The organism is Deinococcus arboris (genome assembly GCF_009755355.1).
GTDB classification, from domain to species: Bacteria; Deinococcota; Deinococci; order Deinococcales; family Deinococcaceae; genus Deinococcus; species Deinococcus betulae.
Window position 1 is genome coordinate 1 of record NZ_WQLB01000025.1, and the last position, 56549, is coordinate 56549.

Here is a 56549-nt window from a genome sequence, read left to right on the forward strand (position 1 = left end):
CTAAAGACCTGCAGTGGTGTCTTCGTGTACGTTGTTGCGGTGGTGCTGGGAGTCTGGGCCGTCCGGCAGGTGCGCTGTTACCAGGTGAAGTCACCTGGTCCGTGTGTGCCCTGCTGATGCCCCCTTTTGGCGCTGCTGCGGGTTCCAAAGCAGGAAGGGACGGGATGGGTTTGACCTCTCTGCTCCAGCAACAGGGGGCTGGGCAGAAGACGCACGCGGAGGCCACACTTGCAAATGTGACGGCGTGACCACAGAAGGCATGGTGTGATTGAGTATGGCCCCGTCTGGGCTCGCTTTCCTGGTCTCTTTACTTGGCCTGATGATCGTTTGTAGTCAACTCCGTAACCGCGAAGGGATCTCTGAACACCGCGCTGCCAGTCTGGTCGGTGGCGTCCTCAGGGCGCTGCTGGGTCTAGGGGTCGGGCTCCGTGTAGCTGCTCTGCGGTCAAAACAGGCGAATAGTGGCCATACCGCGTCAGCAGGGTCCAGGCGTCAGAGGAGTAGGTCAAGAAGGGATCCTCGACTGTAGTAGAGAAATGACCTGCGTTGGGCCTTGAAGACTTTAAGTGCCAACGCTCTTCCCCGCAGCTCGGCTCTGTACGAACCTACCCATACATTTTTATCTTCAATCTGCTTGAGTGGGGCAATTTTGCAGAGTCAGCGATGTGGCCCAACTCAGCGAATTTACACCGTAGACGAGTGGTCACACAGAGTCTTCGGCCCGGCACCTCGCCAGTCCCCTTGCGAGGCTGGCATCAGCAAGGTCATGGTGCCCCGCGCAAGGTCATCAAGGGTGTACCGGTCCAACACAGCGTAAAAGGCCCTGGTCGCCTCGCTTAAGGCGCGCTGCAACTCACAGTGTCCTTGCAGCGGACAGGTGGGGCAATTAACCAGGGGCGTCTGCGGTTCCGTGGCACGCACGACGGCACCAAGAATAATCTCGGTGGCAGGCACCGCCAGCTTCAGGCCGCCGCCCCGCCCGCGTGAAGCCTGAACCCAACCCGCCCGGCTGAGAAAGCCGGCCGCCTTGTTCAGGTGGTTGAAGGGGACATGGTAAAGCTGGGCCAGCTCAGCCGTCGTGGCCAGCTGATTCGCTGGCTGCCGGGCCAAGTGCATCAGGATGCGCAAAGAGGCGTCTGTGAAGAGCGTCAACTGCATACGAGGCGCCGCCAGAAGACGATCATGAGGCAGGATAAGGCGCCTGCACCGCCAGGTCTAGCGGTGAATGCCCTTTTCACTGGCGGGCGCCTTGGGTCAAACGGGCCAAATCTCCCTGGCTGGGCCGACCTACCCACAGGGTGCCAGTGGGGCGGACCGGCGGTGCCGCTGGCGTTTCATCTCGTACATCCGACGGTCCGCCAGGGCCAGGAGGACGTCTGCCTCCTGGGCATCCTCGGGTGAATGCACGGTCCCCACGCTGGCCCCCAATGAGGCGCCGACCGCACCGCTCGCGGCCCGCAGGGCCCGCTGCAGTTCCACTTCAGTGTCGCTGGCCGGCCGCTCTGACGAATCCAACAGCACGAACTCGTCGCCGCCCAACCGGTACACTGCGCTGCCCGTTCCCTGAAGGGTGGACGCGAACACCCGTAAGGCGCAGTCCCCCGCTGCGTGCCCGTGGACATCGTTTAAGGCTTTGAACCCGTCCAGATCAATCAGGGTCAACGCCAGCGCCTGCCCCTTGTCCAGGGCTTGGGCAAGGTCGACATCCAGGGCCCGGCGATTGCCCGTACCCGTCAAGCTGTCGGTCCGTGCGGCCGCTGTGGCGGCGCTGACCGCTGCGCGCTGATGGAGAGCTGCGCGTACAGACCGAGCAGCGGCGTTGAGCAGGGTCCGGTCGGTGCTGCGCCACGCGGCGGTGCGCGCCGGGCCGGTGCGGGCGACCGCCAGCACGTAGGCCGTGTCCTCCCATTCGCCCAGCGGCAACCACGCCATCGCCTGGACCCCCGCGCGAACAGCGGCCGGCACCGCATGTGGATGCTTGGGGTAGGCGCTCAGGTAATACGGGCGCTGTAGAGCGTCCAGCCGGGACGTGACGCTGCCCGGCGTTCCAAGGTACGCGGTGAAATCCGGTTGCCCCGTGCGCCGGTGGGCCGCCTGCACGCGGGGCACACCAGCAGCGAAGGTGACCAGGCCAGTCCAATCTGCCCCGATGGCTGGACCGATCAGCCGGGCCGATTGCAGAGCCACTTCACACGGCGTCAGGCTGCGGTCTGAGAGGGTGTGAAGGGCGTCCAAGGTGCGGGCATGTTCTAGGCGGCGTTCAAGGGTACGCCGCTGCCGGTGCGCGGCGTGCAGTTCGACCCGCGCCTGGTCGAGTTTGGCTTGAAGCTCCAACTCATGAACGGCCCCTATCACCAAATCTTGGAGAGCTTGTTGCTGCTCAGTTGACAGGACAAATAGGGTTGAGCTGTACAACTTGACGGTGCCCACCTGACCAACCCCGGCTTTCTGAAGCGGAAGGGCCGTCAGCAAAGGAAGCCTACTCTGAGACGCCCCCTCGGACTCGGCGCCAGACGTCACGCTCAGCCCGTCTACGAGCGTGGCCACCACCCGCTCAGCCGACGTGAGTTGGGCAGCGATGCAGGCCAGACGGGTCAATATTTCGCGGTCATACGGCTCAGGCATCGCGGACACCCGCAGATGCTTCCCCATCACTGGCCGCCACCCGCTCAAGTTTGACGCGCATGCGCGCGGCGAGACGGTACATGGCGTCCGCTTCAGGAGCAGGCAGGACCTCATCCACAGCGCCGCGCCACAGGTGGAGCCACGCGTCAAAATGGGCTGGGGTGAGGCCCAGGTGCTGATGGGCGGCTGGCAGCGAGCTCCGGTAGGCGCTGGGGCCGAGCGTGACCGCGCGCCAGAACCCTTCCAGCCGCAGGAGATGCAGGGGCCACCCCCCCTGCGGATATGGGCCGAGGGCCTGCGAGAAGATGGCACTCAACTCCGGATGTTCTGCGACGCGGCCATAGAAAGTGCGCAGGAGTACCCGCAAGCGCACGTCTCCAATGCGGTCATACAGCTGAGCGGGGCTCACGCGACCACCGCAGCCCCACACAGCCCCAGGCCCACGAGCAGGGTGACGTGTGTGATCCAGCGGGGCGGGGCGGCCCGGCGTGAGGCGGCGCGCACATGCAGAGGAATGAGGAGGCTCAGTGAAAGCAGCAGGCCCCACTGGGTCAGCCGCGCCGCAGAAAAGCCCTGGGTCAAGCTCAGCGCCAGCAGGGTCAGCAGCAGCGCCAGTGTCAGCGGGCCATTCACACGGGCATATTGACGGCCCAGCACCTGGCGGTGGGCGCTGCGGATCGCGGCGTCGGGGAACAGCTGCGCAAAGGCTGGGCTGACCACGAAGGTGGTGAACAGGTACATGCCAAACCAGGCACCGACCAGCAGGACATTTAAATGAGAGAAAAGCGACATCAGAGGCTCCTTGGCTGAGGCGGGGTGGCTCAGCCCTGAGAGAACGGCCGGTTAGCGCCCAGTGGCTGCCAGTTCGTGTGCCTGCGCAGGCGCACGGTCCGCCGCCAGCAACGTAAACGTGCGTGAGGGGCCAAAGGTTTCTGTGAAGCGCCGATCTGTGGGCACCTTCAGGTCGTCTAGGAGCGATTCCACCGCATGCGTGAAGCCGGCCGGGCCGCAGTAGTAATATTCTGCGTCGCCCTCAGGTAAGAGGGGGCTTATGGTGTTGCGGCGAATCAGACCAGCGATGTCATAATCCACGCCGAGTTGATCGTGAATGCCCACTTCCGTGTAATAGATCTGCTTCTGGACTTGTGAGTGGGCCGCGGTCACCGCATTGACATGGTCGTGGAAGGCATGGACTTCGCGGTTCAGGGCGGCGTGAACGAACAGGACAGGGCGGGTTGGGTTCTTGGCGACGAGGTGGTCAAGCAGGCTGATCATCGGCGTAATCCCCACGCCGCCGCTGAGCAGCACCACTGGGCGGTTTGAATCCTGAAGGACAAATTCACCAGCGGGCAGGTGCACGAGGACTTGGTCACCCATGTTCAGCTCCTCATGAAGATGTGTGGAGATCAGGCCGTGGGGGAGCTCGGCCGACGCGGCCCGTTCCCGCTTAACACTGATGCGGTAGGTCTGGCCATTGGGAAGGGCCGTGAGGCTGTACTGCCGAATCTGCCGTGTGGGCCGCCCTGGAACCTGCACCTGCAGACTCAGGTACTGCCCGGGCTGGAAAGGAGGGAGAGGTTGTCCATCCTGGGGGGTCAGTTCAAAAGAGGTGATGACCTGACTCTCTGTGGTTTTGCCGGTCACGACGAACGGTTTGAAGCCGGCCCAGCCACCGGGCTGTTCGGCACCAGCCCGCTTCATGCTGCCCTCGACGCCGATCATGATGTCGGCCAATTGACCGTACGCCGCGCCCCAGGCCTCCAAGATCTCTGGCGTGGCCGCGTCGCCCAGCACAGCAGCAATGGCGGAGAGCAGATGCTGACCGACAATGGGGTAATGCTCGGGAAGGACCTCAAGACTGACATGCTTGTGAGCGATCTGGCCCACCATGCCGCCCAGCTGCTCCAGCCGGTCAATGTGGGCGGCGTAGGCCAGGATGCTCACAGCCAGCGTATCGGCCTGACGGCCACTCGCCTGATTCACTGGATTGAAGATATTGAGGAGCTCAGGGTGAGCTTCAAATAGGGAGGTGTAGAACACCCGGGTGATGGCGGCGCCGTGGGCCTGGAGTGCGGGCACCGTGGCTTTGACGATCTCAAGTTGCCGGTCAGTCAACATAGCTCTTTAATATACTTTTTAAATACTTATTTCAGGGAGATTTGTCCTTAGTGCCTCATTGGGTTCGGAGTGACTTTCTTAAGCGCGCGGGACAAGCATCCCTTTAATACATATCTTAAATACCTATTTGATTTTAGAGCGATTTCGGCAGGAGTCTCACTGCCAGTCCTCGGTAAGGAGCCCACATGAACACCAGAAAGGGTTATGTTGCCTTAAACGGGCCGAGGTAGGCTGAGCCGCTGTGACCGACGCCAAGCCTCACCGTCACCGGTTTTCCATGAGCATCATCCAACACGTTGGGTGGCTGTATCACCGCTTTCCGCTGAGTTATCGGGATGTTCAGGAATTGCTCCGTAGGCGCGGCATCCAGGTCAGCCACGAGACCCTACGTGAGTGGTGCATCAAGTTCTGCCCTCTGTTAGCTCAGAGGCTGCCAAGAACGCTATGCAAAAAAAAGGTTTCAAATTGTTGCAGAGCAGAATGCATGCAGCCAGGACGTGGAAGCCGACGAGGGTGGAGGGCAAGCGTTCTAGATCACGTCCAAGGCGTCTAAAGCGCGACAGCCACGCCAGCAAGCGCTCCACGACCCAGCGCTTGGGGACCAGAATGAACCCTTTGGTGGCTTCGGGGCGCTTGACCACGATCAATTCGACCCCGGCTTGGGTGGCATCCAGGGCGGCTTGGGTCCCGGTACACCCCTGATCGGCGAACGCGACCTGAACCGACACACCTGTAGCTTCCTGCACGTCTAGGCACAGGTCAAAGACCTGTGCTCGGTCTTGCTCATTGGCCGGTGTGGTAAGCACCGCCAGGACGTGCCCCAGGGTGTCGACGGCCAGATGGACTTTGGTGCCCCTGCGCTTCTTCGCGCCGTCAAACCCGGCACGGTGGCCGCTCTCTGGTGTGCTTTGTAAGGTGCGACTGTCAATGATGATCGCGCTTGGCGCCCCGTTCCGGCCCTTCTCCATACGGGACAGAATCCGCAGATCATGCGCCGCGCTCTAAAAGCACGCGGCCTCAAACCAGCGGTGCGCCTGTTGGCGCACCGTCTCTGCCGGGGGAAAGTCATGAGGCAAATACGCCCACTGTGCCCCCGTGCGCGCGACCCAAAGTAGAGCGTTCAATACGTCTCGGATGGAATATTGCCGTTGTCTGGCGTCTTCAGGGCTGAGCAGCAGATATAGGAGCAGAAAGAAATACGTGTCGTCATCGACGTCACTCGGGTACCTTCGGCGCGTCACCGACCCATTCTGCTCGTTACGAAGTCGCTACCGCGAACTTCAAACCTGTGCTTGGCAGCCCCTCAGGACGCAAAATTGAGGTAGACCAAGGCTCATCACTCGCCGTTTCTTCAACCGTTACAAACACCCTTTAGCCTGCACCAAAAGTGAGCTTGAGCCACTCCACCCTTGTAAGTTCAGGCTTGTCGGCTCAATGAGGCCTGACGAATTAAGCTTCCTACGGGTCGGTTCACCACACAAACTTGCCAGAACCAGTGTCAATGTGTGGCGTCTCGGGCAGGCGTGACTCCAAACCAGCGGCGGTACTCGCGACTAAACTGTGAGGGGCTCTCGTACCCGACGGCGTACCCAGCCTTGGCGGCCCCCAACCGCTGACTGGTCAGCAGCCGCCGGGCCTCTTGCAGTCTCAATTGCTTCTGGTACTGGAGTGGGCTCATCGTGGTGACGGTTCGGAAGTGCTCGTACAGTGCCGAGGGACTCATGCGCGCTTCGGCGGCCAGCACCTTCATGCTGAAGGGCTCGGTGTAATGCGCCCGCAGCCAGGTCAAGGCCCGGTTGACTTGGTGCATCGGGGTTCCTTCGGTGGCGATCTGACGCAGCAGCGGCAGCTGGTCGTCTTTGATGGCCCGGTAGAGCAGCTCACGCTCCAGCAGTGGGGCCAGCACCGAGATGTCTTCGGGGCTGTCGAGGAGCTTGACGAGCTGCACCGCCACATTCAGCAGCGCTGGGGTGACCTGGGCCAGGGTGAGACCAGGGGTGCGCGCCGTCACTTCTCGCCGCACGTCGCTGAGCATCTCCCGCAGTAACGTTGTCAAGACACTGGAATCAAGGTTGAGCCGGAAGCACAGGTACGGCCGCTCCGGTGTGGCCTCCAGAATCTGACCGCTGACCGGCAACGCTGCCGAGACCGCCAGATAGTGCGCCGCGTCGTAGGTAAACGTGTGCTGGCCCAGCATCACCTGCTTGCGGCCCTGCACCACGAGGCACAGCGCCGGTTCATGGAGCACCTGAACCGGCGCTTGTGGTGAGGCGGTGCGAACCAGTTCGACCCTGGGGATGGCCGTTGACGTCGTGCCGTCCTGAGGAGCATGTCGGGCGATCAGGGTGGCGAGTGCCCTCAGCGGTGTCATAAAACCTCTTTGTGTTCGCACATTCTTGTGCGGATGATTCTGGACGATTGAGAAAGGCTTGTAGACCAGCCGACTGCTGAATGGCTGCTACCAATCTACTTGATCCATTTTGGGTCAATCCCATCACTCTGGAGTATTGGGCAAGAACGGCGGTGGATTGGTCTACTGCCCGCGGTTTCCCCAAGCCTAAGGTGAATGAGTCAAGCTGCCGCAAGGGGTGGCTCAAGGAGGCAGCATGTCTGAACAAAATTCAACGGAGTTACGCGGCCAAGTCATCGTGATCACCGGGGCCAGCAGCGGGATCGGGGAGGCAACCGCCCGCTATCTGGCGGGTCAGGGGGCACGGGTCGTGCTGGGTGCGCGCCGGCAGGAACGGCTGGATGCCTTGGTCGCTGACATTCGGGCGGCAGGCGGAGTCGCCGACGCCCGGGCGACGGACGTCACCCGCCGCGAAGACTTGGCCGCGCTGGTCAGGCTGGCAACCGAGTCGCACGGCCAGCTGGACGTGCTCGTTAATAACGCCGGGGTCATGCCGCTCTCCCCGCTGGACGCCCTCAAGGTAGACGAGTGGGATCGGATGATCGACGTGAACATTAGGGGCGTCCTGTACGGCGTCGCGGCGGCGTTGCCCGTGATGGTGCAGCAGGGCCGCGGACACGTCATCAACGTGTCGTCCATCGGTGCCTACCAGGTCAGCCCGACGGCGGCGGTGTACTGCGCGAGCAAGTGCGCAGTCAATGCCATCTCGGAAGGGCTGCGGCAGGAACAGCCGGCGTTGCGGGTCACCATCGTTGCTCCAGGCGTTACCGAGTCTGAACTGGCCGAGTCCATCAGTGATGAGGCGGCCCGCGATCTGATGCGCGAATACCGCCAGCTGGCCCTCCCTGCGCTCAGCATTGCGCAGGCTATCGGCTACGCCATCACGCAACCTCAAGCGGTCTCCGTCAACGAACTGGTCGTGCGCCCCACGGGTGCACACTGAAGAGGCTGACCCAGAGATCAAGGCAGGGCGGACGCCGCTAACAATGCGGGTGCAAGATGCTGTGCTCCCCACGATGCTCATCGTTCCTCGCGCACATCCCACCAGAGGACCCCTTATGAAAACCGATTCCATCGCCCCGACCAACGAAGCAACTCACCCTTACGTAGGCCTGTGGGTCACTGCCGACCGGCAGATTCGCCATGAGTTGCTGCCCAACGGGCGCTACGTTGAGGCCCGGGGGAAGCGTGAACAGGCCTACTTGGGCCGTTATGAAGTGACAGGGGCCCACATCGAGTACTGGGACGACGCCGGCTTCACTGCCGACGGCGACTTCAGAAACGACGTGCTTTATCACGCCGGGATGGTGCTGAACCGTCAGAGATGAATCGCCCTGGAAGTGGTCAGAGAGCTGGCTCAGCGCTCAGCCCCTGACCCTTCGAGAAATAGACATCCCAGTGGTGAGGAAGAGTGTGGTGCCTTGATCGGCCCCAAGGCAGCTGGAGGGCAGGGGTGGCCTGAGATGATTGACCACATCTGGGCCGCTTGCGGCTGGCTGGTTCGTCTGGTCATGGCGGAAATGCTGGTTCGGATGTGAAGGTGGAGGTTCTCGATGCGGACCTACAGGTGAGGGCATTCCTGCGGCCGTTTCCGCCGCCCCAAGCCCTGTCGTTGGCGCCTCCAAGGCCAGGTAAGTCGGTGAGAATGTTCCCCATTCACTGCTTGCCGCGTGCCGTGGAGATCACCTGGAGGTGGCCGACGTCAGTCCGGCGACGTATCTCCCTAAGTGCCGCGCCGTCACTCCGCAGCTGAGCCGTCTGAATGATCTCCAGGACATCGTCTTCACCCACGAGCCGGATCAGGAAGGGCTGTGCGGCGTCCGTGTCTCGCTGCTGCTGAAGAAGGAGACCCTGCACGAAACCGTGCTCGTCGACCGCCCTCCAGAGCCAGGATCGGACGCCATCGACGGGGTTCCAGGTCTACAGTTCCTCAGCGAAAAGGACGCTGAAGTTGACGCATCATTGGCAGAGGGTCTCGTGGCTGACCTGTTGGGCCGCGTTGATACAGCACGTCTTGCACGTCCCGGTTACTCCGGAGAAAGCAGTGGTACAGGCTCTTGGGCGCGCTGGGTGTCTGTCACGGCGGGTTGCCCAGCCCGGTTAAGGCAACACAACCCACAACAGGCAGAGGAGCCGGGCTTAGAAATGCCAGCACGCAGGGCCAGATGCCCCAGAGTCAAGTCAGCCTGCACCTGCTTTTGCGCGATCAGCTTCGCCGGTCAAGCAGTTGGTGAAGCTGCTCAGGATGACGCAGTTGTGGCGGAGCTACCGACGTCGTTGATGCCTTCACAGCCTCATTTAGCTCGACTTAATGATTTCTTTTGGTGGGTTTGCCGTGTTGTATACACTTGATAGGTTGGCCAACTCGGAGGAAGAAAGCTGTCTCACGGCACTAGGGCCGTTCTAGTTGTCGGTGATTCTGACACCGTCAACCATTGAACAGGACGCTTTTTACAAGGCGCCCACCCCAACCTGTCTTTCCGCATAGACAGCCAAGAGCTCACGAAGGCCACAGCTATTGCAGCTGAAGGTTGTCATTGAAGGGGAGAGATCACTTGGCCCTGATACCAACAAGGTTGATCTTGGTAAGCGCCTCATGTGCTCCCTGACCATCTCGCTCACAGCTGAACGGCTTGTTCATTTCCAGTTTATATAGAGATGTGAAGTGCCGCACCTTACTTGTTATAACCGTTTATCATTGTGTCGCCCCAATTCGTTCAAGGAGAGTTGCAGATGCCGGAGACCCACAAAATGATTCTGGAAAGAGCCAACGCGGCGGTGGTTCAAGGCGACTTCGAAGGATTTCTGGGATTTTGTACTGAGGATACGGAGTGGACATTCGTAGGTGATCAAACGCTCACCGGCAAGGAAGCTGTTCGCCAATATATGGCGACCGTCTACAAGGAGCCGCCCAAATTGAGTGTTCACCGCATGATTTCCGAAGGTGACTTTCTCACAGTCATCGGTGAGATCACGTTGACAGACGAAGTGGGGAAAGCGACGCGTCATATGTACTGCGACGTCTGGCACTTCCGCGACGGCAAAATGGCTGGCCTACAGGCCTTCGTGATTTGAGGCCGCTTTAGACAGCACAACGCCTGCGCAGAGGGCCTGACAACCGTCCGCGGACACGAGGATCTCGCCCGCCAAGAGTCAAAACAGTCAAGGAAGGGCCGGGGAAGTCGACGGATTGGCATGCCATTGAACGTAGTGAGTAGAAGAGTCATCCGGAACAAGAGAACACTTCATGGCGCAATTGCCTTTCCGTCCCTTCCCCACCCGGTTCATGTGGCCCCATAGACTCGCCACATAACGCCTTGAGGGTCTAATTGGAGTCAATAGGCTTGCCCTAGGCTCTATTGAGCAGTGACGGTCTGCGCCTGCCCGTTTCCCAGTCAGTCAGGGCTCACATCTCGGAGGATCTGAATGGAGTGGTGGGTGTGTTCCGTGTGCCGGCAACAGGCGCTCCACCCCGTTCCAGGGGCGTGGGGGCCAGGTCGTGGTCAAGGCGATCCAGCGTCTCAAAAACACTCCCGTAGCCTTGCCCATCAATGTAATGGCCTCCTCAGCTGACGAAGGCTTCTCTGGACGTGATCGTCGTGGTACCACATATCGAAAGACCGGTCGATCAAATTCACGACTCGCCGGGGAAGCCGTGCTGATGCGTACCCTCCTGCAGGAGGGTACGCATCTCCTCGTGTTGCGCGAAACGGCGCCAGCGGCAACGGTGCCCTGAAAGCTACCGTTCGGTTTGAGTCGTGCTTTCCAAGTGGAGCCCGTGTGCATGGAGACGCCGAAGTGGTCAGCAATCTCCTGGTTCCATTTGGGGGCGTCCAAGCGACGCTCCTCAAGTTGAGCGCAGGAGGAATGGGTCAGCGGCCCACCAGACAGGCCGCGAGCCTATCAACTCAGACCTCCGCCGTGATCAATACGTGGGCGTTTTCACAGGCCTGAAGGTCAGGAGGACGCTGGGACGCGAAGCTTTTCATGCCTAGTCGCTGCTCACGCTGAATGTCCGCCGGATGACTGATCTTGGCGGGCACATGAAACCAGGTCACATCTTGACGCTCTTAATGTTTCATCGCCGTCCATGCAGCGCTGCAGGACGCGGTGCTGATCATCCTCACTCGAACCGAGAAGCCTGTCGAGCCTATTCAGGCCGTCTCCGTTAGGCCATTAGGGGCTTTCTACGACGATGGCGCTCGCTTGAGCGAAGGTCTGCCGAAATGCCTTCAGTGGGGCGTAATCGGCTGAGTGGTAAAACTTCTCAGCGGCCTGCTTAGAATCAAAACGGAGAATAACACCGAAAGCGGGCGTGGTTTCAGCTTCCCAAACCAGCGGTTGAGGATCACGGGCGACGGGGACGCCGCCGTATTGGGTGACGATCTCCAACGTCTTGGTTTCGTACTCGGCCCACTTCGCTTCGTCATGTGGGGTGACACTAATGACCATATATGCACTCATTTTATTCTCCTTATGCTTGGGGGAAATCAACGGCCAACTTCGTGTCCGTACCTATACCGTAGCACACAAGTATCTTGTGCAAAAGATACTTGTGTATGTTAAACTCTATACATGCGTCTCAATGAGCAAATCTGCTTCTCACTCGCAACTGCGTCGCGCTCAGTAGCGGCACTGTACCGGCCTCTGCTCGAGGAGGTGGGACTTACCCAGCCACAATTCATGGTCATGCTGGTGTTGTGGGAACGCGATCACACCACCATCAAGGACATCGGGGCGGCGCTGCAACTCGACCACGGTACGCTTACCCCTCTGCTCAAGCGGTTGGAGACTGCTGGTCATATTGTGCGGCGTCGCCGCATTGACGATGAGCGTAGTGTTGACATCGAGTTAACACCTCAAGGAGCTGCACTACGTCAGCGGGCCGAAGGCATTCCTGCGGGAATCTCACGGGCGCTGCCTCTCACTGAAGAGGAAAATGCTCTCTTACGCAGGCTTCTAACCAAGCTCGGCGCTACCAGCAGCTGAGCGTTGACATTCGGCTTCCTGAACTGAGTTTGCCTCAATTTCAATGCGTACAGACAGTTCCGCTACTGGAGGGAGGTTCATCGGTTCAGCATCCTAACCGGTTGTGCTGCCCTGACCGGGTTGGGGGAGGCTGTCCCGCTGTGACTGACCTGAAGCCTTACCCCCACCGTTTCCCGGTAAGCTTGTTCAGCACCCCAATTGGCTCCAGCACCACTTCTCCCTGGGTGGCCGAGACATCTAGAAATTGTTTCAGGTGAGCGGCATTGAGGTCAGTCATGCAGCCCTTCGCGAAGGGTAGATCAAATTCGGGCCCCTCCTCTCGCTGGCATCTGGATCAAGTCTGTCCGTCCATCGGAGGCGTCAGACACGGGCTCTGAAGGGCAGTGGACGGGCACGACTTCGTGCAGGGGATGCTCTGCAGCGGCACCGCGAGACGCATGCCGCGAAAACCTTTCTGACCGGACTGCTGAGTGAATATCACGTTTCGGACGTTATTGACGTTGACACAAATTAACTGTGGAGCCGCGATTCGGGCGATCCCCAACTTGATGAAGGTCGATCACCAACGGGTGAGCTCCACGGCACGCGGCAACAATTGGATTGAGTAACCTCACCGACCTACACTGCATCAGGGAGCGCAAGAAGTTCTGCATCTGCACGCTCACATCGAAGACCGCCGCTCTCACACCCGAACCAACGTTCCTGTCAAAAACAGACGATACCATCAAAAGCAAGCGTTCCACACGTGGTCTTCAGTTACAGCGGGGGTGGCCTGAACCTTAGACCACCCCACGCTGTGTATGCCGTGCAGCAAGTGAAGAAACACAACTTGGCCCGTTGTTTGTCTATGGCATACAGAGTGAAGCCCAGATCGTTGTCGGCTCCGCCTTGCGCAGTCAGACCCTGGATGGCTTATGTGAGTGCCAACTGCTTTTGACAGCAGGCCAGGGCGTGTTCAAGGGAACCGAGATACAAGTGGACGATACCGAGACTGTTGAGGGCACGTGCCAACCGGAGATGATCTTGCTGCTCCCGCTGGATCGGCTCGGTAGGCCAGCACGCTCTGGGCCGGATGCCCGCAGCCTGACACTTGGTCTTCCGGGCACTGACGCTTTTTCATGACGTCTCCACGTAGTCGAGACTGGAGAGGTTTCTGGGCTCGGCTCTCCTGCAAACCGTTCAGGTTTGCAGGGCAGTCCACATCGTTGAAGCCCCTCCGCCTCAAGCCCTCTAGCGCTGTGGACAGTGCGTCATCTGGCCAGGTGAGGTGTTCGGTTGAGCTGCGTCATTCCGACCGGTCAAAAAGAGTCATAACGAGAGCGACTGTGCTGAAGAAGCCGGCGCCGATTGCCAGCAGCATTGAGGGGACAAACGCGGATGGGGGTGGAACCCATTTGCCTCCGATTATCCAGGGCAAGGTGACGACCAACGCGGTCGATGTGGCCGCCACGACCTCGTTGATGGCGAGCGCACCCGAACCCCACGAGCCGCCAGGTTTCAAGAGGTTGCGTACCGAATCGACTGACGTTAGGACGACGGGAACGCTGAGGGCGACGAACAGGAGGGCTCCCCAGGTGGCGTTGAGGTGCGCCAGCACCAGCGGAATGAGGAGTGGAAGGGCAAAGAGGAAGAAGAGTCCCCGCACTCCAGAACGCAGGTATTGGTCGGCGTTGGGCGCGGCGCGGCGAGTACGGCGGTGCCCAGATTCCAGGTAGAAGAAGACGCCTACAAGAAACGTCCCGACAAGTGTGGCTGCGATTTCTGACAAACCGACCAGAATCTCTGGGCTGACCTCTTGCGCCATGACTACACCCTCCTCAGCAAAGTGAAATGAACTGCAGGCGGGCCGGTTCCACCCAGTGCATTTGCGATAGTCTGGTCTCAGTTGCCGCCCTGTACAGTCTTACCCGAATCGACCCGTGGCCTTCAGAGATCTGGCCATACGCCCGGGCCAACTGTGCGTCATCAGCGGCAGGAGACCCGGTGCGCAGAGCGTAAGGAAGTCAATCTTGAGGCTATGAACTTGTGTTGGTGACGCAGTGAGCTGCCCCGCACGAATGCCAGGCAAAGTCGTCATACAGCACCTGCAGCCTCACCAGCGGCATATCCTGACTTCAATCGTTCACGGTTTCCCGTTCGGGCGAGCGTGGACGCGACCGCTGCCCCGAGCAGATCTTCGAATGTGGGTGCCGGGAAAGACAAAAGAAGGCGGAGAGGGTGTGAACGCGCAGTCATGGAGCAAACAAGTTTCACAGGACGCGTCAAACAGCCTGGCACTGCCTGCGGATCAGGTCACTTCCCCTCAGCTTCTGCCAGGAAACGGACTAGGTCGTCGTAGCCGTAGAGCAGCGCCAACTCCCGGGGCGTCAGGCCCGTGTGCGTCTTCAGGTTCAGGCGGGCGCCTGCCTCGACCAGGACTCGCGCCGCTTCCAGATGTCCGTGCCAGACCGCATCGTGCAGCGCCGTCAGTCCGTTATAGGCCCCCTGCGCATCCAGTTCGGGCGCTGGCGTCCCAACCTGGCCGCGCTGCTCCATCAGTGCCCGAATGACGTCGGCATGCCCCATGTAACTGGCCTCGTGGACAGGCGTCCCCCTCATCAGTCCGGTCACCCGGCGAGGATCCGCACCTGCATTCAGCAGCACACGCACGATGTCGGTGTGTCCTTCTCGGGCAGCGACGCCGAGCGGGGTATAGTCGTCGTCCAGGCGTCCCACAATCGGCGCTCGCCCGTTGACGGAGCCTCCGGCCGCAATGAGCCGTTCAACCTCATCGAGGTCGCCCACCTTGACTGCTGCCATCAGCGTCAGCGCACGAACGTGCTCGGCGTCAGTCTCGATTCGCGCCTCTACCGCGCGTGCAATCGCGTCGAGGTGATCTTGCTGCGCGAGGTCAAGCGCCGTCTGCTGCCAGTGGTTCCTGATCGTCGTCCTGGCGCCACGCTTCAGAAACAGTTGAACGGCCTCCTCCCGCTTGTGCAACACCGCGTCCATCAGGGGCGTGTTCCCGAGAACAGGGGACTGTTGATCAATAAAGGCGCCGCGGTCGAGCAGCAGACGGATGACGTCGGTGTTGCCCGACTGTGCTGCTTTGTGAAGCGCCGTCGCACCCATGCGCGGCTCAATCGCCAGCACGTCCGCTCCAGCCGTGAGCAGCAGTTCCACCATCTGCGGCTGTCCAAGGCCGACAGCGATCATCAGCGGCGTAAACCCTTCGGGACTGCGGCGGTCTACATCTGTCCCGGCAAGCAGACGTTCAAGTGCCGTCGTCAGGTCGCCGGCCCGAATTGAGGCTTCTAAATTCATGTTGGTTCTCCCTTCAGGAAATGCGGGCTTGAGGATTGAGCGATCTTAAGTTGATGGAAGTGCCGGTACGGCATCATCGGTTTCCTCACTGCGGCGCTCCAATCGTGCCGAGAAACTTGATCAGTTCTGCATTGACACGGCTGGCCTCTTCGTGCTGGGGCCAGTGACCTGCATGTTCCAAGCGGATCACGTCGACCAGGCCGGGCTGGGCCTGCCGGAGGTCTGCAGGGGTCGGGGGAGTGGGATGGAAAAACTGGCACAGGCCGTCGGCTGCGCCGTAGAGGTACAGGCTCGGCTGGTGAATAACCGCGTTCTTAAACGCCGCCGTCAGATCGAACGTGATCTGCAACACGCGGTAGTAATTGAGCCCGCCCTGGAAGCCGGTCTTCTCGAAAGAACGGATCGTGTGTTGAACGTAGTCTGGATCCGCCCAACTCGGCACGGCCATCGGGGAGGGCCGGAGCATCCCCCGGGCCGGATCGAGAGGATCCCACCGCGCGTCTGGTGGCGGGCTGGCCGACAGCCAGTACAGGATGCTGGGAATGGTCTTCGCTGCTGGCGCATAGCGGGCCTCGGCCTCCGGCTTGATCATGTTGGCAGCGTAGTAACGCTCCCCCAGCCCCCGTCTGCGCAGCTCCTCCCAGAGACTGATCTCGCCGCGGGGCGCGTACGGGATACTCAGGCTCACCAGCGCCCGAAAACGGTCTGGCCGCATCACCATGGCGCGCTGAGCATAATCCGCACCCCAATCGTGGCCCACCAGAACGGCAGACTGAATTTCGAGGGCGTCCAGGACACCCACCAGATCACCCACAATATGGAGGGACGTATAGAGACTGACGTCGGCCGGGGCGTAGCTTGCCCCGTACCCACGCATGTCGAGCGCCACTGCGCGGTAGCCTGCTTCGGCGACCGCGCGCATCTGACTGCGCCAGGTCTCGGCCGTGTCCGGGAAGCCGTGGCAAAACAAGACCGCCGGCCCCTGGCCCTGCTCGATCACATGGAACGGCTCCCCGTTGACCTGCACCTGCGCCCGGCGAACCGGGAAGGCGTTGGGCGACCCTGAGACAGTGGCCAGTGCCTGAGACGGCCTTTTCGGCGCGGCAAGCCGTTCGCGCTTGGAAGATGACCCGTCTGCGCCAGAGGCTCCCGGCAGAGCATCCCGCTTCGAGCTGTAGAGGTCGGTTGTGCGGGACGTCGCGGCGAGCCGGGCTCCAACCGCACCGTTCTTCAGCGTTACACCGGAAGGCAACATCGAATCTTCACGCATCACAGCACCTCCAAGTTCAGGATCACGCCGCCAATGGGTTTAAAGCGGGCGAAATAGGTGACGGAACCAAGTAGTTGGTGCGGCTTGGTTGGCCTTGGTGAGATCGCGGCCACCGATCAGCAGCGGCACCTTGGGATGAGCGTTGCGCAGGACGTGTCCCGCCCAGCGGCCAACAACGCCGGAACCTCCGGTCAATACAACAGGATCTGACGATAGGCATCACTCTCCTTATATGAGCTGGAAATGCCCTTTGTTATCAAAGCCTTCTGTCTGAGCCAAGGAATTGAGCGGTTTTCCTCTGGTGATCACTGGCTGCATCATTCGGCACTCAACGTGTTTTTCAGCCTCCCTTCGGGCAATTCAGGACGGCGGAGAATCGCCAGACGTCCGAATGGCGTCTGCGCCACCCGCACGGATTCAAAGCCGGCAGCGAGTCCTTCCTGGACTAACTCCTCGGCCGTCGGTGCGAAGACCATCCCTCTGTGACGGAACAGCAGTTGTGACAGAGCAAAGCCGCGCATGGCGGCCATGTCGCCGTCCATGGGAGGCACGAAGAGTTCTTGCATGAGCAACGTGCCTCCAGGCCGAAGGGCCCGAAGGATCACTTGTAAGACGCCGGCGCGTATGGCTTCGGGAAAAAAGGGTTGAGCCCAAAACGCCGTATCATAGGCGCGCTCCTCATCAAGCGTCTGGACGTCTTGGCAGCGGATCTCTACTCTGGTTTCAACACCCAGAGCCCGCACCCGCCGACGGGCTTCATCGGCGATGCTGGGCAGCAGTTCGAGGCCGACCTGATGACTCTTCGGAAAGATCAATGCCATGTTCAGAAGGGCTCCAGCAACGCCGCACCCCACGTCCAGTCCCCGTCCTCCAGCTTCCAGCACCGCGTATTCAGGCAGGGCATCTGCGAGGAGCCGAAACGCGATTTGCGTCGCGGGGGTGACGTGACCACCAAACACCTTGGCCTGGATCAGGGCGTCGGTCTCGCTCATGGGGATGCCTGGGGGCATTTGGACGGCCTCTTGGATATAGCGCGGCAGCATTTGGGCGTAGTCGAGCAGGTCGGCGATACCCACAGTGGCGTCGTCGGCACACAGGGCCTCAAACGAGGGACTGAGACCCACAAGGTCACCCTCCCATTCCACGACACCGTGCGCTGTGAGGACGAGCAGAACGCTTTCCAGGTGCGCCAACGAGCTTCCGGTAGAAGTCTGTAGGGCCTGCAAGCTGCGCGGCTCTGCCAGCAAGGGGAGCCAGCCAGCCTGTTGCACAGCCTTGAGCAGGGCCAGGGCTTCAGCGCCTCTACTCCAGGTGTCCAGCAAGGTCTTGGCCTGCGACATGAGTTGGTGGCGCGGTGTGGGCCGGGTCTCGTGCGAGCCAGAGGTCACACGATCACCTCAAAAAAGAGACGGTGACAGTTCTTCATGGGCGCTCAACCTCCTCATCAGCATGGCGAACTTGCGTTTGTTTCGGGGCTGATCGGTGATAAACACAGGCTGCGCTCAGTCGCAGGGCAGGAGATAATTTGGACGGCGGTACGCAGTCACGAATCCAGCGCGGCGCATGTTGTGCTCACTGGGGTTCGGCGACTCAGGCAAATCTTCGGCAACCTGAGTCAAGAGATATTTCGCTCCGAGTCTCGCGCTGTCCTGAATGCGCCGAGCAATCAGAGCCGCCTGCACTCCCTGACGGCGATGTTGCGGCACGACCGCGGCATTGCCCAGCCAACCGAAGTCACCGAACACCGCCAAACTGGCGCATCCCACCGCTTCGTCCCCTTGAAACGCCAGATAGCTGTGCCATGGGAGACGCCCGAGGATGCCTTGAAACATAGGGCGCCAATCTCCAGACAAACCGTATCCCCTTTCAAAGACCTCCATAAAGGTGTCCAAAGCGTCTAGACCGACCTCACGCACCTCAATTCCGGCTGGAATGGGGATGGGGCTGGACGCAACGTCCCGTCCAAGTTGCATCAGTGCGCGGGTCGGCAGGGCACCCAACCTCAGCAGGCGCGCCTCCAGATCCGCAGGTTGAGCCTGCGGATGCAGGCTGACCATAATCTGGGACGCACCACTGCGCCGGACGGCAGCCTGAATATCGCTTAGGTCATCGTCTGTTACAGGCCGGGAAAGACCCAATCCCAGCGTCCGGTTGAACCAAGTCAATGTCGGAAAGTGGGTGATGAGCTGAAGTGTGGCCCCAGCCACATCAAGCGTTGCCATGCCCAGGAGGTCTCGCTCTCTTTCTGAAATGGAAGAGAAGAGATCGCGCACCATTTGTGTTTCGGCATTTTCAAAGGCTATCTGCAGCTGAGGGGGATAGGTCGTCTTTGAAGTGACCATCGATCTCCTTTCTTACGCAAGAAGGGCAGAGCTCTTGACACGGATTGGTTGGGGTGGACGGCCTGCTTCAGATCTGTGCCGTCCACCGCTGTTTTCGCTGAGGGCCCTGGAAGGGATCCGGGCGAACCGAGCCGTTCATCTTCAAGTTCGGCTGCGCCTTTCAAAAAGCGCTCCAGATTCCCAGGAGTCGGCTCTGGCGGCGCACCACTCGCGTCTGGGATACCCGTCCCGTATCCACGGTCCGCCGCGCGAACCCGCTCGGCGACGCTCTCGCCTGGAGCAGCAGCGCCGTGGGCCGTGCCAGCTGGAAAAGATGAGGAGCCACTGCAATAAACCACAACCTTACGGCCACTGACCCAAACTGTCAGTTCACCGGACAACAGGTACAGCTGTCATCCCACTGCGTGTGGACGTGCGGCAATTTCTGATGGCCTTCAGAGGTCGTAGCAACCACCAATCCCCCGCGGTTCGTCAGCCCTGTTGACCGATTCCCAAGAACCCAGAACGCCGGTTGGGTCGTCTGTCTCTGAAGTTCTTCTTTACGGAACGTCTGTGTCGTCATGGTTCCTCAGGTCAGGTCGTGGTGCATTGCACTTATCTCTGTCAGCCGAGTTCGACAAGCGCGACGACACGGCTCCAGCCAGCACTCGCCCCCTGAATCTTGTAGGGGAAAGCCATGACCGTAAAGCCGTGCGTCACGGGCAGTGCATCTAGGTTGGCAAGCTTCTCGAGCTGCGCGTACTCATGCTCTAGGCCGTAGAGGTGAGTTTCCCAAAACTCTACGTTTTCCGCGCCCCGCAAGACGTCCCCGGCCATCACGTCGAACGCCCGGTCTAAGCCCCATGCGTCGATGCCGATGGTTCTGACTCCTCGCTCAACCAGGTAAGCGGTGGCGCTGCGCTGAAGGCCGGGGTGCTGGCGGTCGTAGCCAGCTGTGTTGAAAAACTTAGACGCGTCCGTCCGGATGAGTACGATGTCGAACGGCTTCAGTTCATACCTGATGCGCCTGAGTTCCGCCTCCACGTCTTCGCGCGAGATGCCCGCCACCCTGTCCTTGGCCGTCATGTCCAGAAGTACACCGTCCCCGAAGCACCACCTGAGCGGCACTTCATCAATGGTTCGCGGCCTGCTTCCACCGGACGCTTCTGGCCCGTAGTGATATGGGGCGTCCATGTGTGTTCCCGAATGGGTGGAAATGGTCGCCTCTTCCACAGCCCAGGCGTGTCCACGCGAGAACACCTTCTCCGTAGACTCTCTCGGCATCCCAAGGACGCTTGCGAACAGCTCGGCACCGACTTCTTTGCCCCGTACGTGATCCGTATAGGCGATGTGGTGCGCATTCGGTTCAAAGGCGGAGGTCGCATTGTCGAGCGTATCACTCAGATCGAAGAGCGCGACTTCTCGGCCTCTCCAACGAAACCTTTCTCCCACTGTCATAACCTCTCTTTGTTGGCATTCAACATCCCGTCTTCCTTCGTTTTGGAGCTGAGGCTGGGGTGGCACTCTCTGTCGGGGACCGCAGTCAGGTTCAGCCCGCTCGTTTTTCCTGTTACGTCAAGCAGCTGGTTGCGCCAGTCAGGTGCCTGAGCGCCACGATGTCAGCAGGAGAGGCCCGTTACCGAAGTATGGAGGGTCGTGTCAATTGGAAAAACAGCAACAAAACTTCTTGCAAGTCTCTTAGCCAACCGGATCCATGTAGAGCCGCGCCCATTGAATCAGTCCTTCCTCCACGCCGAATAAGGTGACTCCCCGGAGATCCACCGAATGGCCATTCGCCTGAGTGCCAGACCAACGCCATTCAGTCCACACCACATTTTCATCGCTAATTACACGGATCACCTCAGCGTGAAAATCCGGTAGCTGAGCAAAATTCGCCGCCCAGTTTTTCTCGACTGAAGCCCGCCCAATAAAGGAGCGCTCAGGATGGCGGGGCTGTTCGCTACGAACATCCTGGGCGAAACACGCCACGACACTCTTGACATCATGGCTGTTGATTGCGGCATGCAGCGCCTTAAGAACGGCTTCGGCTTCCTGCTGGTGGGATGATTTTGTCTTCATTACTACTCCTTGTTCACCTGAATTCTTGACGTTCGTCCTGTTTTCAGCGGCAACAGTATTGCCGCACACCACAAACTTTGCCCATTGACTGGGTTCGCCAGCATTCACCAGGCCATTGGGTTGATCCGCAGCCGCTGGGCGCATGTCAGAGCGGCTCGCGCTTGACGCGTGCAAGGCTTGTCCGGCATACCCTAGGGCCAAAGTGGCCAGCAGCACCCCCCAAAATGGTGTCTGTTTCATTCGTTCTCCTTCCCTTCCTGACTTTTCCCAGTCGCGAGGCTGATTGACAGCCATCACGCTGCGGCGCCAACAGCCAGAGCGCTTCGTGTCATCGGGAAACCCAGCGCTCCGACAGCGTAAACGCCCTTCCTGCTTGTCTCCCGTAATGAGCTACTCCCCACGTCCCCTTCGTTTTCTCCGCCGCCCGTTCTCCCGTTGTCTAGACGCGGCCGCAGGGCGTAACAAGCAACCAGTCCAGACCAACCCTGAAACGCGGCGCGCATGACGGCTGATTTCCTGTTTCGGTCGGTTCCCACCCCCGCCGCTGTGCGAAAGTCCTTGCCGTCATGCCTTTGCCAGGGACAGGAGGTACCGCGCCAACTCTGCCGGACGCGACAGGAAGGGCGAGTGATCCGTGTCTATGCTCATTACCTCCTGGCAGCGCACCTGCGTGTACATTTCCCGCTGCAGTGCCGGAGTGATCGCCCGGTCGCGCAGACATTCCACGTATACGCGCGGCACCCGGCCAAAGTTCGCCTCGGAAAGGGAGAGGGGCTCTAAAAACGGAGCGATGGGTTGAGGAACCAGTCGCGCCTGCGCCCAGGTGGCAAGGTCAGCTGGGCACTCGCCGTAGAAGGCGTCTCTGACCACCCCCTCTGGGATCGTCACGACCCCGCGCTCCTCGTCAATCTTGAGGTTCTGCGTGACCAGAGAGTGGCTATCCTGTTGCGAGATCTGTGCGAGAGAGACGCCGTCAGCGAGCAGGAAGGCGCACAGATAGATCAAAACTTTGACACCGTCTGGGCGCCGCTCGGCCGCTTCACTGATCACCGTGCCGCCCATGCTGTGGCCGACCAGAATCGCTGGTTCGCTCAGTGAGTCTAGGAGTTCGGCAACCCGATCCGCGTACGCCCCCAGTGTGATCTCTGTGGGCACTGGGCCGCCCATGGTATAGCCTGGAAGGTCAGGAGTTTCTACGCGGTGGCCGGCCGCCTCAAGCAGGGGCGCCACCTTCTCCCAAGCCCACCCGCTATGCCATGCGCCGTGAACCAAGACAAAAATGCTCATTGCTCTTTCCCGCTCATCTCTTTCGCGTTCTTAGTTGCCATCAGACCCACCGTCAGCCTCGACACACAGCGCGTGGTTGATGAAGGCCGCAGCGGCGCTCCCGGCGGCGACAGCCAGAGAGATTTGGGCCATCGGAAAACCCATGTCGCCGACAGCGTAAACGCCCTTCACGCTCGTCTCCCGCGTTACCGGATTAGCCGTCACAATTTCTGCGGCGGGTCCCATTGGCCCAATCTCACATCCCAGGGCCTCAGCTAGATTCGAGCGCTGGCGCTGGGGCGGCCCATAAAAGAGGGCCTCGCGCCCGACACTCGAGCCGTCTTCGAAGACAATGCGTGACAGGCCCTCTGAGCCGCCCTTGCCCTCCAAATGCAGGATACGTCCCTCATACACGGGCACACCCAAAGACTGGAGCCTCTCACGGGCGCCATCGCTCAGGGGCGCGCCGTGCGTCAGGGCCACGAGGTTCCGGCTCCATTGGCGGATCAGGACAGCCCGCTCCACCACCTCGTCGCCTTCGGCCAGCACCGCGAGGGCTCTGTCGCGCACCTCCCAACCGTGGCAGTACGGACAGGAATACACGCCCCGGCCCCACAGTTCCTTAAAACCACTCTGGGGTGGGAGCTCATCCGCGACCCCGGTGGCCAGCACCAATTTGCGCGTCCAGACCGTCTGCTCTCCCTCTAACATCACTTCGAAATTGCCGTCGGTGCCGGATACCCCAGTCACCTCCACAGCCAGATACTCGACATCTGAATACGGCCTGAGCTGTTCACGGCCCCTTTCCAGCAGTTCCCGAGGACTAATGCCGTCACGGGTAAAAAAGCCGTGTGAAGTGCGGGCTGGAGCGTTTCTGGGTTCACCACTGGCCAGCACGAGTGTGCGCCGGCGTGAACGGCCCAGCACCAAGGCGGCAGAGAGGCCAGCCGCGCCTCCGCCCACCACCACCACTTCGTAAACGTTCGAATGTTCCATAAGATTCCTCTTATCGCGGTTCTAGTTAGATCCTGAGCCGCGGAGCTTCAAGATCACCTCAAAGCGGAAGTACCGGTTGTTCAATCTGTAGGGACTGCTCGCGTGATTACTGCACCCACGCCGTATGGACGTTTCTCACTCGAAATGTGCCAGTCCGGAGGAAGCGGAGGTTCCGCCGTCAACGGGCATCACCGCGCCAGTGATGTAGCTGGCCGCATCACTGGCCACAAACAGGATGGCGGCCGCAACCTCTGCTGGTTCCCCAACCCCTCCGAGAGCGGTGCGATTCTCGACAGTCTTGCGAACCCCGTCAATCTCAAGCACCGGCGCCACCCATTCAGAGGCTGTCACGCCTGGAGCGATGCTGTTCACCCGCACGCCGCGGCGGCCCCAGTCCAGGTCTAAGGCACGAACGAGGTTTGCTACAGCACCTTTGGTGGCGTTGTATGCCGGCCAGCCCCAGTCGCCGGCCAGCCCCGAAACGCTGGAGACGGCCACCAGATTGCTCCCGGACGCTTCTAGGTGAGGGAGCGTTGCCTGTGCCAGATACAGCAGTCCATCAATGTTCACAGAACGCATTTTCTCCCACTGATCGTGGAAAATGCGGGGCCTTTGAGGGCTTCCCCGGCTTCTAGCAGAAGTACAGTGTGATTCGAGTTTTCGCTGAGTCGGGCGGCGAGGACGCAGCCAGCCGCCCCTGCGCCAATGACGATGAAATCGACCTCTTCGGGAAGATCACCGCCGGTGCCCGGGATGGAATGGGTTGTCATCTGTTCTCCTTTTTGTGTCCTGGTTTCTGCCTGCGCAGCGGGAGTGCAGCTGCGACTTGAGAGCCACTTTTCATGCAGTGGTACAGGATCCTGCTGGATCAGCTGGTGCACCGGCGTTTCCCAGTGCACCTTCGACAGTCAGTGATAAGAGCATTGCCCTGATTCTGGTGATCACTGAAGTGTGAACCGGGATGCTGGGCAACCACGCGAGTTCTCACCTCACCGGATGGGCAGAGTCGGTGGTCAGGCTTGGCGGGCTTGACCCCGTCACAATGGGCCTGCTCGCCGTCACCTGACCCTTTTGATCCGCCCAGAGCCATCCTCAGTGGTCGCCCGTGTCTTGGGCGTGTCCAGAATGTGGGGGCCGCATGAGTGATGAAGTGCAGTCGACTGGGTGCTGCCGGATGGATAACGGTGTCTGCTGCTCGGGGTGACTCAAAGAGCACAGAAGCTGTGCTTCAGAACGTTTTGCTCAGGCCAGGCTGCTTGAGTCAGCTGCAGCAGACCTATGACTGTAGGAGCTCACAGTTCAGACACGCTCAAGACATGATCTCGCCGTCATGGTTAGAGGCAAGGAGGTATGAATGACTGCAAGCACCCCTACCACCGTACTGGTTCATGGAGCCTTCACTGATGGATCGTATTGGGCCGCCGTGGCTGACCGTCTCCTGTGTGCAGGTATGCCCGTCTCAGTACCAGAAAACCCCTTGCGCGGCCTGAAGACTGATGTCGAGGCGCTTCTGCGCTCTGTCCGCCAGATCGCCGGGTCTGTCCTGTTGGTTGGGCATGGCTACGGTGGGGCGGTCGTTCCCCACGCGGCCGCCCGTATTGACAATGTCTTGGGGCAGGTTCTCGTGGCGTCGTGCGGGATAGAACAAGGACGCAGCATTGCAGAAATCGTTGCTGATTTCCCGGCACCGCTGGTGGCCTCTGCCACGGGGTCCCGGCTCGGCCCACCGGGCTGCACCAGTGAACTCTTCATTCATGCTGACCGTTTCGCTGAAGTCTTCGCGGCTGACCTGTCCGTTGGGCGCAGTTCAGTCATGGCCGTGAGCCAGCGTCTGGTGGACAGCCGGGCTTTCAGTAGGCCGTTGGCTGGGCCTTTTGCAGGCCAAACGTGCCCGAACTGGTGTCTGGTGACCACGCGCGACCAAGTTATCCACCCTGAGGTTCAGCGGGCGGCGGCCCGCCGCCTGCAGGCCACCACCACCGAGGTTTCCGCTTCGCACGCTGTGGCCCTCAGTCAGCCCGAGACCGTTACGGTGTTCATCCTTAAGGCTCTTGAGGCACTAGAGAGGAGACGCCTGAGCGGTCAAAGCATCTAGGTCGTCTCCGGCCACTTTATCCCAGTGGGTCAACCGATCTGAGAGTAAGCTCAGCCGAGAAGGCGGTAGATAACACCGCCGCCCTCCGCACTGCACGCCCGAAACGTGGTAACTAGGTCAGAGGCTGATAAAATGCCTTGAACCCGCTCTCCTATCGTTGCGCACCATCATTGCGGGCCACTGACTCATCGGTGAAGCTACCACTTCCCCTACAAAGCGCCGCCCTGCCGCTAGAGGGTGCTAAGAAGAGATTCGAATCGCGCCCATAAATTTAGGCTATCTACGTAAAAACCCGAGCTAGATGGCGTTTCTCCGATGATGAAATCTTGGTTCGAGTCCGGCACATCGCTTGTTGGGTGCGCTGCCCTCTTATGCTCATTGATGAGGTCGCAGAGTCAGGACTCACCGCGTCACCGATCTCTGCTATGCTCAAAGCGCTTTTTCGTCCACAACAGAACAACATGTTCCTTTTTAGATAGGTATCTTATTGATTCCTGCGTTGGAGCGTAACGAGAAGGGTAGGCTGATGGCATGCCGCCAGCCTGGCAACCCACCCGATGGACCCGCGAGCAGCTGGAAGAACGGCGACTGTTCACTGAACCATATCTCCGTGCAAGGGCACTGAGCTCCACTCAGATCGCCGAACTGTGCGGCGTCAGCAGCAGTGCCGTACGACGATGGCGTCAACACCTGCGCACGCAGGGCTCTCTCGAAGCCACGATCGCGCCAGGCCGCACGCCACGACTGACGGACGCGCAGGTCGCCCAGATCATGACGAGCCTCAGCGCGGGGCCCGGCCCCGCGCACGCCCCGAATGCCCGTTGGACGTGCCCAAAGGTGCGCGAGCTGATCGGCCTGACCTACGACGTGTGGTACGACGTTGATCACCTCAGTCGGCTCTCACGGCAGTGGGGATTCACATCACAGAAACCGATGGGGCGGGCGCGAGCACAGGATCAGGAGGCGCTCGTCACCTGGGTGGAGACCACGGTGCCCGAGTTGGAAAAAAAAGGTCGAGACCGGAGCAACACTCGTCTTTATCGATGAGGTGGGCTTCAGCTTGAAGCCCACCGTGACCCGCACCTGGGCCCCCTGTGGTCGGACGCCCGTGTTGGTGTCCAAGCACTGCTGGGACAGAGTGTCGACGATTGGCGCGATCGCCACGACGGGGCAGTTTCTGCACCACACGCACCCAGCGTCGATCAAGGGCGCGCACGTCCTGGCGTTTCTGAACCATCTGCTGCGGCACGTTCCTGGATCGATGACAGTGCTCCTCGATAATGCCCGCATCCACAAGACGAAGGCGCTCAGCGCCTTCGTCGCGGACGAACCTCGGTTGGCGGTGGTGTACTTCCCGCCATACTCGCCCGAACTGAATCCGATTGAGTCGGTGTGGGCCTATGTGAAGCAGCATGTTCTCGCGAACTTCTGTCCGTCCGATATTCAGATGTTGAAGGCCCGATTGTCGGTGGCGTGGCGGAAAGTACGAACGGCTGAGCTTCCACGGCGCCTCCTGCATCGCTCTGCCTCGTGACTCACTTGCGCAGGAATCAATAGTGTCCTCTAACTGTACTTCGGGGAATATTTAGCGGCACCGTCCTGGTCAGCATCTGCGATGCTGGCCCTCTTGTTCAAGCGTTCTTTGCTCCCTCGATGGACCCAGCACTTTCCAACATGGTTTTCGCCGTTCCTCACGTCTTTTCGTCATCAGGCACAGCGGTTCTGGGCATCGACATACATTCAAGGGTTGTGTAGCGCGGCGCATCGGAAAAGCATGCAGCCGCTGGCCAATCAGATCGCACGTGGACAGCACGACCAGATTCAGCACTTGATTACCGACAGTCCCTGGGGCATCCAGGGACTGGAGCAACTCGTGGTCGAGCGTGCCCAACCGCTGGCGGGCGGGAAAAAGGCTGTGCTGATCATTGACGACACCTGCCTGACCAAGTTCGGTTCGAAGTCCGTTGGTGTGGGACGGCAGTATTCGGGTCAGGCAGGCAAGAGCACCAACTGTCAGTGTCTGGTCTCCGTGACATTGGCTCGTAATGAGATCCCGATTCCCCTCCGCCTCAAGCTCTTTCTGCCCTCTGAATGGTCTTCTGACCAGGCGCGCTGCCTGAGGGCAGGTGTTCCTGCAGAACACCTGCCCCAGTCCACCAAGTGGGAAATCGCCCTACGAGAGATTGATGACCTTACGGGCACGATTCAGTACGGTATGGTGCTTGCAGACGCCGGATATGGCGTCAATGCGGCTTTCCGGCGAGGCCTCACGGCCCGTGGCCTCCGTTGGTCGGTGGGGACGATCAAGACACAGCGCGTGTATCCCGCGCACGTCCGTCTGATTCCAATTCCCAAACATTTCCGAGGTCGTCCTCCACGACATCCAACGCCTTCGGAGGAGACCGAATCCATCGAGTCCGTGCTCAGCCAAGAAGCCTGGAGACGGGTCATGTGGCGCCATGGCACGAAAGGACCCCTGATCGGCACGTTCGCCGCAACGTACGTTCGACTGGCGGACGGGAACGAAAATGCACGGGGGCAGCACCTTCCAGGAGAAGGTGCGTGGATCATTGGTGAACAACGTGCTCGAGGGGAAAAGAAATATGACCTCTGTAATTTGCCGCCTGAGACGGCATTCAAGCACTTGATCCAGATCACCAAGCAACGGTGGGCCTGTGAGTTGGGGCACCGAGAACTCAAACAGGAAGTGGGGTTGAGTCATTTTGAAGGCCGGAGCTGGCAGAGCCTCCATCGTCACGCGGTGCTCTGCCTGGTCGCGCTGCTTTTTCTACAATGGCTGCGCCTCTCACAACCGGATGATCTGTTCGGAGAGACGGTCCCGGCGATCCAGTACCTATCTTCAATATTGTTCGTGCTGCACAGCACTATTCAGCGGACCGTGAATTTCCCCAAAGTACAGCTAGTCCACTGTCCAACTCAGATTGAGGGATAGAGACGGGCCAGCTTGATACGGGCGTCCGGGGTTCGGAACTGCCAGTTCAGCGCCTTCAGCCTCTGGTTCCGTGCAAGGGTCCACGGCTTTACAACGTCCTGCAGCATGTCGAGGCTGGTCACACGCCGGTCCAGACACTGCTTGGATAATGCAGAGAATTCGATCTCGACGGCGTTGAGCCAAGAGCCATGCTTCGGCGTAAAGTGCAGCTCCAATTTCTGCGCGATCCGTCGAGCTTCGGCCGGTTCATATACGGTGTACAGCGGCGCGAGGGTATGGCTCGACAGATTGTCCAGCACCAGGCGAATCTTGTGGGCGTCTGGATAGAACTCGTCGACCAGGCGTTTAAGGCACCGCGCGAAGTCAGCGGCGGTTCGCCGCTGCGTGACCTCCATCTCGCGCCAGCCGCGGAGGGGCTCAAAGTACCCAAAGACGTTGCCCATCCCGTGCCGCTCATATTCGTAGTCCACACGTTTGGCGCTCCCCGGCTTGATCGGGAGTGGCGTGCGGACTTCACCGATCAACTGGCAGGGGCGTTCATCGAAACACACCACGGGAGACTGCGGATCATAGGGCTGCTCGTAGAGATCCAGCACATCTTCCATGGCGCAGACAAAGGCTGCGTTCTGTTTCGGCGGAATGCACCATTGCCGTTTCAGATGCGGTTTGAGCTCGTTTTTTTTAAGACCTGGCGCACCGTTTCGGGCGAGATGCCATTCACATGCTCTAGCTTCACCAACACGTCTGCGAGCAGCCGCAGACTCCACTGCGACCGCCCGTCTGGCGGATCACCTGCCGCCAGCGCAATGATGTGTGCTTCCAGCCGCCCATCGACTTTCCGTGGTTTGTACGCACTTGGCCGACGAGGCTTCAGGGCTGCTTCAAGCGTTTCGTTCACGAAACGCGTTCGGACCCGCAGTACTGTCTGCGTGCTGACGCCGAGTTGCTCCGCAATCTGTGCATCACTGAGCCCCACATCACTCTTCAGCAGAATGTGGGCATGTGCGATCTCACGGGCTGAAGAACGGCCGGCACGCGTGATCTTCCTCAGTTGCTGGCGCTGGTCGTCATCGAGCCGCACGGTCAGTCGGGCGCGTGGCATGTCCCATGTTGCGCCTCTTTCCTTCTCAGCAAAGTGAGCTGGACAGTGGACTAGCTGTCCGCGCTTACTGTTGTAACAGTTTGGCGTGGCCGCTGCTCCTTTATGCCCTGCAGTTCAGGCTTATGCAGCGGCATCTACCGTTCAATCCAAGACTGCGATGGCTTCCACCTCGACCAAATGCTCAGGGATATCCAGGGCAGCCACACCAAGTAGTGTGGCTGGCGACGTGGGGGTGTGACCCAAAGCCTGGCCCGCACGCGCGACGCCGTCCAGAAACGGCTCTATTTTGTCAGGTGTCCAGTCCACGATGTACGCCGTCAGTTTGACCACATGCTCAAAGGTGGCACCGGCTGCCGACAGCGAGGCGGCGACATTCAGATAACAACGCTCGACCTGGGCAGCGAGGTCACCCGCCCCCACAGTGCGGCCGTCGGCGTCCCAAGAAACCTGACCCGCAAGAAAAATGAGCTTTGAGCCGCTGGCAACCGCCACATGGTGGTATGCACCGATCTGGGGGAGACCTTCAGGGTTGATCAAGGTAATAGACATAGTTGTCCTCTCATGGAAGAAGGGGAACGGAGATGGTGGGGCCAGTCCGCACCTGTTCAGCGCCAGATCTTCAAACCGGGTGCGGCGCGGTGGCTGGCTGGCCGAATTCCGCCTGCGATCCTAAGGGTTGTGGGGGCGCGGCCGCTGCCACAAAGCGGCCTCCATGGGGCCTGTTCCGGTCACAGCAGCAGAAAGGCGCTATATCAGCACCGAGTGTCCCGGCGGTACTGTTCAGGACTCGCGCCCGTCAGGCGCTTGAAGTGACGACCAAGATGCTGATGGTGGGCGAAACCACAGGAAACAGCGACCTGCGCTACGGTCAGGTCAGTGCGGCGCAGTAGGTTCTGCGCCTGGTTCACCCTTTGCTCAATCACATACTGGTGCAGACTCAGCCCGGTGGCGGCGCGAAAGAGTCTCGACAGGTGCCGTTCGGACAGCTGGGCCGCGCGCGCAATGCTGGCAAGGGACAGGTCGCTGGTCAGATGTTCACGGATGAACTCTAGTGCTTGGCGAACACCACCTGGATCACCTGAGGTGGCCTCCGGTTGCCTTGCCGCTCGGTCAAACCTAGCCGACGAGTAGTGGCGCAGCAGATGGACGGCCAGGGCGCTGGCAACGCCTTCCGTGTAGAGGCGTCCTCCGGGGCCGCCCGCCGCCACCTCCTTGGCAAGCGCTGTCAGCAGATGGGTTGCCGTGTCGTCGGATGCGGCGAAAATTGACCTCAACTCAAGGGAACGGGTTTGGATGCCCAGTTCAAGGCTGACGCTGCGCAGCAGGTCGCTCGACAGCAGAACGTGCAGATCCTGAGACACCCCGACGCCCACCGACTGGGCTGGGCGACCAGGAACGAGCACAGTGACGGCGCCGCGCCGGTCTACATAATCGCGCCACGGTTCGCCCTCATAGCGGGCGGCGGTGTGTTGCGGCCCGCTCAGGTGCAGACCCAGACCGGCGGCGTCCGCTGGAATCTCCCAGGTCAGACCTTCGCCGTGGGGCGACGTGGTCAGCGCCGCTTGGACGCGGCCCAGCGCCCGGAGGGAACAGGTGGGCCATGTCGCGGCGCGGACAGTTTCATAGAGTTCGGCCTGTCGGGTGCGGTTCGCCGGCGCCCGCTCTTGCGGCTGATCCCTGGGCTTCATCATGGCACTCGATCCTCCTTCCAGCCGTCCAGAGGCCGGGTTACTTCAAGATAAAGCTGCTGGTCATGACCAACACAATGCTTGCGGTTCACTCTGGGCAGTGCGGCCAGACTGAGCTTCCGGAGGTACCACACAGTCCTTGACCGGGCTTTCCTCTGGCGACGCCTCTTTTAGGCACGGCTAATTTTGGACGTACTATGGGGTGTGCGACTTCGGACTTTAGGGCAACTGGCGCTGGAGGGCAAGCCGAGACCTGCCTCCCAGCGCCCTAAGCTCTTGCTGCTGCTGGCTTATTTGGCACTGGAAGGCGAGCGTGACCGCAGCCATTTAGCTGGGCTGTTTTTCGGGCAGAATCAAGATCCTTCGGGGAGCCTGCGAACCGCCGTACAGCGCCTGCGACGGGCTGTTCCCGAGGTGCTGGTTGTGGAGGACGACCGACTTTCTGTTCGCCTGGACTGCGACGCTCGCGAAGTGCTGAGACATCTGGACGCGGGACAGCACGATCAGGCGCTGGAGCTGTATATGGGCCCTTTCCTGACGGGCACGCGGCTGCAGGACTTGGGGGTAGAGCTTGAAGAGTGGATGTACGCCACCCGCGAGTACCTGGCCAGGCGGGTGCGCGGCGCCCTCTTGACCCTGGCTGAACGCACGGCGGGCCGGGGAGAGATCAGTGAGGCCGGTGCACTCGCCGAGCGGGCCGCTTGGCTGCCGGGCGCTCCGGAGCCTGAAGCCGAGGACTACCAGCGGCTCGGTTTGCTGTTGACGGCGGCACGGAGTACGCGTCTGGGGCGGCTGCGACAACAGGCCAGCGACTTCGGACTCTCGCTGGACTTCACGCCAGAGGTGGCTCAAGCGACTTTACGCCCGCTCGGAATGAACAGTTCGGCGGTTGCCTCCGCCCTCCCTCAGCGCGGCACGTCGTTTGTCGGACGTGTGGTGGAGCGTGGCGAAATGCAGCGGGCGTTGGTCCGGCCCGAAGTGCGACTGCTGACCGTCGTGGGGCCGGGCGGCATCGGTAAGACCCGGCTGGTCTTGGAGGTAGCGCGCACCTGGCAAGCCGAGCGGGACGTGGCCTTCATCTCGCTAGAGGCCGTGAGCGCTCTGTCGACCCTGCCTACCACCATCGCAGTGGCCATCGGCGTGACGCTGCCTGCGGATCAACCCAGTTTCGAGGCCTTGTTGGCCGTGTTGAAAACGCGGCGCTTGCTGCTGGTGCTGGACAGCGCCGAGCATCTTTTGGAAGGGGCCCCCGCGCTCTCCCGTCTACTGAGCATGTGCCCAGACATGAAACTGCTGGTGACTTCGCGTGAGCAGTTGGGGATTGAGGAAGAGTGGGTTCTTACCATCGGTGGCCTTAGCGTGCCCGCCGACAGCATCCCCTTTGAAAACGCCCGCCAGGTCGAGGCCGTCGACCTGTTCGTGCAGCGCGCCCGTCGGGCTCGGCTGGACTTCGTGTTGACCCCCGCCGAACTGTTTGCCGTAGTGCAGGTGTGCCGGCTGGTCGGCGGCTCACCGCTGGGCATTGAACTTGCCGCCGCTTGGGTGAAATTGATGCCCGTCGCTGAGATTGCCAGTGAGGTGGAGCGCAGCTTGGATCTTCTGCAGGCCACCCACCGGGATGTGCTGGAGAAACACAGCAGCGTCCGGGCCGTGTTCGACCAAACTTGGGCACAGCTGACTGAGACAGAACGGGCCGTGCTGGCGCGGCTCTCGGTGTTCCGGGGTGGTTTTACCCGCGAAGCGGCGGCCCAAGTGGCCGGAACGACTATCGTGACTCTTTCCGCGCTGGTGAACAAGTCGCTCGTCCGTCTTGCCGAACACGGCCGCTCGGATCTCCATGTGCTGCTGTTACAGTTTGCCGGTGAGGAGTTGGCCCGGCAGCGAGACGAGGAGCAGCGAACGATGGCGGCTCACGGTGCTTATGTTTTCGACTTGTGTCAGCAGGTTCGGAGCTCTCTTCTGTACTACCGCGACGAGAAGCTCTGGCTGGAACGGGCTGAGCAGGACATAGACAACATCCGCGTGGCGCTGAACCGCTGGTTGATCCAGGGGGAAGTGGAGACAGCGCTGCAGTGCATATTCGCGCTGCGCAACTTCTGGATAAATCGTGGGCGCTTGGTGCGCGAAGCGAGGACGTGGTTCGCCCGAATCCTCTCCAGCAAGGTCGAGATTGACCCTTCCCTCAAGGAGCAGGCCCTGGGGATGGACGGCCTGATGGCCATGCGAATAGGTGAGTACGAGTCGGCACGTCAGCAACTCGGAGCGTCTCTTGCCCTCTCCAAGAGGCGGGGAGAAGCGAACTCCATGAGTCTTCTTCACTTGGGCATTGTTCATCTGGAGACTGGCGATCTGCAGGAGGCCCGCCTACTGTTGGAGCAAGCTATCCTGCAGTTTCGTTCTCAGGACAACGCGTCGGTAGATGCCCTCATCCTGAACAATGTGGGCGCGGCCCTGAACAATTTGGGCAACCTGCTCATGCTGACCGGCGAGTTCCAAGCAGCGCTCTCGACTTTCGAAGAAGCTCTACGTGCAAAACAGGCCTCAGGCGGTACAGGTGGCAACATCGAGCTTATCCTGGCCAACATAGGCGAGGCCCATCTCCATCTGGGACACTGGGACCTGGCACAGGACTATCTACTGCGCGCCATTGAGGAACGCCTGGCACGTGGATATCATCACGGACTCACCACCATGCTGAAAAACTTAGCTTTGGTCATGATCGGCCAACACCATCACCGCCAAGCAGCAATTTTGCTCGGCCTCATTGAAAGGCAAAAACAGGTGCTTGATACCTTGATGTCCCCTGCAGATCAGGCCGCCTTCGAGCAGCAACTCGTGCCCTTACACGAGTCGCTGCCCCAGACCCTCTTGGGCGAGGCGCGAGCGCAGGGTCAGGCCATGACGTTGCGAGAGGGACTTGCCTACGCCCTTGGTGTGGGCAAAACGAGCTGAGAAGAGACGCTTTGGGCTCGCCCCGATCTCACGGCTTTTCCTTTAAGGACAGGTAACGTGCACCACGATAAATCATATACTTGGCGCTGTGAGTGGCTGTGCACCCATGGGCAAGGTCGCACATCTCGAGCAGGGCACGGATGTTCGAGTGCTGGCCAACGTGAACTCTAGAAGCTCTTCCTGAAGAGTGGTACTGATCATGTTGAGAGCCTGTTCGGCTGGGAGCAGCCGTTTCAAGACCGCTTGAAGCGCTCATACCAACTCCGACTAATTGGTTTACAAAGGCCACCAGTGAAAGAGGGTGTGTTGGGTGAGCAAGTCGGGTTGGGTTTCAAGCCAGGCACACCGTTCAGCCAGGACCTCCGCAAAGTCGTCCAGGGTGTTGAAAGCTCAATTGGCGACCGTAGCGTCGGTGAGCGCCCAGAGTCGTTCGGCGGGCTGCACTTCTGGAGCATACGGCGGCAGGGTGACGATCTGGATGCGTGTGGGTTGTCCCTGCTGAGGCGGGACATGAAAGCTAGCACCATCCTGCACCACGAACACGTGATGGTCGGCGCCTGCGCCGACACTCTGGGCAAACGCCGTCATGACGGCGGCGTACGCGAGTTTGTTCAAGACATGGACCAACCAGAAGGCGGCTCTCGCCGGTTTCTGGATTGACGAAGGCCTACAGATACAGTCACTCGTAGGCGGGACGCACGAGACAGCTGAAGGGCTGACCCTTGGGTGCCCAGACGGTCCGGCGAATCGGCTTACTGACAGCGGCGTAAATCTGTTGGGTTGCCTCCGCACCTCGGCTAGTCTGTGTCAACGTGAGTCGATACCCCGAGGAACAGTTGGCCAGACGACTCTTTGAGGCGCTGCAGCGCCAGACCAAGGGCAGTGCAACCGTGCAATTGGAAGGCAGGGGTGTTCACTGGGCATGCGTTGTCACCTGCAAAGATCGCGAAGTCGTCATTCACGTCTTTCACTACCCTCAGGGCGAGGCTGAATACCTGCTGTACTTCAATGGGCCTGACGGGGTGCATTGCGCCGACGCACGAATCCGCTCTGAAAATGACGCTATCGCCGCGTCGGGCGCCTGGATTGGTGGCGACAGCATTGAGCGCATGTACACCTCTTTTCCCTTTGTTGACGAATCAAAGCGCACCTTTCAGCATATCGAGCAGCAAGTGATGTCCCACGAGGGCCTGAGGGACAGCCTCTCCTCTCATCTGAATGTCGAAAGCGGCGACTTCTACGACCTGCGGTTCGACCGGCACCCTCGCGCGTGCCGTGTAGAGCACGGCTACAGTCGCCAGGGCCTTGAAGCCCACTTCGACTGGGATGACTGTATGCTCTTTCAGGTTGTCATCAGCGACCTTGATGTCCTCGCACTGCTTGTCAAGCGTTGGCTGGTCGAGCAGGTCATGCCCTCGGAACTCCGCAAAGAATTCCCCTGGTTGGAAATCGGCTCCCTGGCTGACGCGTACGAACAGGGAAACCCTATCGAGGGCGAATTCCTCGCGAGTTGGGACGCCATCGAGGCTTTCTTCGGGCATGACTGGAACTTCCTTCACCCCAACAGGCGGCAATTCATTCAGGCATTACGCGTTCGTGGCTATGACCGATGCCTCCGTGCCGGCCAGTCCATGACTACGTTTATCCTGTCGAGATCCCGTCGGCACGGGCTGCAAGCCCAGTCTGCGTACGTAGCGTTGATGTTTGGTGCTGAGGGCCTCGCGATTGAGGAGCACACAGGGACCGGGAGGGTAACGAGGTCCACGCTTCCAGACGTGAGCGTGACGACGGAAGTTGAGGCAGCGCTCGACCGACTCGTTCAAATACCGATTGGGTGATCTTCGTGGCCCTGCGTTGTGGTGCGCCCGGGGCCCATGTCCGGTCGTGCCCGACGGGTCATGGTCCCCAACCACTGTGTGTCACCAGGATAGACAGCAGCCCGCCCGTAACGCCGAAGCGGCAAAAAACGAGAGCACGAGATTCTTCCGCCGTACTTGTCCGAAGCCTACCCGCCAGCGTTGCTTGAGGTCGCTCAGCGTTCGGAAACAGGCGTTCCCCAACACGTTGCGCTTGATATACGCCCACAACCACTCAACAGGGTTGCACTCCGGCGCGTATGCGGGCAGGTACTCAATGTTCAATCGTGGCTCGGCCGCCACGAACGCCTGGACACTCTTCGCCCGATGAACTGCCGCGCGATCAAGGAACACGATGACTTTCCCGGGAATAGGGTCCAGAAGGTGTTGCAGGAACGCCTGGACCTGCACCACTTTCACGGCATGCTCGTAGGTGTGTTGGTAGACCTTGCCGGAACTGGCAAGTCCCGCGATGATCGACAGACTTTTCCAGTTCAGCTTGGATTCGACCGTTGGGGTTTGTCCGCAAGGCGCCCAGGTTTTCACCACCGTTGTTTTCAGGCTTGATCCTGACTCAGCGGCGAAGACGATGGTGGCACCCTGCTCTACGGCTTTTTTGCGAGTTCAAGATAGATATTATCCACCCAGTAAGCGATGGCCTGCTCATCTCATTATAAGGCCCGTTTCTCAGGTGTCTGGTGGGGCCAGCCGAGCTGATGGAGCAACTTGCGGACATGATCATGGTGGTACCACACGCCGAAGGTGATGCCGATCAGATCAGCGGCGCGCGTGGTTGTCCACGATTCCTGCTTGTGACCACGCGCTTTGGGGCCTGGTCGGAGCAGCTCAACTAGCTGGCTTTTCTGCTCGCAGGTCAGGGCAGCTGGCTGACCGGTGGCAACAGTGGCTCTCAATGCGGCTTCCCCTTCAGCCCGGTAGCGCTTGATCCAGGTACTGATGGTGGTCATCGAGACGCTGAAGTGCTAAGCGAGGGTGCTGCGGGCTTCGCCTTGCTGGATGAGCCTGGCAGCTTCGAGGCGGCGTTCCTCAAGTTGCTGTCGGGGAACCAGGCCGATTGCATCCCGAGCCCCTACCAGCCCTGCAATGAGATTTTTACCGCCGTCAGTAAGTACGGAGAACCATGACCAGGATGGTTCTTAAGACCCAGTCTGCACCTGTTGAGCACAGTATTATGCAGCGGTGAAGGCCGTCCAACAAGCAGCACAGACGGCTGGTTTCCACATGGTCTCGAACGCTGCCGCGCCTGCGCTGCTCCCTCAGCCGCAGACCTCCGGTGGGCGGGCGTCTGTCCGACGGCCCTGGGTTATAGCTCTGCGCCTCCAGCAGGTCGTCAATCACGGCGAATGGGGTGCCGCCATGCACCTCGCCTCCCTGCACTTCCAGCAAGGAAAATGGAGCAGGCGCTCGCCGCGCTGCATCAGGTCGAGCTGCTACAACTGGAGCCACCAGACGCAGCGCTTTGGCACTAGGCCATGACCCAAATTCTGACGGACAAGCTCTGAAGCAGCGATTCAGGCATTCCCTGTGCTCCCCACTGTTGAGCACATCCAAGTCGTTTCCACAGCCCGTTGCAACAACTTGGTCGAGCAATCGCATCGCCTGGCTCGGCAGCGGGAACGTGCTCAACTCAAGTTCAAGCGACGACAGAGAACGCAGGAATTCCTCGCGCTCCACGCCCGAACCTCGAATCTTCACTGGCATACTTGCACGACACTCTCTGCCCTCCTGAGACGAACCCACCAGACCGCAGCCCTGCGATTCTGGTACCTTGGGAATCAAGCGGCCTGCTGCGCCACTCCGGCCCACCACAGTTAAGTTGCCAGAACCCTGGGCGGAGATAACGCTGTTCGGGTAGGGTGAGCCATGTATTCAGTTGAAGTAGGTCCTCACTGTATGCCAGTCGCTTGGTGGTGAATCCCGTACGTTCAATCTGACCATGACACTGAAACAAAAGGTGAGAGCACATCGCAGCTGGTCAGGCGAGCGTAACATCTAGCCGTTTGGTAGTCAGCGTCGGCGCAGATTGGCGTCTGTCAGGGCTGGTGGCGCGTCATTCTTTTCCTGAGGTGCCAGGTCAAGGCCGGGCGCAACGATCTTATCGAGAGCGTCCAGCACGTCAGGCGACAGCATCGTCGTTGCGGCAGCCAGTTGTGACTCTAAATGCTCCACCGTGCGGGGTCCGATCAGCGCGCTGGTGACTGCCGGATGAGCATTCACGAATCCCAGGGCCAGTTGAATCATCGTCAGGCCCGCCTCATCCGCTACTTTGGCCAGTTGCTCCACAGCATCCAGTTTGGCGCGGTTGGCCAGCAATGCCGTATCGAAGCGCTGCGGCATGAAACTGGAACGGCTGGTGCTCACTTCCTGTCCTTCACGGACGGCGCCAGACAGCCAACCTGAAGCCAGCGGACTCCACACCAGGACACCCAGACCATACTGCTCCGCCACAGGCAGCACATGGCTTTCAGCGCCGCGCTGCAGAATGGAGTAGCTGGGCTGCTCTGTCACGTAGCGGCTGAAATGGTGCGTCTGGGCAGCCCACTGGGCCTGCACCATACGGTAAGCCGGAAAGGTCGAGGAACCGAAATAGCGGATTTTGCCGGCGCGCTGCAGATCCGTCAGCGCCGCCAGGGTTTCTTCATCACTGGTTCTTGGATCCCAGCGGTGAATCTGGAAGAGGTCGATGTGGTCGACGCCGAGACGGTGCAAACTGCTGTCCAGCGCTTTAAACAGCCAGTGACGCGAGCTGCCCTGGCGATTTGGCCCTTCGCCCATAGGCAGACTGGCCTTGGTGGCCAGCAGAATATCGTCACGCCGACCCGCAATTGCTTTTCCGACCAGTTCCTCAGATTCTCCTCCACTGTAGACATCGGCGGTGTCGATCAGATTGATGCCCGCATTGAGAGCGGCGTCAACGAGAGCGGTCACCTCATCTTGAGACGTGCGGCCGATTCGACCGAAATTCATGGCGCCGAGGGACAAGGTACTGACCTGAACGCCGGTGCGACCTAGGGTGCGGTACTGCATCAAAATCTCTCCTTTTGAAAAGGGTGCTCTGATTTGTCTTCAAGCCGTGCCAGGGAATGGGGCGCGGCGGCCAGTGTGCTGCGAACGGTTGACCAACTGCTATCTTGCGGATGAAGTGCGCTCCGCAGGTAAGCCCAGGTCACCTGCTGAATGAGCGCAACACGCTCCGGACTTTCATCGGTCGTTTCTGCCGCTTCGTAACCTGGAATGCCTCCAAGCGAGATGGCGGCGCCAGTAATGGTGAGCAGCGACTTGGCCCCGGGGCTCAAGCGGTAGGGATCAGCCCGCCAATCCGCTCCTCTCAGACTCATGGACGAGGTTTCGTGGTCACCAGCCACTACTAGGGCGGGGGTGCGCATATCTGCAAAACTGACGTTTAAGAAAGGAAAGCGCCTGGCCGTTGTGGGGCTGAGATCGGCGCCGCCTCGGCCAGGGGGCGCCAGCAGAACGCCAGCCTGGATACGAGCGTCTGATAGATCTTCACCTGGCTGTCCCTGGCCGTCCAGCACCCGTGCGCCCAACAGAACCCCAACCGTGTGACCTCCCCAAGAATGGCCCGCCGCCGCGACGCGCCCATGATCAAGGCGGCCACCTAGTCCAGGAACCGCGTCTTCGATCTGAGGCAGATGATCAAGGATGTGCTTGAGATCTTCAACGCGAGACCGCCAGATTTCAGGTCGTCTAGGATCGTCAGAGGGGAGACGGAGCATTCTGGAATCCAGGTGAGTAACCTGAACGACAGCGAAGCCGTGGGCTGCCCAGAAGTCGGTCAGCGGTCCATACCCGTAGAGCGACGAGCCGTGACCATGTGAAAACAGGATGACTGGCAACTGCTGGCCCGTCAGGGGCGCAGTGACGCGAACCTGAATGTCCTCTCCTCGACTTGGCGCCGGGAGAACGATGGGCGTCACAGAAAGGATGGGTGCCGCGGGAGGAAGCAGAGACATTTTCAGCTGCTTGATGAGCTGGCACTCAAGTTGAGCGGAACGGTGCCGAATTTCACGAGCATGAGCAAGCATTGGGACGGAAGGTGGAGGTCGTTGGGTCTGTCTACAGGAGTGAGGCAGCCCTCAGACCAGCTGAGTGTGGATTCGTTCATAACTGTGGTCCTCCGAGAGGACGCGGCCCTCACGGCCGAGCTCGCCCCCTGCTTGGGCGCCCCCCGAAGTGCTATCTTCAAGTGGAACGCTGTGCCATAAGATATGGAACAATGATCCACTTGTCAACTTCAGGAGGCCACCTATCAAAATGACGACAAATGAACTGCACTCTAAAGAACCGTCAGGGAAGCGGGTAGACGCCCGGCGAAATGCACAAACCGTTCTTGACGCTGCTGCAGAACTGTTCGTCACTTTCGGCGTCGATGTTCCCGTACGGGATATCGCTGCCCGAGCTGGCGTAGGGACAGGGACGCTATACCGCCATTTCCCAACTCGGGCTGATCTCATCGTGGCGGTTTACCGGCATCAGGTGGATACCTGCGCAGAAGTAGGGGAGGATCTACTCAGGAGCGCAGCGCCGTACGCCGCACTCAAACAGTGGATTCATCTTTTTGCTGATTTTCTGATCACCAAGCAGGGGTTGGCCAGTGTCATGCAGTCTACTGACCCTAGCTACAGCGCGCTGCACACCTACTTTCTCGAACGACTGGTGCCCGTGGGTGCACAGCTGATCGGTGCCGCTGCAGCAGCCAGCAAGATCCGTAGAGACGTCACCGCGTTTGAGTTGCTGCGGGGGGTGGGCAACCTGTGTATCGGTGCGGGCAGCACACCTGATTACAGTGCCAGGCGTCTGATCGATGTGCTGCTTGATGGCCTTTGCTCCATACCCTTAGAGGACTCGGTTTCGGAAGTGGCGGTCCGGCAGTAAAGCTAAAGAAGCGAGTGTTTTGCGCAGCCGACATCCACGCACATTTCATCGAGCGTGGTTCCCGGTGGCAGAGGCCCTGGGCAAAGAGATCGCTGAAGTTGATGCACCACGTGCGGATAGATTCACGGGTCCCGCAGATGCCCCGCTCCAGCAACAGTTCTTCGACATCGCGGTCGCTCAGGGTAATCGGTGGTCGAGCCACACAGCGTACCCAATGACCGCGAGAGGGAACCGGTAGCCGGGGAGCTTCTGGCCACTCAACACCGCGTCACCCCACCCCAACAACTTGCCACAACCGCTGTGGACCGTTCATGGCCATTGGCGCGAGCGGGCGGCCAGAGTGCCCCCGAAGAAAAAGACTTTGGCTGCAGAGCCACTCGGCCGTGAACCTTTGGAAAAGTCTTAAACACTCGCTGTCAAGAGCGGGCAGCGCTGGCAGAGCAATCAAGATCAGGCCAATGGGGTCGCTTGTTCACTGTTCGGCAAGTGGTGAGCCCCCATGTCCTGATGGTGAAATATTCTCAGCGGTCACCCAGCGGCCAGCCGGAGCGCGAGTGCGTATCGGCGCTCTACCTCCGGCCAGTTCACCACAGTCCAGAAAGCCTGCACATAGTCGGCCCGGCGATTCTGATAGTGCAGGTAGTAAGCATGCTCCCAAACGTCCAGTCCCAGAAGGGGATACACGCCCGCTGCCAGGGGTGAATCCTGATTGGGTGTGGTCATGACTCGGAGTCGCCCTGTGCGTTCCAGAACCAGCCAGGCCCAGCCTGACCCAAATCGGCCGAGTGCGGCGGCACTCAAAGCTTGACGAAAGGCGTCCAGACTTCCGAATTGACCGCGCAACTGTGCCCCAAGGAGCCCACCAGGTTCAGGAACGCGGTTGAGGCTCTTGGGCGTCAGGCCCGTCCAGAACAGACTGTGATTATGGTGACCGCCTGCACTGTTGCGGACGGCCTCCTGAACATTCGCTGGCACCTCGCTCAAACGCATGATCAGCTCAGTCACCTCAAGGTGCTGGAAGGCTGGCGCAGACTCCAGCGCCTTGTTGAGATTGGCGACGTATGCCGCGTGGTGCTTGCTGTGATGAAGCGCCATGGTCTGTGCATCCAGAGCAGGTTCCAAGGCGTCGGCAGCGTAAGGCAGCGCTGGCAGGGAAAAAGGGTATCGGCCCAGGTCGGGGGTCAAGCCGGTGGCGTTCACTGGAACGGTGGTGAGGCTCGTGTTTTGAGCTGCTGCCGCTGCGCGGCCTAGGGTGAGCCATCCAGCGATCACCGCACCCATTCGGAGTGTTGAACGACGTGTCCACGAAGTAAACATGGAAGACCTCTCATGACGGTCATTGAGAAGGGGGAAACCATGCGGCCTCCCCCAGCGAGTGATGGAGCGGCGTGCCGGCGTTTACTGGCCCGCCGGGCGCAGCTTTACGCCAGGGAAGTCCACAGGGACTTGTAGGGCCACGTTGACGTAGTTCGTGAAGAGATTCAGAGCCACGTGGGCGATGATTTCAACGATGCTTTCATCGTTGAATCCAGCGGCGCGCAGGTGGTCCACTTCGGCATCACTCACCTGCCCGCGGCCGCGCACCAACTTCAGGGCGAAGCGGAGGGCGGCGGCTGTTCTCGGGTCATTGGCTTCGCCGACCTGCGCGGCGTCCATCTCGTCCTTGGTGGCCCCAGCCTTCCGGCCCAGCGCCGTGTGTGCAGCCAGGCAGTATTCACAGTCGTTCAGATTGGCGATGGCCACGGCAAGTTGCTCGCCGAGTTTGGCGCCCAGACTTCCGCTGCCCAGCGCACCAAAGCTGCCCCACATGCTGCGCAGCGCGGCCGGTGAGTTGGCGACGGCACGGAACATGTTGGGCGTAGCGCCAAAGGCAGCCTGCACTTCCTCAAGCACTTGCTGGCGGTCAGGGGTCAGGTCGGTGTTCAGCAGTTGAACTCGGGACATAATGGTCTCCAGGTGGATTGAGGACGTGAAAATCGGGTTAGTCGTGCCGCGCTGATTAGCGGATCGTGCCGGGCAGGCTCAGGTCACCGGAGGCGACCTTGAAGACGTCCGTCACGCAGAGCAGCGGGCTGTGAAGATTGGCATTCACGCGCAGGGCTGCGGTGACGCCGTCGTACTTGAAGGTTTTAGAAAAGCCCAGTTCTTTCAGAGGCACTTCGATCTGAACGGTGTTGGCACGCAGATCAAGCTGGTAACCAGGGCTGTCGATCAAGATGGGCAGATTGGGCCAGGTGGCGGGCAACTTCGGCTTGGCGCCTGCAGGAATGTCCTTGACCTTCAGGGCCCCTTGGCCGCAGGCGTCATCCGGCACCAGAACCACCCAGTGCGAATGCCACAAGTTGCCGTCATTCTTCGGGTTGCCGTCACCGTTCTCGTCGTACAGAGGGGTATCGTCGAAGTCAGGGTGGGCAGTGGCGGCCAGCGCCAGGACACCCTGAGCCTTGTCAAAGCCAACCGCGCTGGAATCGAGAGAAGTGGGCCACACGTAGCTGTACACCTGACTGCCTGCGAGCTTGCCAGTGGCGGTGGGGAGCATCACGCCAGCCTTGGCGCTGGTCTGCATCTGAAACACCAGGTGCGTGCCCGTGCTGGTGACCTGAGTGCGCACGATGTCGTAGTCCGCCAGTTTGGCCTGTCCGGCCGTGCTGGTGATGGCACCTGTGCCGTGATCGTGCCCGCTGCCGCCCGCCAGGGCGGCGCTGAGAACAGCGAAAAGACCGAAAGCGGAGAAGAAACGACGCTTCATAACAACCTCCTGAGAGTGGCTCAGGTCAGGCCGTCAGAGGGCAGGCGTCACCTGCCAGACGGCGTGACCGTATGGGAAAAAAACGAAACCGGGAGAAACTCGGTTCAGCGGCGCTGCTCGATGTCGAGCCAGGTGCTCCAGGCGGCGCGCTGCTGTTCTGTGCTGCCGGACTCGTGCTCGTCGCAGTCCAGGCGGAGCGTCCGCTCGGCCAGCGGCGCGTCCATGAGGACACAGTGGTGAGGCCAGGCCGGGTCTGGGTGGTGGTGCGGCCTGAAATTCGCGCAGGTCACGCACAGCCGGGCCACCGAAATGTCGCCGCACCTCTCCAGATGCCGGATGACCTTGCTCAACCCGCGAACAAACGTGGCCTGCTCTTCTGGGTTAAGGTCTGCCGTGGCCAGTTCCAGACTGTGAGGCCAGTTTGAAATGTGGGCCGCGACCTCGCTTCCCTCTAACGTCAGCGTCAGAGCCAGCGCGCGCGGGTTCCCCGGCGCCCGGTCTTTTTGAACCAGGGCCTTGGTGACCAGAACCCGGACGGCGTCACTGACAGTGGCGGCCGTCAGACCTAGATCTCGCGCGACAGCCCCTAGGGTTGCCGGCGTGTCGCCGCGCCGCCGAAGGAACACCAGAATCTGCATCTGTGTTGGCGAGAGTCCCAAAGCATTGGCATCCCGCCAGGCCCGCTGCTGCACTGCAAGTGCCAGTTTGGCTAAGCCCTCGCTGATGCTGGCATTGGGCATGTCCTCGGAGGAGTGGGCAGATGAAGTTGGGTGCATACATCCTCCTTCGGACTCCTAAATCATGCATCTTTGTTGCCTGTTAGTCAACACCGACAGTGAGGAATCCCCGATTGACTGCCTTGGTGTGGCCAGAACACTTGTTCCAGTCAAAAAAATATCGATTGCCTGCGCTCCGGACACCATTATGATTCTGGATGTTGCTTGCCAGCCGGGCAACCTATCCTCTAATCACCTTCAGGGCCTCTTCAGAAGGAGCAGTAGAGGATGCGCTACTTGAACTCCACTGTAGGTGGGCGAGGTGACACCCGTCCCAAGTACTGGGGTCGACCAACGTGGGCCAGAGCGTCAGGTGATAATCGTCCGCCAATCTGGCAAAGGGTACATTTCTGCGTTGCCTTCGGGGCAACGCAAGAATAAGATGACGACGTGACCCATACTTCTAACATCGATTCGGCCACTGAGCTGCGCCGCCTGAGTCGGAAGCTCAAGTCACTTCGCGAAAGTCGAGATTGGACACTGGATGAATTGGCAGAGCGCACTGGTCTCTCTAAACCTTACCTCTCCCGTCTTGAAGCAGGGGAACGGCAACCCTCGATTGCCGCGCTCCTCAGCATCGCACAGACGTACAGCGTCACTGTGGCTGCCCTCTTCCAGGAGGAGCAGCAGGCGCCCCAGGTAGTCGTTCGGCAGGGCCAGCGCCCGCTGAAGACGGGCAACGGCCTGTTTCACACCAGCCTCTCCGAGCGCGGAGGCGAATTTAATCTCAGGCCCATCCGAGTGATCGTACCTGTGGATCGGGCAGGTGGTGACCTCTATCAGCACGACGGTGAGGAGTGGTTGTACGTCCTCTCGGGGCACCTCCGGCTGATTCTGGGAAACGAACAGCATCTGCTCTCTGAAGGCGACGCAGCTCACTTTGATGCCAGAACGCCACACCGACTGGTGGCTGAAGGAGAGACTGACGCCGAGTTGCTCCTTGTGGCGACCGTGGCTCCGCGGCCTCTTCTGGGCAGTTACCTCTGAGCAGAACTTCAAGTTCTTGCTCCACCTTCTAAGCCCGGCGGCAACGAATAGAACTCCGCAGCCAGTCCAATTCATTCACTGCGGTGTCCAGCTTTTAGGCAACTTCTATTACTCATTAGTTGCCATCCGGGCAACACAGAATTTATAGTTCTGCTTAGCTTGACGCCTCACTGGTCGGGCATCTGATTTCAGGGAGGTTGAATGCCTTGTCCGATTTTCTGCATAGGTGGATTTCATCCAGTGGATATGATTTGCAGCCCTTCAATACAGGTGCAGCTGAGAGCACTAAGGCTCTTTTGGCGCGGCAACTTCTCAGTGAGCGGGGTCTGCCGGACATTGTCAAAGGCGAGTCTCATATCGTCCCAGTGAGACACAGTGGTGGGGGGGCTGATGCCTCCTTGCTTCTGTACGCTAGAGCCACGGGCTTATGACTGGCGCCCGAGTCAAACAGGTGTGCGTCGGCCTACCGGCCCCTCTATCCTACCGGGGCAGCACAGTGCCCAGCGGGTTTGTCAAAACCCCAGTGAACTGGCCCCTATGGCTGGGCGAGGAGGGCCTGGACGGCGACGGTCAGGCTGACCGCCGTTACCACGGCGGACCAGACAAAGCCGTGTGTGTCTATCCCTCGGAGCATTACCCGTTCTGGTCTGGGCGCCTCATCCGGCCCCTGGGGCCAGCGGCGTTCGGGGAGAATTTCACGACGGCCGGCCTCACCGAGACGAATGTGTGCATTGGGGACATCGTGAAGGTCGGTGGCGCCGTGGTGGAGGTGAGTCAGCCGCGCCAGCCCTGCTTCAAACTGGCCGCGCGTCACGATGAGCCGCGGCTCACCCTGTGGGTGCAGGAGAGCGGCCTGACGGGCTGGTACTTCCGGGTGCTTCGGCCCGGTGCCGTTCGGGCGGGCTCTCGGATGAGTCTGGTGACCAGGCCGCCAGAAGCGGTGAGCGTCCAGGAAGCGAACCGGGTGATGCATGTGGATAAACAAGATCAGGCGGGCATCCAACGCCTCCTGGCCCAGGACGCCCTCTCGACATCGTGGCGGGCGACGCTTGAAAAACGCCTGGCCAGGCACCTAGAAGACACAGCGGCCCGGTTGACTGGCGTGCATGACCCGGTATGACCCAGCCACGGATTTTCATCCGACGTGCAGAGCTGCTTCAGGGAGAGGTGCTGACCCAGCGCCTCCTGGCAGCCGAGGAGTGCCACGGCATCGGGGACCCAATCCGGGCCCTGCGTGTCTTGGGGATTGCCGGGCCGTTTCGCGTGGTGACGCCGTGGGAACTGGAGGATGAGCAGGGTGGCCGGCGGATCAATGCGGGTGGCCATGCGGCCCTGCCCTTCGGCGACCGTCATCTAGTACTCACTGAGTTTCTGCGCCAGTTGCTGGCGCGCGACGTCAGCATGGGGCTGCCCCAGCAAGCGGCCTCGGCGTGGCGCGGGGCCCTGGAAGAGGCGTTGGTGGCTCTCCTCGCCCGCGAAGCTCCGGAGGACGCTGATTCGCGGATGTTCTCCAACAGTGGCGCACAAGCCATTGAGACAGCCGCTAAATTTGCTCGCGCTGCCCTGCTCAAAACCCGTGTGCAGTTACGTGGCCAAAGCCTGCTGTTGTTCCGTACTCAGCATGTGGGGAGCGTCCCGGTTGCCTTGACGTCCGTCTCGTCAGCTCGCGAGCCCCAAGTCGCGGTACCGGGTCACCGCCAAAATAGCCAGCACCGCACAACCTCCCGCCATCAGCACAAAAAATTGCGCCTGGCGCTGTTCCACTGCACAGGTGCTGATCTGAGACACCGCCCAGAACCCGTCCGCGCTGTGTGCCAGAGGGCCGGCATCACAGGCTGTGTCATCCCTCCATTGTTGCTGATCTGATCGGAGTCCGTATCAGACGAACCAACCAGACGGCAGCGCTACGCTTCTGGCACGAGGGCGTGCAGGAGGCGGCCTGATCCTCAAGCCACCTCCTGATCTTCCGTGACCCCGATGAAACTAAATTGCCAGAACCTCACCAACTGTTAGTCCATCAATTTGTCCGGGGTAAAGGGGAGCGCGCGCAGGCGTTTGCCAGTGGCATTGTAGATGGCATTCCCGATGGCAGCGGGCACCCCCACGATCCCAATTTCCCCAATGCCTTTGGCTCCAGTCGGCCCGAATAGAGGATCTGGATGTTCAATCCAGCGGGCCTGCACGTCTGGGGCGTCGGCATTCACGGCAATGTGGTAGCCAGCGAAATCCCCATTCACCACGTGTCCGAAGCGTGGATCCAGGTAACTTTCCTCTTGAAGGGCCGCTGAGATGCCCATGGTCATCCCACCAATAAACTGACTGTTGGCAGTGCGGGGATTGATAATGCGCCCAGGATCGTACACCCCGAGCATACGGGTCACACGCACTTCTCCCGTAACCGCACTGACCTTGACCTCGGCAAAATGCGCACCGTAAGCGTCCAGAACATGCTTCTTGGCTTCATCAGGGAAGTAAGCTCCACCCTCAGCTTCCGCGCCTTCTGCAGGCTGCTGACCGTGCTTCTCGCGGAAATTCACCGCAGCGACCATGATGGCGCTGCCCCAGTTGTAGGTGCCGGTCGATCCACCGGCCAGGTAACCGAACGGCAAGTCTGTCCGTCCGATCTGCAACTTAATGTCGGCCTCTTGCACGTTCAGCGCGTCGGCAGCAATCTGCTGGAGAATCGTCCACGCCCCAGTGCCCAGATCGGCCGCAGCAACCTGAACAGCGTACCGTCCGGCCGTGAACGTGATTCGGGCTTTGGTCGGGAGGGTCTGCTGCTTAGGATAAGTGGCGCTTGCCACCCCCAAACCGTACAGCCACTCACCCACCTGCCGGCCACGCGGTGTGGTCAGCCGCGTTTCCCAGCCGAACAGCCGCGCCCCTTCACGCAGACACTCCACCAGATGACGGCTGGAGTGCGGTTTACCGCTTTCGGGATCGTTGTCCGGCTCATTGCGGATCCGCAGTTCAATGGGGTCAAGCCCCAGCTCGACTGCCAACTCATCCATCGCTGTTTCCTGAGCGAACATCCCAGGGAATTCACCTGGCGCGCGCATGAACGTGGCCGGCGCAATGTCCAGGGGAACCATCCGCGTGGTCGTCTCGCGGTTTGGGGCAGCGTAGAGGTGCCGGGTGGCATTGACGGTCTGCTCTGCAAATTGTTTGAGGCGACTGCTGCTCTGCGTGACATTATGGGCAATGGCCGTCAGTATCCCGTCGGCCTGCGCCCCCAGCCGGAACCGTTGATGGGTGGTCAGGCGGTAACCGACCGAGCGGAACATCTGCTGACGGGTCAACATATATTTGACCGCGCGGCCAGGCAGAAGCTTCGCCGCCAGGGCGGTCAGCATGGTCGGGGCATGCGGAATCCCCTTGCTGCCGAATGCGCCCCCGACATACGGGGAAATGATCTCGATTTGCGCGGGCAGCAGGCCCAGGACAGGAGCCAGCAGCAGCTGGGCGAAGGACGCGCCCTGGGTGGCGTCGTAGAGCCGCAGATGGGGCCGCTCACCCAGAATGCCCAGGACGCCTTCCAATCGTTCGCGGTCCCACTCGGCAATAATGGAGTGCATCTCCATAGGGTTATGGTGCTCGTAGGGCGTGGTGTAGACCGCGTCCACCGTGACAGCAGACGCGGCCAGCGCCGCAGTGACGTTCCCCTGATGGCTGTCAGACGCCGCACCTGTATTGATGCGCTTTGGAGTGTATTCGTCTGGATGCCCAGTGCGAAACTGAGCGTCGTGGGGGGCCACGTCATACTCCACCTGCACCAGAGAAGCAGCGTGCCGCGCCACCTCTACAGACTCGGCAATCACGGCGCCGATGTACTCCCCCCGGTAATGCACGTCTGGGCTTTGCAGAATGTAGAGTTCGTTGTCCGTTTTGGCGAGCAGCTTTGGGGCGTTGTGGTGTGTTAGCACAGTCAGGACGCCAGGCACCGCCCGGGCCGCCGCGTCATCGATGGACCGGATGGTTCCCTTGGCAATGGCTGAGGTGAGAGGAAACAGGTAGGCGGGGTTCTGCACTGCCTGCTCGTAAGCGTAGGGGGCTGTTCCCGTGACTTTGAGTGGCCCGTCCACCCGAACACGGTCTTGCCCGACGTTGCCCGGGGTTTGCTGCCCGCTGACAGCCGGCCTCACTGCAGCCCTCCTTGCACGGCGCCGCCCTGCTCGGCGCGGCGCTGGGCCGTGCGGCCTTCGGCCAGCTCTTCCAACACGGCCACAACTGTGTTGCGGACCAGCGCGACCTTAAAGGTATTTTCTGGTCCTGGAGTCGCGCCCGCCAGTTCCTCTTCAATGGCCGCGCGCAGGCGTTCGGTGGTCATGGTCTGGCCTCTGAGAGCGGCTTCAGCCTTGTGGGCCCGCCAGGGTTTATGGGCCACTCCGCCCAAGGCCAGCCGCACGTCCTTCACCTGACCATTCTCAACCTGCAGCGCGGCAGCAACTGAAACCAGCGCGAAAGCGTACGAGGCCCGCTCCCGCACTTTCCGGTAGGTTGAGCGCCGCGCGACAGGTACAGCGGGCAGATCGACTGCGGTGACCAGTTCGCCCTCTTTGAGGTTGGTGTCTAGGTGGGGCGTGTTGCCTGGTAAGCGGTGAAAGTCTTGGAAAGGCATCTGCCGCTCACCTCCTTGGCCCGACACCACCACCGTAGCGTCCAGCGCTGCAAGCGGAATGCACATGTCAGATGGGTGAACCGCCACGCAGTCCGGTGACGTGCCCAGAACCGCGTTGTACCGCCCAAAGCCTTCCAGCGCCGAGCAGCCAGTGTTCGGCTCACGCTTGTTGCAAGGTGTGGTGAGGTCTTGGAAATAGACACAGCGGGTGCGCTGCAGCAGGTTTCCTCCGGTGGTGGCCATGTTGCGTATCTGGCCAGACGCCCCCGCCAGGATGGCCTCCGCCAACATGGGATACCGCTCACGAATCAGGGGATGCGCCGCCATGTCACTGTTTCTCACCAGGGCACCGATCCGCAGACTGCCGTCTGACCGTTCAGTGATCTCCGTTAAGTTCAGCCGACTGATGTCCACCAACTGATCTACTTCGCGGATCCCCAGCCGGAGATGGTCCACGAGATTGGTTCCGCCTGCCAGGAAGGCGGCTGGGGCCGTGAATTTCTCAAGCGCGTCCGCCACGCTGCCGGCCCGCTCAAAGGCAAAGGGCTTCATTTCTTCTCCAGTGCGTGTAGAGCGTGAACGGACAGGCGAACGTCCGCGTCCGCGACTTCGCGCAGCGCGGCCACAATATTGACGTACGCGCCGCAGCGGCATAAGTTGCCACTCATCCGCTCCCGGATTTCTGCGTCTGTCAGGGCAAAAGGCGCGTTGATGTCCGGCGTAATATGGCTGGGCATTCCAGCACGGTATTCGTCCAGCATGCCGACAGCAGAACAGATCTGGCCGGGCGTGCAGTACCCGCACTGAAAGCCGTCGTGATCCAAGAAAGCCTGCTGAACAGCGCCCAACTGACCGACACGCCCCAGACCTTCAGCGGTCACGACCTCCGCACCATCGTGCGCGACCGCCAGAGCCAAGCAGGACAGTACGCGGCGGCCGTCCAACAGGACCGTACATGCCCCGCACTGCCCATGATCACAGCCTTTCTTGACAGAATTCACGCTCAGATGGTCACGCAGGGCGTCCAGCACAGAGACCCGGGGATCAAGCTCAAGATCATAGGACAGACCGTTGACGTTGAAATGGACAGGAAAGGTCATAAGGAAGCCTCCAACAAGCAGATCAACACACGAGGTCTGGTCTTTTCAGATGGTAGAACGCTGAGCAGGACGTCTGGAAATGACAAGTCTTTAGGGAGCACTCCCGACTGAAGAGAGTTGCAACAGCTGGTTGTCTGTTTCAGTGACACCCTGAGACAGAGCTGGTGGGCAATCTCCATGCCCATCAACCCGCTTCTGCCGGTTTCGCTCAGGTCAAGTCGTTTTTGCACACGGACTGAAGGGCCGGACGCCCATGCGACCAGTACAGTAAGGCCCAGGAAGGAGAGTTGGCCTGCATGGATGAAACCCTCGACGACTTCTTGAGTCTCTGTGCTCAGCTGAGCAGCGCACCTGACCTGGTTTTGGCTACCCTGATAGACACTTGGGAGGTTCGTCAGCCACTGGGCCGCCGCGCCTGGCTGTTGCCAGACGGGCAGCGGCTGGGGACACTGACGTTGGGCGGCTGCGCCGACAGTGTATTGCGGCGCGCCGCGCAGCAGGTACGGCACAGTGCGCGGGCCGTCCGCGTGAAGGTCGATCTGGGCAGCGGTGAAGCGTATGAATTTGGCCTGACCTGTTCTGGAAGCGTAGAGGTCCACCTTCAGCTCGCGTCGCCTGCACATCCGCTCTGGGCCAAAGCCCGGGATGAGCGCTTGGCCGGCCGCGTTTTGCGGCTGGTGACGCGGTATGGCCCAGACGCTGGCGTGACACTCCTCACTGATGCGGGGGAGAGAGAAGTGCTGGGGCAGCCCCTCACACCGGCTCAGCAGGCACGGGCAGACCTTCCTCTTCAAGGTTCAGGGGGCCACTGTGCCGAGCGCACCCCCGATGCCCTGTATGAGCGTTGGCTCCCGGCCATCGGTCTGGTGGTCGTGGGCTCTGGCCCGATTGCCCGCCCGCTGACCCAGTTGGCCCACACTATGGGCCTGCGGGTGACGGTCACGGATGACCGGCCAGAGCGCCTCCAGCCTCAGGAATGGCCGGGCACCCAAACAGTGCTGAGCGTCTGCACCGGTCAGGAACTCCGCCTCCCACCCTTGGGGCCGCAGGACGCTGTGGTTATCCACTCGCACGACTACGCCCATGAGCTGTCTGTCCTGACCAGAGCCCTGGCCTCGCCCTCGCCGTACGTGGCCCTGGTGGCCAGCCGGCGGCGAGGCCAGGCTCTCCTCAAGTTTATGCAGGACACTGGCACCGACCCCGCGCAACTGCGCCGCATTCATACACCTGCAGGCTTCGATCTGGGTCTGGAGTCTCCGGCTGGGATTGCCCTGAGTATCCTCAGTGAGCTGGCCGAGCTTATGGGCCGGGGCAAGAGGGGAAGGCCAATCCAAGCTCTAGATCACCAGTAGTGTCAGTGTTCACCTCTTCTGGGCATGCTGTGTAGCCGAGCAAGAATGTCAGGCGTGTCCACATCGGTCAGCTCATCATCTGGCCGGTCAATGAAGGTGGCCTGATGCCGGTAACGCTCAATCAGCGCGCGTGGGCCTGTGTCAGCAGCCGGCAGCTCCAACAGTTCAGGCAGGAGGCGAGCGTGGAGCAGCAGAGGCGGAGCCTGGACCGCGTGTGTGGCTTCGCCATAACGGGTGCCTACGAGCGGAGCGCCTGTGCAGCGAAACGCCTCGCGGAGCGCCCTGTAAGTTGAGGGCGTTACAAAAGGCATATCTGCCAAGGCAAAAGTCAACGTGTCCAACGTCTCTGAGAGGGCCTGTGCCGCCACTTGGAAAGACGACAGGAGGCCCTGTTCAGGCTCGGGATGAACCACAGCGGTGAAGGGCAAATCGGCCAAGGCAACTGCAATGTCCCGGCCCACCGCGCCGGGCGGAACCACCACAGTGTACTTGTCGGTCACGTCTCCACCGCGCAGGAGCGCCAAAGCAGCATACCGGCATAGCGGCTGACCGTGCAGGGGCACGAGCTGTTTGGGAACCCCCATCCGTCGGCTGGACCCAGCAGCCAGCAGCGCAGTGGCATGAGCAGCCATGTGGATCATTATCAATGGAACCCTGGTGTGAGTGCGAGCAAGGGGTTGCAGCAAGTTATTGGGGTAACAGGGTGCGGAAACTGTCCATACGTGGCGATCCTCCCGATCACAAACAGGTGTTCTCGGCGAAGCCTAATCAGGATGATGTGGTCTGGCCGCACTCGCCCCAGGTTCGGACCTTCGTCATTTTCAGGCTGAAGTCGCTCTCTGCTGGGAACACCAACGTGGCACCGTCAGTGACTTTTGTTTCCCAGCGTCTCACAGTGGACGCGCACCCAGGTGGCCGTGTTGTCGTCGTGGCGCTCCACGGCCCGCTAATACGGGAACCCCCAGCGTCTGCGTTTTCAGGAAAGGTGCGCGCGATCCAGCCAGATACCGTACTTCATACCGATCACGTGCCGGATTATGGGCTGGTCCGACCGCTGCTGTCAAAGCCACGCAACCGGGCATCACCGTCCAAGATCAATCCAAGCTCGTCTTGCTGTGCGAATGTGAGCTTTTTGGGTTGGCCGGTCGCGCGGGAAGCTCGCTCTCACGTCTGAGCCAGGCCTGGATGGTGCCGTCAGTGACGCCAAACTGTTGCGTCAGGTCGCGGGTCGTGCGACCAGGGTCATTGAGCGCGAGCTGAGCGGCGAGACGTCCAGTTGGGTGTGGGTGAGGCGACTGGGCCGCCAGGGGGAAATGGTCGCACTCCACACGACATATTCTCATGAATCAGTAACTACAGAACACGGAGAGTGGGAAACACCGTCAACAGGCGTTCGTGGGGCTCCACGAACGCCTCAGCTGATTGAAGAGGTCTATTTGCGCCAGACGGCGACCGTGACTGTGCCGCACGTGTAGGAGGAGGTTCGGCTGTACCCCTGACCGGTGTAGTTTGCATGTTTTTCAGCGGCTTGCGCAGCGCTCATCCCATGAAAGGATGCCCACTGACCTTGCCTTGGCACCCACGTTGAGTTATACGTGCTGCCGTTGGAGGCACACGTAATCAGGTTGGGCATCATGCCGGAATCGGCCAGGTGGTCAACGAGCCGCTGATAATCAGCACCTTTAATACCGTTAAACGTCAGATTGCCTGCGGGTCGGGGCGGCCAGAACAGCACTGAGGCTTCTGGAAAGGTTCTGCCAGCTAGAGGCGTCCAGGGTCCATCCAGACCGGCTTTTCCTCCGATAAAGGGTGTGGTCAACCCCCGCTCAAATGTCATGGGCATGGGCTGCCCCCCTTTCTGCAGATGAACATGGAGATGTGGGGCAGAAGAGGATCCTGAGTTGCCGATGCGCCCCAAAAACTGTCCGGCATTGACCCGGGCGCCATTGGTGACCCGCACCTCCTGTTCAATCCCTGTGCCGTCGCTCTTGCCGTTGGTGCCTGTAAAGACCTGGGCATTGTGTGGACACAGTGCGGCGGGAATGCTGCCAGGTTGAGCATGGGCATACAGGGCTTGAGCGCCGTCATCCTGCAAAATCCACAAGTGGTTGCCACCGCCAGCAAACTTTGATCCAGGCTTGTAGAGGGGGTGTAAAGCCCCTGGAATGTTCTCGGGGGCGTTGCGCCAGCAGCCTACCACCGTGCCGGCCGCCATAGCGTAGAAGGGTTTCCCGTAAACAATCCAGTTGCTGTTGACCTTGGTGTCGGTGGCACCGGCTTTCAGTCTGGACCAGTTGGTATCAGACACGCGGCGCAGGGCCCCAATATCTTTGCCCTCCGCTTGAATACCCCCTGTGTGAACGCCCGCGTTGTAGCGCTCGTCGGCGTTAAGGTCGTCACCTCTGAGAGGCAGAGTCAGAGCAGCGGTGGTGGACTGAACAAGAGTGGCGACCGCCAGGGTAACCAACAGAGATTTTGAGGTCATGTGTATGCTCCTTGAAAGAAAGCGCAGGGTTAGGTTTGCGTGGCGAGGGCGGCGACACCGTGGCGCGCCATGAATGCGGCGGCTTCGTGCGGGCTGGTCAGCCAGGGAAAGAACTCAGGTGGGTGATTGAAACCGTTGACAAAGGCGTGGGCCAGGCTGGGATGACGCTGCGCGGCGTCCAGAACACCCAGCACGTGTGGTGGGGGTGGCCCCAGCAATGCGTTCGTCCATTGGGTCACGTACTGCGCGTACCCCCAGTAATCCTCAAAGGTGTCCTGCATCCAACTCCGGTCGAAGGGACGGTCGCGCTGCCACAGAATCCGTTCCAGGTAGACGGCAGAGGCGCGTGCGGCGCTGCCCGCGCCCTGACCGGTCAGGGGATCATTGACCACCACGGCGTCCCCCAGACCCAGTACAGGTCGCCCCGAAGGCAGGGTGGCCACTGGGCGGCGGACCTGTGGGGTCACCTGTCCCACAAGTGTTCCCATCACGTCCGTCAATTGGGCGTCCTTGACCCTGTCGTAGTCCCACGGAACGAAGGCCGCCATGAGGGCCAGCATGCGCTGAAGTTGGTCTGCAGGGTCCTGAATATCCCTAAAAACGTCCAGTGGCCCTCCCGGAACGGCTTCAATCAGCACATTCTCGTAAGGCAGCCACGCGCCCTGTGCGGTACGGGTCAGACCAGGGAGCAAAAAGACCTCGCCGGCACCGGGAATCAGATTGAAGGTGACGGCACTGTGGCCCGAGCGCGGCCTGACGTTTTGAAGATAAGCCAAAGCCAGGTGACGCTGCGGCGCATCATACGGGCTGCGCGACGCGTCTCTCTCAAAGATTCGCCCCAGATCACCCTTTCCGGTCGCGACCAGCACAAGGTCATGGGTGTCGCTTAAACGTTCAGCCGTATTCACATCTGCCTGCTCGGTCACCACGGCCCCGCCCCGCCCAGCAAACGTGCGCTGCCAGTGAGCAAACTTGACGCGTTGATCGATGCTGTAGGCCGGATGATCTAGCCGAGCTTCAAAGGACATGGCCTTGTGTCCGGGAAGTTCTGGGTGAGGCACACTGAAGGCGATGCCCTCGATTGAGTGGCACAGCCCATCCCAGAAGTTCAGGTCAAGCTGCCGCTCGGTTTCGCAGGCATCGTGGAACAGCGCTTGCGTGCTCATCACCTGACCTGACTCGACCTGTTCTGGGGTCCGGTCCGTCACCAGCGTCACCTGATAACCGTGATGCTGTAGGCCTAGCGCGAGTTGAAGTCCCGCCTGTCCAGCGCCAATCACCGCAATTGGCCTCATATCTCCTCCTTTCAGGTTCATTGGTGCCAGGTCCCAGCCACGGCGCGTGGAAGTGTTCTCTGGCTGTCGCTTTGAACCTGAGCAGAGCTTAAAAGGAGGCTGTGACATGAGCGTGACGGCATGTCCCAAAGGAAAAGCATCGTGTCAGACGGATAATTTAGGTCACCGCGACATGATGATTTCTTCTTCTCACATACCACTTATATTTTCAGATGCCAGAAAATCTTCCCACGTGTTGGGGAGAGGT

General features: G+C 60.5%; 50 protein-coding genes and 4 pseudogenes (1 of these 54 running past the window's edge). 16 read left to right on the forward strand and 38 right to left on the reverse strand.

Annotated features, from left to right (window positions below):
- Positions 1-684 precede the first annotated feature (684 nt).
- The 5 genes from GO986_RS15835 to hmpA form a co-directional block, all read right to left on the reverse strand.
- Positions 685-1158: an RrF2 family transcriptional regulator gene (locus GO986_RS15835; RefSeq protein ID WP_157460282.1), complete on the reverse strand. Its 474-nt coding sequence runs from the start codon at positions 1156-1158 to the stop codon at positions 685-687.
- Between the two features lie 129 nt (positions 1159-1287).
- The gene (locus GO986_RS15840) at positions 1288-2625 is read right to left on the reverse strand and encodes a GGDEF domain-containing protein (RefSeq protein WP_198170732.1); all 1338 of its coding nucleotides are present in this window, start codon (positions 2623-2625) and stop codon (positions 1288-1290) included.
- On the reverse strand, positions 2618-3034 hold the full coding sequence (locus GO986_RS15845; protein ID WP_369409420.1) for a truncated hemoglobin: 417 nt from the start codon (positions 3032-3034) through the stop codon (positions 2618-2620). Before GO986_RS15845 ends, GO986_RS15840 begins: the two co-directional genes overlap by 8 nt.
- Positions 3031-3417, reverse strand: a complete 387-nt coding sequence (locus tag GO986_RS15850; RefSeq protein WP_157460284.1) for a hypothetical protein — start codon at positions 3415-3417, stop codon at positions 3031-3033. Before GO986_RS15850 ends, GO986_RS15845 begins: the two co-directional genes overlap by 4 nt.
- Before the next feature lie 51 nt (positions 3418-3468).
- Entirely contained in the window at positions 3469-4743 is a 1275-nt protein-coding gene (gene hmpA, locus GO986_RS15855) for an NO-inducible flavohemoprotein (protein ID WP_157460285.1), read from the reverse strand.
- Between the two features lie 241 nt (positions 4744-4984).
- Here hmpA and GO986_RS15860 point away from each other — a divergent pair.
- Positions 4985-5182 (forward strand): annotated as a pseudogene (locus GO986_RS15860) (IS6 family transposase); the annotation flags it as partial.
- Here GO986_RS15860 and GO986_RS15865 read toward each other — a convergent pair.
- Positions 5145-5984 (reverse strand): annotated as a pseudogene (locus GO986_RS15865) (IS5 family transposase). The pseudogenes GO986_RS15860 and GO986_RS15865 overlap by 38 nt on opposite strands.
- Positions 5985-6241: 257 nt before the next feature.
- Positions 6242-7114 carry an AraC family transcriptional regulator gene (locus tag GO986_RS15870; RefSeq protein ID WP_157460286.1) on the reverse strand — a complete coding sequence of 291 codons (873 nt, stop codon included), beginning with the start codon at positions 7112-7114 and terminating at the stop codon, positions 6242-6244.
- A gap of 235 nt (positions 7115-7349) precedes the next feature.
- Here GO986_RS15870 and GO986_RS15875 point away from each other — a divergent pair, with 235 nt between their 5' ends.
- Together GO986_RS15875 and GO986_RS15880 are read left to right on the forward strand one after the other, a co-directional pair.
- Complete coding sequence (locus GO986_RS15875) at positions 7350-8096, forward strand: SDR family oxidoreductase (RefSeq protein WP_157460287.1); 747 nt, start codon at positions 7350-7352, stop codon at positions 8094-8096.
- A 115-nt stretch (positions 8097-8211) separates the two neighbouring features.
- Entirely contained in the window at positions 8212-8481 is a 270-nt protein-coding gene (locus GO986_RS15880) for an Atu4866 domain-containing protein (protein WP_198170734.1), read from the forward strand.
- A 328-nt stretch (positions 8482-8809) separates the two neighbouring features.
- On the opposite strand, the gene GO986_RS23490 is transcribed toward GO986_RS15880, so the two are convergent.
- Complete coding sequence (locus GO986_RS23490) at positions 8810-9010, reverse strand: hypothetical protein (RefSeq protein ID WP_369409421.1); 201 nt, start codon at positions 9008-9010, stop codon at positions 8810-8812.
- A gap of 876 nt (positions 9011-9886) precedes the next feature.
- Here GO986_RS23490 and GO986_RS15890 point away from each other — a divergent pair.
- Positions 9887-10228, forward strand: a complete 342-nt coding sequence (locus tag GO986_RS15890; RefSeq protein WP_157460289.1) for a nuclear transport factor 2 family protein — start codon at positions 9887-9889, stop codon at positions 10226-10228.
- Positions 10229-11329: 1101 nt separating this feature from the next.
- Here GO986_RS15890 and GO986_RS15895 read toward each other — a convergent pair.
- Positions 11330-11617, reverse strand: a complete 288-nt coding sequence (locus GO986_RS15895) for a DUF1330 domain-containing protein (RefSeq protein WP_157460290.1) — start codon at positions 11615-11617, stop codon at positions 11330-11332.
- A 111-nt stretch (positions 11618-11728) separates the two neighbouring features.
- On the opposite strand from GO986_RS15895, the gene GO986_RS15900 reads away from it, so the two are divergent.
- Positions 11729-12142: a MarR family winged helix-turn-helix transcriptional regulator gene (locus tag GO986_RS15900; RefSeq protein ID WP_157460291.1), complete on the forward strand. Its 414-nt coding sequence runs from the start codon at positions 11729-11731 to the stop codon at positions 12140-12142.
- Positions 12143-13427: 1285 nt separating this feature from the next.
- On the opposite strand, the gene GO986_RS15905 is transcribed toward GO986_RS15900, so the two are convergent.
- The 11 genes from GO986_RS15905 to GO986_RS15955 all read right to left on the reverse strand — a co-directional run bounded on the left by GO986_RS15905 (position 13428) and on the right by GO986_RS15955 (position 24147).
- The gene (locus GO986_RS15905) at positions 13428-13946 is read right to left on the reverse strand and encodes a hypothetical protein (protein WP_157460292.1); all 519 of its coding nucleotides are present in this window, start codon (positions 13944-13946) and stop codon (positions 13428-13430) included.
- Between the two features lie 488 nt (positions 13947-14434).
- Complete coding sequence (locus tag GO986_RS15910; protein ID WP_157460293.1) at positions 14435-15445, reverse strand: ankyrin repeat domain-containing protein; 1011 nt, start codon at positions 15443-15445, stop codon at positions 14435-14437.
- 85 nt (positions 15446-15530) lie between these two features.
- A complete protein-coding gene (locus GO986_RS15915; RefSeq protein WP_198170736.1) occupies positions 15531-16715 on the reverse strand; it encodes an alpha/beta fold hydrolase in 1185 nt (394 codons plus the stop codon).
- A gap of 317 nt (positions 16716-17032) precedes the next feature.
- Entirely contained in the window at positions 17033-18103 is a 1071-nt protein-coding gene (locus GO986_RS23495) for an SAM-dependent methyltransferase (protein ID WP_157460294.1), read from the reverse strand.
- A 114-nt stretch (positions 18104-18217) separates the two neighbouring features.
- Positions 18218-19057 carry a GNAT family N-acetyltransferase gene (locus tag GO986_RS15925; protein WP_157460295.1) on the reverse strand — a complete coding sequence of 280 codons (840 nt, stop codon included), beginning with the start codon at positions 19055-19057 and terminating at the stop codon, positions 18218-18220.
- Positions 19058-19660: 603 nt separating this feature from the next.
- A complete protein-coding gene (locus tag GO986_RS15930) occupies positions 19661-20494 on the reverse strand; it encodes a cyclase family protein (protein ID WP_157460296.1) in 834 nt (277 codons plus the stop codon).
- Between the two features lie 240 nt (positions 20495-20734).
- Positions 20735-21355 (reverse strand): nuclear transport factor 2 family protein, encoded by a 621-nt coding sequence (locus tag GO986_RS15935; protein ID WP_198170738.1) that lies wholly within the window; start codon positions 21353-21355, stop codon positions 20735-20737.
- 324 nt (positions 21356-21679) lie between these two features.
- Entirely contained in the window at positions 21680-22402 is a 723-nt protein-coding gene (locus GO986_RS15940) for an alpha/beta fold hydrolase (RefSeq protein WP_157460298.1), read from the reverse strand.
- 30 nt (positions 22403-22432) lie between these two features.
- Entirely contained in the window at positions 22433-23377 is a 945-nt protein-coding gene (locus GO986_RS15945; RefSeq protein ID WP_157460299.1) for an NAD(P)/FAD-dependent oxidoreductase, read from the reverse strand.
- A gap of 135 nt (positions 23378-23512) precedes the next feature.
- Positions 23513-23956 carry an SDR family NAD(P)-dependent oxidoreductase gene (locus GO986_RS15950; RefSeq protein WP_157460300.1) on the reverse strand — a complete coding sequence of 148 codons (444 nt, stop codon included), beginning with the start codon at positions 23954-23956 and terminating at the stop codon, positions 23513-23515.
- On the reverse strand, positions 23944-24147 hold the full coding sequence (locus tag GO986_RS15955) for an NAD(P)-binding protein (protein WP_198170740.1): 204 nt from the start codon (positions 24145-24147) through the stop codon (positions 23944-23946). The genes GO986_RS15950 and GO986_RS15955 overlap by 13 nt, the downstream gene beginning before the upstream one ends.
- A 584-nt stretch (positions 24148-24731) precedes the next feature.
- Between GO986_RS15955 and GO986_RS15960 the strand changes: the two genes are divergently transcribed.
- The 3 genes from GO986_RS15960 (at position 24732) to GO986_RS15965 (ending at position 28425) form a co-directional block, all read left to right on the forward strand.
- Complete coding sequence (locus GO986_RS15960) at positions 24732-25472, forward strand: alpha/beta fold hydrolase (RefSeq protein ID WP_157460301.1); 741 nt, start codon at positions 24732-24734, stop codon at positions 25470-25472.
- Between the two features lie 531 nt (positions 25473-26003).
- Positions 26004-27006 (forward strand): IS630 family transposase gene (locus GO986_RS22630; protein ID WP_198170742.1). Its coding sequence is split into 2 segments (ribosomal slippage): positions 26004-26474 and positions 26476-27006, totalling 1002 coding nucleotides; the frame shifts between segments, so codons are not numbered across the junction.
- An 81-nt stretch (positions 27007-27087) separates the two neighbouring features.
- Complete coding sequence (locus tag GO986_RS15965; protein WP_157460302.1) at positions 27088-28425, forward strand: IS701 family transposase; 1338 nt, start codon at positions 27088-27090, stop codon at positions 28423-28425.
- Here GO986_RS15965 and GO986_RS15970 read toward each other — a convergent pair.
- The 3 genes from GO986_RS15970 to GO986_RS15980 form a co-directional block, all read right to left on the reverse strand.
- A protein-coding gene (locus tag GO986_RS15970; protein ID WP_157460303.1) for an IS630 family transposase occupies positions 28410-29527 on the reverse strand; the annotation gives its coding sequence in 2 pieces (ribosomal slippage) (positions 28410-29113 and positions 29113-29527; 1119 coding nt in all). The genes GO986_RS15965 and GO986_RS15970 overlap by 16 nt on opposite strands.
- A 141-nt stretch (positions 29528-29668) precedes the next feature.
- Positions 29669-30076, reverse strand: coding sequence for a RidA family protein (locus GO986_RS15975; protein WP_157460304.1), 408 nt, complete (start codon positions 30074-30076; stop codon positions 29669-29671).
- A gap of 203 nt (positions 30077-30279) precedes the next feature.
- The gene (locus GO986_RS15980) at positions 30280-31218 is read right to left on the reverse strand and encodes a helix-turn-helix domain-containing protein (RefSeq protein ID WP_157460305.1); all 939 of its coding nucleotides are present in this window, start codon (positions 31216-31218) and stop codon (positions 30280-30282) included.
- A gap of 273 nt (positions 31219-31491) precedes the next feature.
- Between GO986_RS15980 and GO986_RS15985 the strand changes: the two genes are divergently transcribed.
- The gene (locus GO986_RS15985) at positions 31492-34167 is read left to right on the forward strand and encodes an ATP-binding protein (RefSeq protein ID WP_157460306.1); all 2676 of its coding nucleotides are present in this window, start codon (positions 31492-31494) and stop codon (positions 34165-34167) included.
- 390 nt (positions 34168-34557) lie between these two features.
- Here the strand turns inward: GO986_RS15985 and GO986_RS15990 are convergent, their stop codons facing one another.
- Positions 34558-34782 carry a hypothetical protein gene (locus GO986_RS15990; RefSeq protein WP_157460307.1) on the reverse strand — a complete coding sequence of 75 codons (225 nt, stop codon included), beginning with the start codon at positions 34780-34782 and terminating at the stop codon, positions 34558-34560.
- Positions 34783-34979: 197 nt separating this feature from the next.
- On the opposite strand from GO986_RS15990, the gene GO986_RS15995 reads away from it, so the two are divergent.
- Positions 34980-36005 (forward strand): hypothetical protein, encoded by a 1026-nt coding sequence (locus tag GO986_RS15995; protein ID WP_157460308.1) that lies wholly within the window; start codon positions 34980-34982, stop codon positions 36003-36005.
- 81 nt (positions 36006-36086) lie between these two features.
- On the opposite strand, the pseudogene GO986_RS22635 reads toward GO986_RS15995, so the two are convergent.
- A pseudogene (locus tag GO986_RS22635) lies at positions 36087-37099 on the reverse strand (IS630 family transposase).
- A 448-nt stretch (positions 37100-37547) separates the two neighbouring features.
- On the opposite strand from GO986_RS22635, the pseudogene GO986_RS16010 reads away from it, so the two are divergent.
- Positions 37548-37859: pseudogene (locus GO986_RS16010) on the forward strand (hypothetical protein); the annotation flags it as partial.
- A gap of 192 nt (positions 37860-38051) precedes the next feature.
- Here GO986_RS16010 and GO986_RS16015 read toward each other — a convergent pair.
- Positions 38052-39071 (reverse strand): aldo/keto reductase, encoded by a 1020-nt coding sequence (locus GO986_RS16015; RefSeq protein WP_157460310.1) that lies wholly within the window; start codon positions 39069-39071, stop codon positions 38052-38054.
- Positions 39071-40018 carry an alpha/beta hydrolase family protein gene (locus GO986_RS16020; protein WP_157460311.1) on the reverse strand — a complete coding sequence of 316 codons (948 nt, stop codon included), beginning with the start codon at positions 40016-40018 and terminating at the stop codon, positions 39071-39073. Before GO986_RS16020 ends, GO986_RS16015 begins: the two co-directional genes overlap by 1 nt.
- Positions 40019-40319: 301 nt before the next feature.
- Here GO986_RS16020 and GO986_RS16025 point away from each other — a divergent pair, with 301 nt between their 5' ends.
- Positions 40320-40940, forward strand: coding sequence for a TetR/AcrR family transcriptional regulator (locus GO986_RS16025; RefSeq protein WP_157460312.1), 621 nt, complete (start codon positions 40320-40322; stop codon positions 40938-40940).
- Between the two features lie 528 nt (positions 40941-41468).
- Here GO986_RS16025 and GO986_RS16030 read toward each other — a convergent pair.
- The 4 genes from GO986_RS16030 to GO986_RS16045 form a co-directional block, all read right to left on the reverse strand.
- Positions 41469-42140 carry a superoxide dismutase gene (locus GO986_RS16030; RefSeq protein ID WP_439648716.1) on the reverse strand — a complete coding sequence of 224 codons (672 nt, stop codon included), beginning with the start codon at positions 42138-42140 and terminating at the stop codon, positions 41469-41471.
- Between the two features lie 198 nt (positions 42141-42338).
- Positions 42339-42884 (reverse strand): carboxymuconolactone decarboxylase family protein, encoded by a 546-nt coding sequence (locus GO986_RS16035; protein WP_157460314.1) that lies wholly within the window; start codon positions 42882-42884, stop codon positions 42339-42341.
- A gap of 55 nt (positions 42885-42939) precedes the next feature.
- Positions 42940-43689: a hypothetical protein gene (locus GO986_RS16040; protein WP_157460315.1), complete on the reverse strand. Its 750-nt coding sequence runs from the start codon at positions 43687-43689 to the stop codon at positions 42940-42942.
- A 104-nt stretch (positions 43690-43793) separates the two neighbouring features.
- Positions 43794-44465 (reverse strand): MarR family winged helix-turn-helix transcriptional regulator, encoded by a 672-nt coding sequence (locus GO986_RS16045; protein WP_157460316.1) that lies wholly within the window; start codon positions 44463-44465, stop codon positions 43794-43796.
- A gap of 390 nt (positions 44466-44855) precedes the next feature.
- On the opposite strand from GO986_RS16045, the gene GO986_RS23500 reads away from it, so the two are divergent.
- From GO986_RS23500 to GO986_RS16065, 3 genes are all read left to right on the forward strand, one after another.
- Positions 44856-45452, forward strand: a complete 597-nt coding sequence (locus tag GO986_RS23500; protein ID WP_198170744.1) for a helix-turn-helix domain-containing protein — start codon at positions 44856-44858, stop codon at positions 45450-45452.
- Positions 45453-45879: 427 nt separating this feature from the next.
- A complete protein-coding gene (locus GO986_RS16060; RefSeq protein WP_157460318.1) occupies positions 45880-46572 on the forward strand; it encodes an MOSC domain-containing protein in 693 nt (230 codons plus the stop codon).
- The gene (locus GO986_RS16065; protein WP_157460319.1) at positions 46569-47318 is read left to right on the forward strand and encodes a PLP-dependent aminotransferase family protein; all 750 of its coding nucleotides are present in this window, start codon (positions 46569-46571) and stop codon (positions 47316-47318) included. Before GO986_RS16060 ends, GO986_RS16065 begins: the two co-directional genes overlap by 4 nt.
- Positions 47319-47461: 143 nt before the next feature.
- Here GO986_RS16065 and GO986_RS16070 read toward each other — a convergent pair whose 3' ends face one another.
- From GO986_RS16070 to GO986_RS16080, 3 genes are read right to left on the reverse strand one after another with little or no spacing between them, the layout of a single operon-like run.
- Positions 47462-49594, reverse strand: coding sequence for a xanthine dehydrogenase family protein molybdopterin-binding subunit (locus tag GO986_RS16070; protein WP_369409422.1), 2133 nt, complete (start codon positions 49592-49594; stop codon positions 47462-47464).
- Positions 49591-50622, reverse strand: a complete 1032-nt coding sequence (locus tag GO986_RS16075; RefSeq protein WP_157460320.1) for an FAD binding domain-containing protein — start codon at positions 50620-50622, stop codon at positions 49591-49593. Before GO986_RS16075 ends, GO986_RS16070 begins: the two co-directional genes overlap by 4 nt.
- Positions 50619-51170, reverse strand: a complete 552-nt coding sequence (locus tag GO986_RS16080) for a 2Fe-2S iron-sulfur cluster-binding protein (protein ID WP_157460321.1) — start codon at positions 51168-51170, stop codon at positions 50619-50621. Before GO986_RS16080 ends, GO986_RS16075 begins: the two co-directional genes overlap by 4 nt.
- Positions 51171-51466: 296 nt before the next feature.
- On the opposite strand from GO986_RS16080, the gene GO986_RS16085 reads away from it, so the two are divergent.
- Entirely contained in the window at positions 51467-52522 is a 1056-nt protein-coding gene (locus tag GO986_RS16085) for an XdhC family protein (protein WP_157460322.1), read from the forward strand.
- Positions 52523-52524: 2 nt separating this feature from the next.
- Here the strand turns inward: GO986_RS16085 and GO986_RS16090 are convergent, their stop codons facing one another.
- The 4 genes from GO986_RS16090 to GO986_RS16105 form a co-directional block, all read right to left on the reverse strand.
- Positions 52525-53154, reverse strand: a complete 630-nt coding sequence (locus GO986_RS16090) for a nucleotidyltransferase family protein (protein WP_157460323.1) — start codon at positions 53152-53154, stop codon at positions 52525-52527.
- 800 nt (positions 53155-53954) lie between these two features.
- Positions 53955-55007, reverse strand: coding sequence for a M23 family metallopeptidase (locus GO986_RS16095; protein WP_157460324.1), 1053 nt, complete (start codon positions 55005-55007; stop codon positions 53955-53957).
- Between the two features lie 29 nt (positions 55008-55036).
- Positions 55037-56302 carry a styrene monooxygenase/indole monooxygenase family protein gene (locus tag GO986_RS16100; RefSeq protein WP_157460325.1) on the reverse strand — a complete coding sequence of 422 codons (1266 nt, stop codon included), beginning with the start codon at positions 56300-56302 and terminating at the stop codon, positions 55037-55039.
- A 189-nt stretch (positions 56303-56491) separates the two neighbouring features.
- On the reverse strand, positions 56492-56549 hold the end of the coding sequence (locus GO986_RS16105; protein ID WP_157460326.1) for an ATP-binding protein. The gene runs 3098 nt beyond the window's last position; 58 of the gene's 3156 nt are visible here — the last part of the coding sequence; the start codon falls outside the window, past its right edge — the gene reads right to left on this strand; the stop codon is at positions 56492-56494.

What these genes read in the sequence shown, in the direction of transcription:
- GO986_RS15835 (WP_157460282.1), bottom strand. Translation starts at nt 1,158, where the DNA reads ATGCAGTTGACGCTCTTCACAGACGCCTCTTTGCGCATCCTGATGCAC.
- GO986_RS15840 (WP_198170732.1), bottom strand. Translation starts at nt 2,625, where the DNA reads ATGCCTGAGCCGTATGACCGCGAAATATTGACCCGTCTGGCCTGCATC.
- GO986_RS15850 (WP_157460284.1), bottom strand. Translation starts at nt 3,417, where the DNA reads ATGTCGCTTTTCTCTCATTTAAATGTCCTGCTGGTCGGTGCCTGGTTT.
- hmpA (WP_157460285.1), bottom strand. Translation starts at nt 4,743, where the DNA reads ATGTTGACTGACCGGCAACTTGAGATCGTCAAAGCCACGGTGCCCGCA.
- GO986_RS15870 (WP_157460286.1), bottom strand. Translation starts at nt 7,114, where the DNA reads ATGACACCGCTGAGGGCACTCGCCACCCTGATCGCCCGACATGCTCCT.
- GO986_RS15875 (WP_157460287.1), top strand. Translation starts at nt 7,350, where the DNA reads ATGTCTGAACAAAATTCAACGGAGTTACGCGGCCAAGTCATCGTGATC.
- GO986_RS15880 (WP_198170734.1), top strand. Translation starts at nt 8,212, where the DNA reads ATGAAAACCGATTCCATCGCCCCGACCAACGAAGCAACTCACCCTTAC.
- GO986_RS15890 (WP_157460289.1), top strand. Translation starts at nt 9,887, where the DNA reads ATGCCGGAGACCCACAAAATGATTCTGGAAAGAGCCAACGCGGCGGTG.
- GO986_RS15895 (WP_157460290.1), bottom strand. Translation starts at nt 11,617, where the DNA reads ATGAGTGCATATATGGTCATTAGTGTCACCCCACATGACGAAGCGAAG.
- GO986_RS15900 (WP_157460291.1), top strand. Translation starts at nt 11,729, where the DNA reads ATGCGTCTCAATGAGCAAATCTGCTTCTCACTCGCAACTGCGTCGCGC.
- GO986_RS15905 (WP_157460292.1), bottom strand. Translation starts at nt 13,946, where the DNA reads ATGGCGCAAGAGGTCAGCCCAGAGATTCTGGTCGGTTTGTCAGAAATC.
- GO986_RS15910 (WP_157460293.1), bottom strand. Translation starts at nt 15,445, where the DNA reads ATGAATTTAGAAGCCTCAATTCGGGCCGGCGACCTGACGACGGCACTT.
- GO986_RS15915 (WP_198170736.1), bottom strand. Translation starts at nt 16,715, where the DNA reads ATGCGTGAAGATTCGATGTTGCCTTCCGGTGTAACGCTGAAGAACGGT.
- GO986_RS15925 (WP_157460295.1), bottom strand. Translation starts at nt 19,057, where the DNA reads ATGGTCACTTCAAAGACGACCTATCCCCCTCAGCTGCAGATAGCCTTT.
- GO986_RS15930 (WP_157460296.1), bottom strand. Translation starts at nt 20,494, where the DNA reads ATGACAGTGGGAGAAAGGTTTCGTTGGAGAGGCCGAGAAGTCGCGCTC.
- GO986_RS15935 (WP_198170738.1), bottom strand. Translation starts at nt 21,355, where the DNA reads ATGAAACAGACACCATTTTGGGGGGTGCTGCTGGCCACTTTGGCCCTA.
- GO986_RS15940 (WP_157460298.1), bottom strand. Translation starts at nt 22,402, where the DNA reads ATGAGCATTTTTGTCTTGGTTCACGGCGCATGGCATAGCGGGTGGGCT.
- GO986_RS15945 (WP_157460299.1), bottom strand. Translation starts at nt 23,377, where the DNA reads ATGGAACATTCGAACGTTTACGAAGTGGTGGTGGTGGGCGGAGGCGCG.
- GO986_RS15950 (WP_157460300.1), bottom strand. Translation starts at nt 23,956, where the DNA reads ATGCGTTCTGTGAACATTGATGGACTGCTGTATCTGGCACAGGCAACG.
- GO986_RS15955 (WP_198170740.1), bottom strand. Translation starts at nt 24,147, where the DNA reads ATGACAACCCATTCCATCCCGGGCACCGGCGGTGATCTTCCCGAAGAG.
- GO986_RS15960 (WP_157460301.1), top strand. Translation starts at nt 24,732, where the DNA reads ATGACTGCAAGCACCCCTACCACCGTACTGGTTCATGGAGCCTTCACT.
- GO986_RS15965 (WP_157460302.1), top strand. Translation starts at nt 27,088, where the DNA reads ATGCTGGCCCTCTTGTTCAAGCGTTCTTTGCTCCCTCGATGGACCCAG.
- GO986_RS15975 (WP_157460304.1), bottom strand. Translation starts at nt 30,076, where the DNA reads ATGTCTATTACCTTGATCAACCCTGAAGGTCTCCCCCAGATCGGTGCA.
- GO986_RS15980 (WP_157460305.1), bottom strand. Translation starts at nt 31,218, where the DNA reads ATGATGAAGCCCAGGGATCAGCCGCAAGAGCGGGCGCCGGCGAACCGC.
- GO986_RS16015 (WP_157460310.1), bottom strand. Translation starts at nt 39,071, where the DNA reads ATGCAGTACCGCACCCTAGGTCGCACCGGCGTTCAGGTCAGTACCTTG.
- GO986_RS16020 (WP_157460311.1), bottom strand. Translation starts at nt 40,018, where the DNA reads ATGTCTCTGCTTCCTCCCGCGGCACCCATCCTTTCTGTGACGCCCATC.
- GO986_RS16025 (WP_157460312.1), top strand. Translation starts at nt 40,320, where the DNA reads ATGACGACAAATGAACTGCACTCTAAAGAACCGTCAGGGAAGCGGGTA.
- GO986_RS16035 (WP_157460314.1), bottom strand. Translation starts at nt 42,884, where the DNA reads ATGTCCCGAGTTCAACTGCTGAACACCGACCTGACCCCTGACCGCCAG.
- GO986_RS16040 (WP_157460315.1), bottom strand. Translation starts at nt 43,689, where the DNA reads ATGAAGCGTCGTTTCTTCTCCGCTTTCGGTCTTTTCGCTGTTCTCAGC.
- GO986_RS16045 (WP_157460316.1), bottom strand. Translation starts at nt 44,465, where the DNA reads ATGCACCCAACTTCATCTGCCCACTCCTCCGAGGACATGCCCAATGCC.
- GO986_RS16060 (WP_157460318.1), top strand. Translation starts at nt 45,880, where the DNA reads ATGACTGGCGCCCGAGTCAAACAGGTGTGCGTCGGCCTACCGGCCCCT.
- GO986_RS16065 (WP_157460319.1), top strand. Translation starts at nt 46,569, where the DNA reads ATGACCCAGCCACGGATTTTCATCCGACGTGCAGAGCTGCTTCAGGGA.
- GO986_RS16075 (WP_157460320.1), bottom strand. Translation starts at nt 50,622, where the DNA reads ATGAAGCCCTTTGCCTTTGAGCGGGCCGGCAGCGTGGCGGACGCGCTT.
- GO986_RS16080 (WP_157460321.1), bottom strand. Translation starts at nt 51,170, where the DNA reads ATGACCTTTCCTGTCCATTTCAACGTCAACGGTCTGTCCTATGATCTT.
- GO986_RS16085 (WP_157460322.1), top strand. Translation starts at nt 51,467, where the DNA reads ATGGATGAAACCCTCGACGACTTCTTGAGTCTCTGTGCTCAGCTGAGC.
- GO986_RS16090 (WP_157460323.1), bottom strand. Translation starts at nt 53,154, where the DNA reads ATGGCTGCTCATGCCACTGCGCTGCTGGCTGCTGGGTCCAGCCGACGG.
- GO986_RS16095 (WP_157460324.1), bottom strand. Translation starts at nt 55,007, where the DNA reads ATGACCTCAAAATCTCTGTTGGTTACCCTGGCGGTCGCCACTCTTGTT.
- GO986_RS16100 (WP_157460325.1), bottom strand. Translation starts at nt 56,302, where the DNA reads ATGAGGCCAATTGCGGTGATTGGCGCTGGACAGGCGGGACTTCAACTC.